The organism is Streptomyces sp. NPDC088387 (assembly GCF_044753385.1).
In the GTDB taxonomy this organism is placed as follows: Bacteria; Actinomycetota; Actinomycetes; order Streptomycetales; family Streptomycetaceae; genus Streptomyces.
In genome coordinates this window covers 205916-262749 of record NZ_JBIVNC010000009.1, presented here as the reverse complement: position 1 = coordinate 262749, position 56834 = coordinate 205916, and the positions used below count along the sequence as shown (strand labels likewise).

Annotated in this window: 46 protein-coding genes, 1 tRNA gene and 1 pseudogene (1 of these 48 cut by a window edge); 31 read left to right on the top strand and 17 right to left on the bottom strand. The window is 71.5% G+C overall.

The window, feature by feature from the left end; translation table 11 throughout:
- The 3 genes from ACIQAC_RS24875 to ACIQAC_RS24865 form a co-directional block, all read right to left on the bottom strand.
- Positions 1 to 271: the 5' portion of an acyl-CoA thioesterase gene (locus ACIQAC_RS24875; RefSeq protein ID WP_402194242.1), read on the bottom strand. It extends 596 nt beyond the left edge of the window; 271 of the gene's 867 nt are visible here — the first part of the coding sequence; it begins with the start codon at positions 269 to 271; the stop codon falls past the left edge of the window.
- A gap of 50 nt (positions 272 to 321) precedes the next feature.
- A complete protein-coding gene (locus ACIQAC_RS24870) occupies positions 322 to 1479 on the bottom strand; it encodes an acyl-CoA dehydrogenase family protein (protein ID WP_402194240.1) in 1158 nt (385 codons plus the stop codon).
- A 305-nt stretch (positions 1480 to 1784) separates the two neighbouring features.
- Positions 1785 to 2393 (bottom strand): TetR/AcrR family transcriptional regulator, encoded by a 609-nt coding sequence (locus ACIQAC_RS24865; protein ID WP_402194238.1) that lies wholly within the window; start codon positions 2391 to 2393, stop codon positions 1785 to 1787.
- An 87-nt stretch (positions 2394 to 2480) separates the two neighbouring features.
- Between ACIQAC_RS24865 and ACIQAC_RS24860 the strand changes: the two genes are divergently transcribed.
- The 10 genes from ACIQAC_RS24860 (at position 2481) to ACIQAC_RS24815 (ending at position 15716) form a co-directional block, all read left to right on the top strand.
- Entirely contained in the window at positions 2481 to 4097 is a 1617-nt protein-coding gene (locus tag ACIQAC_RS24860; RefSeq protein WP_402194236.1) for a carboxyl transferase domain-containing protein, read from the top strand.
- Positions 4098 to 4161: 64 nt separating this feature from the next.
- Positions 4162 to 6162, top strand: coding sequence for an acetyl/propionyl/methylcrotonyl-CoA carboxylase subunit alpha (locus tag ACIQAC_RS24855; RefSeq protein WP_402194235.1), 2001 nt, complete (start codon positions 4162 to 4164; stop codon positions 6160 to 6162).
- Positions 6159 to 7130 (top strand): hydroxymethylglutaryl-CoA lyase, encoded by a 972-nt coding sequence (locus ACIQAC_RS24850; protein WP_402194234.1) that lies wholly within the window; start codon positions 6159 to 6161, stop codon positions 7128 to 7130. Before ACIQAC_RS24855 ends, ACIQAC_RS24850 begins: the two co-directional genes overlap by 4 nt.
- A 5-nt stretch (positions 7131 to 7135) precedes the next feature.
- Complete coding sequence (locus tag ACIQAC_RS24845; protein WP_402194233.1) at positions 7136 to 8296, top strand: acyl-CoA dehydrogenase family protein; 1161 nt, start codon at positions 7136 to 7138, stop codon at positions 8294 to 8296.
- Positions 8297 to 8429: 133 nt separating this feature from the next.
- Positions 8430 to 9476, top strand: a complete 1047-nt coding sequence (locus ACIQAC_RS24840; RefSeq protein WP_402194231.1) for an ABC transporter substrate-binding protein — start codon at positions 8430 to 8432, stop codon at positions 9474 to 9476.
- 122 nt (positions 9477 to 9598) lie between these two features.
- Complete coding sequence (locus ACIQAC_RS24835; RefSeq protein ID WP_402194229.1) at positions 9599 to 10501, top strand: siderophore-interacting protein; 903 nt, start codon at positions 9599 to 9601, stop codon at positions 10499 to 10501.
- Positions 10502 to 10677: 176 nt separating this feature from the next.
- The gene (desA, locus tag ACIQAC_RS24830; protein WP_402194228.1) at positions 10678 to 12120 is read left to right on the top strand and encodes a lysine decarboxylase DesA; all 1443 of its coding nucleotides are present in this window, start codon (positions 10678 to 10680) and stop codon (positions 12118 to 12120) included.
- Positions 12104 to 13396 carry a lysine N(6)-hydroxylase/L-ornithine N(5)-oxygenase family protein gene (locus ACIQAC_RS24825; RefSeq protein WP_402194227.1) on the top strand — a complete coding sequence of 431 codons (1293 nt, stop codon included), beginning with the start codon at positions 12104 to 12106 and terminating at the stop codon, positions 13394 to 13396. The genes desA and ACIQAC_RS24825 overlap by 17 nt, the downstream gene beginning before the upstream one ends.
- Positions 13393 to 13947, top strand: a complete 555-nt coding sequence (locus ACIQAC_RS24820; RefSeq protein ID WP_402194226.1) for a GNAT family N-acetyltransferase — start codon at positions 13393 to 13395, stop codon at positions 13945 to 13947. The genes ACIQAC_RS24825 and ACIQAC_RS24820 overlap by 4 nt, the downstream gene beginning before the upstream one ends.
- Positions 13944 to 15716: an IucA/IucC family protein gene (locus ACIQAC_RS24815; RefSeq protein ID WP_402194224.1), complete on the top strand. Its 1773-nt coding sequence runs from the start codon at positions 13944 to 13946 to the stop codon at positions 15714 to 15716. The genes ACIQAC_RS24820 and ACIQAC_RS24815 overlap by 4 nt, the downstream gene beginning before the upstream one ends.
- Positions 15717 to 15796: 80 nt before the next feature.
- Here the strand turns inward: ACIQAC_RS24815 and ACIQAC_RS24810 are convergent, their stop codons facing one another.
- The gene (locus ACIQAC_RS24810; protein WP_402194222.1) at positions 15797 to 17404 is read right to left on the bottom strand and encodes a beta-N-acetylhexosaminidase; all 1608 of its coding nucleotides are present in this window, start codon (positions 17402 to 17404) and stop codon (positions 15797 to 15799) included.
- 60 nt (positions 17405 to 17464) lie between these two features.
- Here ACIQAC_RS24810 and ACIQAC_RS24805 point away from each other — a divergent pair, with 60 nt between their 5' ends.
- Complete coding sequence (locus ACIQAC_RS24805; RefSeq protein WP_402194220.1) at positions 17465 to 18355, top strand: DUF4429 domain-containing protein; 891 nt, start codon at positions 17465 to 17467, stop codon at positions 18353 to 18355.
- 39 nt (positions 18356 to 18394) lie between these two features.
- On the opposite strand, the gene ACIQAC_RS24800 is transcribed toward ACIQAC_RS24805, so the two are convergent.
- A complete protein-coding gene (locus tag ACIQAC_RS24800; protein WP_402194218.1) occupies positions 18395 to 19957 on the bottom strand; it encodes a fibronectin type III domain-containing protein in 1563 nt (520 codons plus the stop codon).
- 177 nt (positions 19958 to 20134) lie between these two features.
- Here ACIQAC_RS24800 and ACIQAC_RS24795 point away from each other — a divergent pair, with 177 nt between their 5' ends.
- Both ACIQAC_RS24795 and glmS read left to right on the top strand, forming a co-directional pair.
- Entirely contained in the window at positions 20135 to 20392 is a 258-nt protein-coding gene (locus ACIQAC_RS24795; protein WP_402194484.1) for a hypothetical protein, read from the top strand.
- Between the two features lie 19 nt (positions 20393 to 20411).
- On the top strand, positions 20412 to 22229 hold the full coding sequence (glmS, locus tag ACIQAC_RS24790; RefSeq protein ID WP_402194217.1) for a glutamine--fructose-6-phosphate transaminase (isomerizing): 1818 nt from the start codon (positions 20412 to 20414) through the stop codon (positions 22227 to 22229).
- Between the two features lie 157 nt (positions 22230 to 22386).
- Here the strand turns inward: glmS and ACIQAC_RS24785 are convergent, their stop codons facing one another.
- Positions 22387 to 22953 (bottom strand): GPR1/FUN34/YaaH family transporter, encoded by a 567-nt coding sequence (locus tag ACIQAC_RS24785; RefSeq protein WP_402194215.1) that lies wholly within the window; start codon positions 22951 to 22953, stop codon positions 22387 to 22389.
- A 164-nt stretch (positions 22954 to 23117) separates the two neighbouring features.
- Positions 23118 to 23645, bottom strand: coding sequence for a universal stress protein (locus tag ACIQAC_RS24780; RefSeq protein WP_402194482.1), 528 nt, complete (start codon positions 23643 to 23645; stop codon positions 23118 to 23120).
- Between the two features lie 316 nt (positions 23646 to 23961).
- Here ACIQAC_RS24780 and ACIQAC_RS24775 point away from each other — a divergent pair, with 316 nt between their 5' ends.
- The 4 genes from ACIQAC_RS24775 (at position 23962) to ACIQAC_RS24760 (ending at position 27223) form a co-directional block, all read left to right on the top strand.
- Entirely contained in the window at positions 23962 to 24387 is a 426-nt protein-coding gene (locus ACIQAC_RS24775; RefSeq protein ID WP_402194214.1) for a hypothetical protein, read from the top strand.
- A gap of 378 nt (positions 24388 to 24765) precedes the next feature.
- Positions 24766 to 25959 (top strand): helix-turn-helix domain-containing protein, encoded by a 1194-nt coding sequence (locus ACIQAC_RS24770; protein ID WP_402194213.1) that lies wholly within the window; start codon positions 24766 to 24768, stop codon positions 25957 to 25959.
- 471 nt (positions 25960 to 26430) lie between these two features.
- Positions 26431 to 27033, top strand: a complete 603-nt coding sequence (orn, locus tag ACIQAC_RS24765; protein WP_402194211.1) for an oligoribonuclease — start codon at positions 26431 to 26433, stop codon at positions 27031 to 27033.
- A gap of 117 nt (positions 27034 to 27150) precedes the next feature.
- Positions 27151 to 27223 (top strand) — tRNA-His (locus ACIQAC_RS24760).
- 66 nt (positions 27224 to 27289) lie between these two features.
- Here ACIQAC_RS24760 and ACIQAC_RS24755 read toward each other — a convergent pair.
- Positions 27290 to 28045: an NAD(P)H oxidoreductase gene (locus tag ACIQAC_RS24755; RefSeq protein ID WP_402194209.1), complete on the bottom strand. Its 756-nt coding sequence runs from the start codon at positions 28043 to 28045 to the stop codon at positions 27290 to 27292.
- A 44-nt stretch (positions 28046 to 28089) separates the two neighbouring features.
- On the opposite strand from ACIQAC_RS24755, the gene ACIQAC_RS24750 reads away from it, so the two are divergent.
- On the top strand, positions 28090 to 29019 hold the full coding sequence (locus ACIQAC_RS24750) for an AraC family transcriptional regulator (protein ID WP_402194207.1): 930 nt from the start codon (positions 28090 to 28092) through the stop codon (positions 29017 to 29019).
- A gap of 65 nt (positions 29020 to 29084) precedes the next feature.
- Here ACIQAC_RS24750 and ACIQAC_RS24745 read toward each other — a convergent pair whose 3' ends face one another.
- A complete protein-coding gene (locus ACIQAC_RS24745) occupies positions 29085 to 29771 on the bottom strand; it encodes a GntR family transcriptional regulator (RefSeq protein ID WP_402194205.1) in 687 nt (228 codons plus the stop codon).
- A gap of 100 nt (positions 29772 to 29871) precedes the next feature.
- Between ACIQAC_RS24745 and ACIQAC_RS24740 the strand changes: the two genes are divergently transcribed.
- Both ACIQAC_RS24740 and ACIQAC_RS24735 read left to right on the top strand, forming a co-directional pair.
- Positions 29872 to 30645: an SDR family NAD(P)-dependent oxidoreductase gene (locus tag ACIQAC_RS24740; RefSeq protein ID WP_402194204.1), complete on the top strand. Its 774-nt coding sequence runs from the start codon at positions 29872 to 29874 to the stop codon at positions 30643 to 30645.
- A 99-nt stretch (positions 30646 to 30744) separates the two neighbouring features.
- Positions 30745 to 31152, top strand: a complete 408-nt coding sequence (locus ACIQAC_RS24735) for a nuclear transport factor 2 family protein (RefSeq protein ID WP_402194202.1) — start codon at positions 30745 to 30747, stop codon at positions 31150 to 31152.
- A gap of 4 nt (positions 31153 to 31156) precedes the next feature.
- Here the strand turns inward: ACIQAC_RS24735 and ACIQAC_RS24730 are convergent, their stop codons facing one another.
- Positions 31157 to 32212 carry a LacI family DNA-binding transcriptional regulator gene (locus tag ACIQAC_RS24730; protein ID WP_402194200.1) on the bottom strand — a complete coding sequence of 352 codons (1056 nt, stop codon included), beginning with the start codon at positions 32210 to 32212 and terminating at the stop codon, positions 31157 to 31159.
- Positions 32213 to 32617: 405 nt separating this feature from the next.
- Between ACIQAC_RS24730 and ACIQAC_RS24725 the strand changes: the two genes are divergently transcribed.
- The 4 genes from ACIQAC_RS24725 to ACIQAC_RS24710 all read left to right on the top strand — a co-directional run bounded on the left by ACIQAC_RS24725 (position 32618) and on the right by ACIQAC_RS24710 (position 37662).
- Positions 32618 to 33931 (top strand): extracellular solute-binding protein, encoded by a 1314-nt coding sequence (locus tag ACIQAC_RS24725; RefSeq protein WP_402194198.1) that lies wholly within the window; start codon positions 32618 to 32620, stop codon positions 33929 to 33931.
- Between the two features lie 5 nt (positions 33932 to 33936).
- Positions 33937 to 34962: a carbohydrate ABC transporter permease gene (locus ACIQAC_RS24720; RefSeq protein ID WP_402194480.1), complete on the top strand. Its 1026-nt coding sequence runs from the start codon at positions 33937 to 33939 to the stop codon at positions 34960 to 34962.
- Positions 34959 to 35861, top strand: coding sequence for a carbohydrate ABC transporter permease (locus ACIQAC_RS24715; protein WP_402194197.1), 903 nt, complete (start codon positions 34959 to 34961; stop codon positions 35859 to 35861). Before ACIQAC_RS24720 ends, ACIQAC_RS24715 begins: the two co-directional genes overlap by 4 nt.
- 349 nt (positions 35862 to 36210) lie before the next feature.
- Complete coding sequence (locus tag ACIQAC_RS24710) at positions 36211 to 37662, top strand: GH1 family beta-glucosidase (protein ID WP_402194196.1); 1452 nt, start codon at positions 36211 to 36213, stop codon at positions 37660 to 37662.
- A gap of 151 nt (positions 37663 to 37813) precedes the next feature.
- Here ACIQAC_RS24710 and ACIQAC_RS24705 read toward each other — a convergent pair whose 3' ends face one another.
- The 3 genes from ACIQAC_RS24705 to ACIQAC_RS24695 all read right to left on the bottom strand — a co-directional run bounded on the left by ACIQAC_RS24705 (position 37814) and on the right by ACIQAC_RS24695 (position 41518).
- The gene (locus tag ACIQAC_RS24705; RefSeq protein ID WP_402194194.1) at positions 37814 to 39280 is read right to left on the bottom strand and encodes a cellulose binding domain-containing protein; all 1467 of its coding nucleotides are present in this window, start codon (positions 39278 to 39280) and stop codon (positions 37814 to 37816) included.
- A gap of 133 nt (positions 39281 to 39413) precedes the next feature.
- On the bottom strand, positions 39414 to 40817 hold the full coding sequence (locus ACIQAC_RS24700) for a sensor histidine kinase (protein WP_402194192.1): 1404 nt from the start codon (positions 40815 to 40817) through the stop codon (positions 39414 to 39416).
- On the bottom strand, positions 40814 to 41518 hold the full coding sequence (locus ACIQAC_RS24695; RefSeq protein WP_402194190.1) for a response regulator transcription factor: 705 nt from the start codon (positions 41516 to 41518) through the stop codon (positions 40814 to 40816). The genes ACIQAC_RS24700 and ACIQAC_RS24695 overlap by 4 nt, the downstream gene beginning before the upstream one ends.
- 129 nt (positions 41519 to 41647) lie before the next feature.
- Here ACIQAC_RS24695 and ACIQAC_RS24690 point away from each other — a divergent pair, with 129 nt between their 5' ends.
- Complete coding sequence (locus ACIQAC_RS24690; RefSeq protein WP_402194189.1) at positions 41648 to 42193, top strand: hypothetical protein; 546 nt, start codon at positions 41648 to 41650, stop codon at positions 42191 to 42193.
- 246 nt (positions 42194 to 42439) lie between these two features.
- Here ACIQAC_RS24690 and ACIQAC_RS24685 read toward each other — a convergent pair whose 3' ends face one another.
- Positions 42440 to 43747 carry a ThuA domain-containing protein gene (locus ACIQAC_RS24685; protein ID WP_402194187.1) on the bottom strand — a complete coding sequence of 436 codons (1308 nt, stop codon included), beginning with the start codon at positions 43745 to 43747 and terminating at the stop codon, positions 42440 to 42442.
- A gap of 297 nt (positions 43748 to 44044) precedes the next feature.
- Here ACIQAC_RS24685 and ACIQAC_RS24680 point away from each other — a divergent pair, with 297 nt between their 5' ends.
- Positions 44045 to 47329, top strand: coding sequence for a S8 family peptidase (locus tag ACIQAC_RS24680; protein WP_402194186.1), 3285 nt, complete (start codon positions 44045 to 44047; stop codon positions 47327 to 47329).
- A gap of 76 nt (positions 47330 to 47405) precedes the next feature.
- On the opposite strand, the gene ACIQAC_RS24675 is transcribed toward ACIQAC_RS24680, so the two are convergent.
- Together ACIQAC_RS24675 and ACIQAC_RS24670 are read right to left on the bottom strand one after the other, a co-directional pair.
- Positions 47406 to 48272, bottom strand: coding sequence for a spermidine synthase (locus ACIQAC_RS24675; protein WP_402194184.1), 867 nt, complete (start codon positions 48270 to 48272; stop codon positions 47406 to 47408).
- A gap of 108 nt (positions 48273 to 48380) precedes the next feature.
- Positions 48381 to 48776, bottom strand: a complete 396-nt coding sequence (locus ACIQAC_RS24670; protein WP_402194183.1) for a hypothetical protein — start codon at positions 48774 to 48776, stop codon at positions 48381 to 48383.
- Positions 48777 to 49083: 307 nt separating this feature from the next.
- Between ACIQAC_RS24670 and ACIQAC_RS24665 the strand changes: the two genes are divergently transcribed.
- Positions 49084 to 50526 (top strand): hypothetical protein, encoded by a 1443-nt coding sequence (locus tag ACIQAC_RS24665; RefSeq protein ID WP_402194182.1) that lies wholly within the window; start codon positions 49084 to 49086, stop codon positions 50524 to 50526.
- Positions 50527 to 50537: 11 nt separating this feature from the next.
- Here ACIQAC_RS24665 and ACIQAC_RS24660 read toward each other — a convergent pair whose 3' ends face one another.
- Positions 50538 to 51131, bottom strand: a complete 594-nt coding sequence (locus ACIQAC_RS24660; RefSeq protein ID WP_402194181.1) for a histidine phosphatase family protein — start codon at positions 51129 to 51131, stop codon at positions 50538 to 50540.
- 194 nt (positions 51132 to 51325) lie between these two features.
- On the opposite strand from ACIQAC_RS24660, the gene ACIQAC_RS24655 reads away from it, so the two are divergent.
- The 4 genes and pseudogenes from ACIQAC_RS24655 to ACIQAC_RS24640 all read left to right on the top strand — a co-directional run bounded on the left by ACIQAC_RS24655 (position 51326) and on the right by ACIQAC_RS24640 (position 56730).
- Positions 51326 to 52306, top strand: coding sequence for a phosphatase PAP2 family protein (locus ACIQAC_RS24655; RefSeq protein ID WP_402194180.1), 981 nt, complete (start codon positions 51326 to 51328; stop codon positions 52304 to 52306).
- Positions 52218 to 53369 (top strand): annotated as a pseudogene (locus ACIQAC_RS24650) (hypothetical protein); the annotation flags it as partial. The gene ACIQAC_RS24655 and the pseudogene ACIQAC_RS24650, both read left to right, overlap by 89 nt.
- A 401-nt stretch (positions 53370 to 53770) precedes the next feature.
- On the top strand, positions 53771 to 55387 hold the full coding sequence (locus ACIQAC_RS24645; RefSeq protein ID WP_402194179.1) for a hypothetical protein: 1617 nt from the start codon (positions 53771 to 53773) through the stop codon (positions 55385 to 55387).
- Positions 55384 to 56730: an AAA domain-containing protein gene (locus tag ACIQAC_RS24640; RefSeq protein ID WP_402194178.1), complete on the top strand. Its 1347-nt coding sequence runs from the start codon at positions 55384 to 55386 to the stop codon at positions 56728 to 56730. Before ACIQAC_RS24645 ends, ACIQAC_RS24640 begins: the two co-directional genes overlap by 4 nt.
- Positions 56731 to 56834 lie beyond the last annotated feature (104 nt).

The following is a 56834-nucleotide window of genomic DNA, read 5'->3' as shown; positions in this document are numbered from 1 at the left end:
GGCGGGCGGTGAAGGAACGCCCGTCGTTCATCCGGTCGACCGTGTAGACGATGGGGGCGCCGGGATCGCCGGGGCGCAGGAAGTACGCGTGCAGGGAGTGGGCGAGCCGGTCCTCGGGGACCGTACGCCCGGCGGCCACGAGCGCCTGGGCCGCGACCTGTCCGCCGAAGACGCGCGGGACGACGGCGGACCGGGACTGGCCGCGGAAGATGTCCTCCTCGATCTGCTCGAGGTCGAGCAGATCGAGGAGATCCTGAAGTGCCTCGTTCATGGCCCTTTTCTACCGGCCGGTAATTGCGGGGACCTTACAGGCCCATGTCCTTACAGGCCCATGTCCTTCGCGATGATCGTCTTCATGATCTCGCTGGTCCCGCCGTAGATACGGTTCACGCGGTTGTCCGCGTACAGGCGGGCGATCGGGTACTCGTTCATGAACCCGTAGCCGCCGTGCAGCTGGAGGCAGCGGTCGATCACCCGGTGGGCGACCTCGGTGCAGAACAGCTTGGCGCTGGCGGCCTCGGCCGGGGTCAGCTCGCCCGCGTCCAGGGCCTCCGTGGCGCGGTCGGCGACGGCCTCGGCGGCGTCCACCTCGGCCTGGCAGGCGGCCAGTTCGAACTTGGTGTTCTGGAAGTGCGCGACCGGCTTGCCGAAGACGACCCGCTCCTGCACGTACTGCTTGGCGAACCGGACGGCCGCCTTGGCCTGCGCGTACGCGCCGTAGGCGATGCCCCAGCGCTCGGAGGCGAGGTTGTGGCCAAGGTAGGAGAAGCCCTTGTTCTCCTCGCCGAGCAGGTCCTCGGCCGGGACCTTCACGTCGACGAACGCCAGCTCGGCGGTGTCGGAGGTCTTCAGACCGAGCTTGTCCAGCTTGCGGCCGACCGAGTAGCCCTCGGCCTTGGTGTCCACGACGAACAGGGAGATGCCGTGGCGGCGGTCGTCGGCGGTGGGCGCGGCGGTGCGGGCACAGACGATCATGCGGTCGGCGTGCACACCGCCGGTGATGAAGGTCTTCGAGCCGTTGAGGACGTAGTGCGTGCCGTCCTCGCTGAGCCTGGCGGTGGTCTTCATGCCCGCGAGGTCGGAGCCGGTGCCCGGCTCGGTCATCGCGATCGCCCACATCTCCTCGCCGGAGACGAACTTCGGCAGGAAACGCTTCTTCTGCTCGTCGGTGGCGAGCATCTTGATGTACGGCAGTCCGAGCAGCACATGCACGCCGGAGCCGCCGAAGGACACACCCGCGCGGGCGGTCTCCTCGTACAGGACGGCCTCGAACTTGTACGAGTCGATGCCGGCGCCGCCGTACTCCTCGTCCACGCGGATACCGAAGACGCCCAGCTCGGCGAGCTTGTAGTAGAAGTCGCGCGGCGCCTGGCCGGCGGCGAACCACTCGTCGTAGACGGGCACGACCTCGGCCTCGATGAAGGCGCGAAGGGTCTCCCGGAACGCCTCGTGATCCTCGTTGAACACCGTACGGCGCACCGCCGGCACCTCCTCTGCGCCTAAACCGGCGCCGCTCTCGCGTACGTGGTTGCTCGCCGTGTGGGTTGCTCAATTGATGGTTGAGGCCCGCTTGGCTAAGCGCTTGCTCATCAAAGGTACCGGCGAGTACGAACGCCCGTCCAGGGCCTTCCCCCCGTAACGCTCGTCACTCTCACCCCGACCGATTCCAGCCGGGTGGGCGAAATTTCAGCCCCTCCGGCGTTTGAGGAGCGGGTGCCCGGGGGCGGAGCCCCCGAGAGTGACCGGGACGGGTAGGGGCGGCGGGGGCGAGGAAAGCCCCCCGCTCAGCCCAGCTCGGGCGACTCCGCCGCGGCGAACGCCCCCCGCGCCATCCGATGCAACAGCTCCGCCGTAGCCCCCCGCCCCGGCAGGGACCCACGCCGCCCCAGATGAGGCGTGGAGTTCAGCAGCCCGAACACCGAGTGCACAGCGGAGCGCGCCGCGGGCTCCGCCAGCTCGGGATAGAGCTCCCGCACCACCCCCACCCACAACTCCACATACTGCCGCTGCAACTGCCGCACCAGCTTCCGGTCACTGTCCCGCAACCGATCCAGCTCCCGGTCGTGCAACGTAATGAGCGGCCGGTCGTCGAGCGCGAAGTCGATGTGCCCCTCGATGAGCGAGTCGAGCACGTCCCCCGGCGCACACCCCTCCCCCGCCTCCTGCACCCGCCGCTTCGCCCCGGTCAGCAGCTGCCCGCTGATCCCCACCAGCAGCTCGGCGAGCATCGCGTCCTTGCCGGGGAAGTGCCGGTACAGACCGGGTCCGCTGATCCCGACCGCGGCACCTATCTCGTCCACTCCCACACCGTGGAAGCCACGCTCGGCGAAGAGCCGGGCCGCCTCCTTGAGGATCTGCTCGCGCCGGGTGGGGGCGTCGGTTCTGATGGCCATGCCGGTAATTCTAGACAGGGAGGTTAGCGGTCGTTAACCTGGAGGAAATGCGTTAACGCTCATTAACAAGGTGAGGGGGCTCGCGGGATGGACCAGGCACCGGAGCTGACCAGTGCGGCAGACCCCGCATCGGAGGCCTGGCGGGCCAACGAGACGGCACATCGCGCGCTGGTCGAGGAGCTGCACAGCAAGCTGGCCGCGGCCCGGCTCGGCGGCGGGGAGAAGGCCCGCGCCCGGCACACCGCGCGCGGCAAGCTGCTGCCGCGGGACCGCGTGGACACCCTGCTCGACCCGGGCTCGCCGTTCCTGGAGCTGGCACCGCTCGCGGCCGACGGGATGTACGAGGGACAGGCACCGGCCGCCGGTGTGATCGCCGGGATCGGGCGGGTCGCGGGGCGCGAGTGCGTCGTCGTGGCCAACGACGCGACCGTCAAGGGCGGGACGTACTACCCGATGACGGTGAAGAAGCACCTGCGCGCCCAGGAGGTGGCCCTCGACAACCGCCTGCCCTGCGTCTATCTCGTCGACTCGGGGGGCGCCTTCCTGCCGATGCAGGACGAGGTCTTCCCCGACCGGGACCACTTCGGACGGATCTTCTTCAACCAGGCGCGGATGTCGGCCGCCGGGATCCCGCAGATCGCCGCGGTCCTCGGCTCGTGCACGGCGGGCGGGGCGTACGTCCCGGCGATGAGCGACGAGGCGGTCATCGTCCGCAACCAGGGCACGATCTTCCTGGGCGGCCCCCCGCTGGTGAAGGCGGCCACCGGCGAGGTCGTCACCGCCGAGGAGCTGGGCGGCGGTGACGTGCACGCGCGTGTGTCCGGGGTCACCGACCATCTCGCCGAGGACGACGCGCACGCGCTGCGGATCGTGCGGGACATCGTCGCGACCGTCCCTCCGCGCGGGCCGCTCCCCTGGGCGGTGACACCCGCCACCGAGCCCAAGGTCGACCCCTTCGGGCTCTACGGCGCGGTGCCCGCCGACCCGCGCACGCCCTACGACGTCCGGGAGGTCGTCGCCCGGGTCGTCGACGGCTCCCGCTTCGCCGAGTTCAAGCCCGAGTTCGGGCAGACCCTGGTCACCGGGTTCGCGCGGATCCACGGCCACCCGGTCGGCATCGTCGCGAACAACGGCATCCTGTTCTCCGAGTCCGCCCAGAAGGGCGCCCACTTCATCGAGCTGTGCGACCAGCGCGGCATCCCCCTGGTGTTCCTCCAGAACATCTCGGGGTTCATGGTCGGCAAGGACTACGAGGCCGGCGGTATCGCCAAGCACGGCGCCAAGATGGTCACCGCCGTCGCCACCACGCGTGTGCCGAAGCTGACGGTCGTGGTCGGCGGTTCCTACGGCGCGGGCAACTACTCGATGTGCGGCCGGGCCTACTCCCCTCGTTTCCTGTGGATGTGGCCCAACGCCAAGATCTCCGTCATGGGCGGCGAGCAGGCCGCCTCCGTGCTGGCCACCGTCAAGCGCGACCAGCTGGAGGGCCGCGGCGAGACCTGGCCGACGGACGACGAGGACGCCTTCAAGGCCCCGATCCGCGCGCAGTACGAGCATCAGGGGAACGCCTACTACGCGACCGCCCGGCTCTGGGACGACGGCGTCATCGACCCGCTGGAGACCCGGCAGGTCCTGGGCCTGGCCCTGACCGCGTGCGCCAACGCGCCCCTGGGTGACCCCCGGTTCGGCGTCTTCCGCATGTGAGGCGTGCCCACCACGCCCCCTCCCAACGCCCCCCGACATGCCCGAGGCAGCAAGGAAGTCCACGATGTTCGACACCGTGCTCGTCGCCAACCGCGGTGAGATCGCCGTACGCGTGATCCGCACCCTGCGCGCGCTGGGTGTGCGTTCGGTCGCCGTCTTCTCGGACGCCGACGCCGACGCCCGCCATGTCCGCGAGGCCGACACGGCGGTACGGATCGGTCCGGCGCCGGCGGGCGAGAGCTATCTGTCGGCCGAGCGGATCCTGGCGGCGGCGGCCCGCTCGGGCGCCCAAGCCGTCCACCCCGGCTACGGCTTCCTCGCGGAGAACGCGGCCTTCGCGCGGGCCTGCGCCGACGCCGGGCTCGTCTTCATCGGACCGCCCGCCGACGCGATCGCGCTGATGGGCGACAAGATCCGCGCCAAGGAGACGGTGAGCGCGGCCGGGGTGCCGGTGGTGCCGGGCGGCCGTGACCCCGAACTCGCCGAGGCCGCCCGCGCGTTGGGCGCACCGGTGCTGCTCAAGCCGTCCGCGGGCGGCGGCGGCAAGGGCATGCGGCTGGTCCGGGACCTGGCCCTGCTGGACGACGAGATCGCGGCCGCCCGCCGCGAGGCCCGCGCCTCCTTCGGCGACGACACGCTCCTCGTCGAGCGGTGGGTCGACCGGCCCCGGCACATCGAGATCCAGGTCCTGGCGGACGCGCACGGCAATGTCGTGCACCTCGGTGAGCGCGAGTGCTCCCTCCAGCGCCGCCACCAGAAGGTCGTCGAGGAGGCGCCGTCGGTCCTGCTCGACGAGGCGACACGGGCCGCGATGGGCGAGGCGGCCGTGCAGGCGGCCCGCTCGTGCGGGTACCGGGGCGCGGGGACGGTGGAGTTCATCGTGCCGGGCGGCGACCCGTCCTCGTACTACTTCATGGAGATGAACACCCGCCTCCAGGTGGAGCACCCGGTGACCGAGCTGGTCACGGGTCTGGATCTGGTGGAGTGGCAGCTGCGGGTCGCGGCCGGCGAGCCGCTGCCCTTCGGGCAGGACGACATCACGCTCACCGGGCATGCGATCGAGGCCCGGATCTGCGCGGAGACCGTATCCGTCAAAGAGGGGGCGCGCGGGTTCCTGCCGACCGGCGGCACGGTGCTGCTGCTCCGCGAGCCGCAGGGCGACGGCGTCCGCACCGACTCGGGCCTGAGCGAGGGCACCGAGGTGGGCAGTCTCTACGATTCGATGCTCTCCAAGGTGATCGCGTACGGCCCGGACCGCGCGAGCGCCCTGCGCGGGCTGCGGTCGGCCCTCGCCGGGACGGTCACGCTGGGGGTGCAGACCAACGCCGGGTTCCTGCGCCGGCTCCTCGCGCATCCGGCGGTGGTCGCGGGCGAGCTGGACACCGGCCTGGTGGAGCGGGAGGCGGACGGTCTGGTCGCGACCGGGGTGCCGGACGAGGTGTACGCGGCGGCGGCGCTGCTGCGGCAGGCCGGTCTGCGGCCCGACGGCGGCTCCGGCTGGGTCGACCCGTTCTCCGTGCCGGACGGCTGGCGGCTCGGCGGCGAGCCGGCCTGGACGGTACACCATCTGCTGGCGCCGGGACACAGCCCGGTCGCGGTCGGCGTCCGAGCCGGCCGGGACGGCGGGGCCGAGGTGCTGCTGCCCGGCGCCGCGGCACCGCTGACGGCAACCCTGCCGCGGGCGGCGGAGCCGCGGTGCGCGTTCCTGCTGGACGGTGTGGCCCACAGCTTCCACCGCGCGGGCGACTGGATCGGCCGGGACGCCGACGCCTGGCAGGTGCGCGACCACGATCCGGTGGCCGCGTCCCTGACCGGCGCCGGGCACGGCGGTGCCGGCTCGCTGACCGCGCCGATGCCCGGCACGGTGACCGTGGTGAAGGTCGCCGTCGGCGACACGGTGAGCGCCGGGCAGAGCCTGCTGGTCGTGGAGGCGATGAAGATGGAGCACGTCATCTCCGCCCCGCACGCGGGCACGGTCGCCGAACTCGATGTCACACCCGGCACGACGGTCGCCATGGACCAGGTCCTCGCGGTCGTCGCGCCCGCCGAGGAGGAGACGGTATGAGCACCCCGGAGCTGGGCCTCCCGATGGTCGTACCGGCCGCGGGTCTGCCCGCGCGTGTCCGTATCCACGAGGTCGGCGCACGGGACGGTCTACAGAACGAGAAGGCGACCGTACCGACGGAGATCAAGGCGGAGTTCATCCACCGGCTGGCCGCGGCCGGGCTGACCACGATCGAGGCGACGAGCTTCGTCCACCCGAAGTGGGTGCCCCAACTGGCCGACGCCGAGCAGCTGTTCCCGATGCTCGGCGACCTGGACGGGGTCCGGCTGCCGGTCCTCGTGCCGAACGGACGCGGGCTTGACCGTGCGCTGGCCCTCGGCGCCCGCCGGGTCGCCGTCTTCGCCAGCGCGACGGAGTCCTTCGCCAAGGCCAACCTCAACCGCACGGTCGACGAGGCGCTCGCCGTGTTCGACCCGGTGGTGGCGCGGGCCAAGGCGGACAGGATGCACGTCCGCGGCTATCTCTCGATGTGCTTCGGCGACCCGTGGGAGGGCCCGGTCCCGATCCACCAGGTGGTCCGGGTCAGCAAGGCCCTGATGGACATGGGCTGCGACGAGCTGAGCCTCGGCGACACGATCGGGGTGGCGACCCCGGCCCACGTCCAGGACCTGCTGGCCGAGCTCAACGAGGAAGGGGTGCCCACGTCGGCGATCGGCGTGCACTTCCACGACACCTACGGCCAGGCGCTCGCCAACACCCTGGCCGCGCTCCAGCACGGCGTCAGCACCGTCGACGCCTCCGCGGGCGGCCTCGGCGGCTGCCCGTTCGCCAGGTCCGCCACGGGCAACCTCGCCACCGAAGACCTCGTGTGGATGCTCCGCGGACTCGGCATCGAGACCGGGGTGGATCTCGGCCTGCTCACCGCCACCAGCGCGTGGATGGCCACCCGTCTGGGCCGCCCCAGCCCGTCCCGCACCGTCAGAGCCCTGTCCCACGAAGACCGGGCCCAGGACCAGCAGGAGCAGTGAGCCAGATGAATCACCGACTCTCCCCCGAACTGGAAGAACTCCGCCGCACGGTCGAGGAGTTCGCCCACGACGTCGTCGCCCCGAAGATCGGCGACTACTACGAGCGGCACGAGTTCCCCTACGAGATCGTCCGCGAGATGGGCCGCATGGGCCTGTTCGGCCTGCCCTTCCCGGAGGAGTACGGCGGGATGGGCGGCGACTATCTCGCCCTGGGCGTGGCCCTGGAGGAGCTGGCCCGGGTGGACTCCTCGGTCGCCATCACGCTGGAGGCGGGTGTCTCGCTCGGCGCGATGCCGCTGCATCTGTTCGGCACGGAGGAGCAGAAGCGCGAGTGGCTGCCCCGGCTCTGCTCCGGCGAGCTGCTCGGCGCCTTCGGTCTGACCGAGCCCGACGGCGGCTCGGACGCGGGCGCGACCCGCACCACGGCCCGGCTGGACGAGAGCACCGGCGAATGGGTGATCAACGGCACCAAGTGCTTCATCACCAACTCCGGCACGGACATCACGGGTCTGGTCACGGTCACCGCGGTCACCGGCCGCAAGCCGGACGGCAGGCCGCTGATCTCCGCGATCATCGTCCCGTCGGGCACCCCGGGCTTCACGGTCGCGGCGCCCTACTCGAAGGTCGGGTGGAACGCCTCGGACACCCGTGAGCTCTCCTTCGCGGACGTCCGCGTCCCGCGGGCCAACCTGCTGGGTGAGCAGGGCCGCGGCTACGCCCAGTTCCTGCGGATCCTCGACGAGGGCCGGATCGCCATCGCGGCACTCGCGACGGGGCTCGCCCAGGGCTGTGTGGACGAGTCGGTGAAGTACGCGAAGGAGCGGCACGCCTTCGGCCGGGCGATCGGCGGGTACCAGGCGATCCAGTTCAAGATCGCGGACATGGAGATGCGGGCGTACACGGCCCGGCTCGCCTGGCGCGACGCCGCGTACCGTCTGGTGGCCGGTGAGCCCTTCAAGAAGGAGGCGGCCCTCGCCAAGCTGCACTCGTCGACGATCGCGGTCGACAACGCCCGGGAGGCCACCCAGATCCACGGAGGGTACGGCTTTATGAACGAGTACCCGGTGGCCCGGATGTGGCGGGACTCCAAGATCCTGGAGATCGGCGAGGGGACCAGCGAGGTACAAAGGATGTTGATTGCACGAGAGTTGGGGCTCACGAGCTGAGACATCCCGGGTGACGGGTGGCTCGCGGTTGGGATTCACAGGGGGCCGCCCCCTGGACATCATGTGAGGTTAGGCTAACCTATCTTCGAATTGTCCGGCGGGCGCTCCGCCCTGTTCGAAAGCAGTCACCCTCATGTCCAACGCCCGTGCCACCCACCTCACCCGCCGCGGCATCCTCGCCGCCGGCGGCGCCCTCGGCCTCGGTTCCGTGCTCGCCGCGTGCGGGGGCGACGACGCGAAAAGCGGTGGCTCGGACTCGACGGCCTCCGCGAAGGCGTCCGGTCCGTGGACGTTCAAGGACGACCGCGGTGAGACCGCCAAGGCCGACAAGGTGCCGTCCAGCATCGTCGCCTTCATCGGAGTCGCCGCCGCCCTCCACGACTACGGCGTCACGGTCAAGGGCGTCTTCGGCCCGACCGAGACCGCGGACGGCAAGCCCGACGTGCAGGCCGGCGACCTCGACATCACCAAGGTCACCAACCTGGGCAACGAGTGGGGCAAGTTCAACATCGAGCAGTACGCCTCGCTCGCGCCGGACGCGCTGATCTCCACGATGTTCGACGACCAGGGCACGCTCTGGTACGTCCCCGAGGAGTCCAAGGACAAGATCCTCGCCGTCGGTGCCCCGAGCGTCGGCATCTCCGTCTACGACCGCCTGCTCACCCAGCCGCTGGAGCGCATGGTCGAGCTCGCGAAGTCGCTCGGCGCGGATGTGACGTCGGCCAAGGCGGCCGACGCGAAGAAGCGGTTCGAGGACGCGGCGGCGCGGCTGCGGGCCGCCGCCAAGGCGAAGCCCGACATCAAGGTGCTGGTCGGCTCCGCCAGTCAGGACATCTTCTACGTGTCCGGCACCAATCTCTCCGCCGACCTGGAGTACTTCAAGTCGCTGGGCGTGAACTTCGTCGAGCCGCCCGAGTCCGCGAAGGACGACGGTGGCTGGTTCGAGTCGCTGAGCTGGGAGAACGTCGACAAGTACGCGGCGGACGTCATCATGATGGACAACCGGACGTCGGCGATTCAGCCTGCCGACATCACTGAGGGCACGTGGAAGCAGTTGCCTGCGGTGAAGGCGGGGCAGGTCATTCCCCGGGACACCGAGCCGATCCTGTCGTACGACAAGTGCGAGCCTGCGCTCACCGCTCTTGCGGAGGCGTTGGAGAAGGCCAAGAAGGTCAGCTGAGCTTGGCTGACGCGCGGGGGAAGGCGCGGGTCGTTCGTGGTTGATCGCGCAGTTCCCCGCGCCCCTGAAGCCGGCCGATCCCCCCGCCGGCCGAGAAGTCGACGCCGATCGAGGAACCCCCCATGCCCACCGCCGCCACGGTCTCCCCCTTCCGGTTCTTCGCCCTGCATGTCGTGAGAACCCTGCGGCTCGGGCCCTCGCTCGTGCGGATCTGCTTCGGCGGGGACGAGCTGCGGGACTTCCACTCCCACGGACGTGACCAGTCGCTGTCGCTCTTCCTGCCGCACCCGGGGCAGGAAGAGCCGGCCGTGCCCGTCGAGCTCGGATGGGGGTCCCCCCGCTCGAGCGAAGCCGAGAGTGGGGGAGGGTGGTGGCAGGGGTGGCGGGAGTTGCCGGACGACGTACGGGCCGTCATGCGGTCGTACACGCTGCGGTCGCTGCGTACGGACGCGGCGGGGGCAACGTACGAGATCGACATCGACTTCGTGCTGCACGGGGTCGAGCCCGGTGCCGCCGTGCCCGCCGGGCCCGCCTCGCGGTGGGCCGCGGACGCCGCCGCCGGTGACCGGGTGCTGCTGCTCGGGCCGGCCGTCGAGGACAACCGGGCCATCCGGTTCCGGCCGCCGCGGGACACCGACCTCGTGGTCCTGTGGGGCGACGAGACCGCGCTGCCGGCCGTCGCCGCCATCCTTGAGACACTGCCCGCCGGGCTGGCCGCCCGGGTGTGGCTGGAGGTGCGCGACGCCGGGGACATCCAGGACCTGGTGACCGACGCGGACGCGGAGATCACCTGGCTGGTGCAGGACGGCGCCGAGATCTCCCCCATGGCTCTCGGCGCCCTGCGCGAGGCCCAACTGCCGCCCGCGGAGCACCCGTACGTCTGGATCGCCGGCGAGTCCGGCTGTGTGAAGCGGCTGCGCCGGGTCTTCGTCCAGGAGCGCGGCATCGACCGCAGACGGGTGACCTTCGTCGGCTACTGGCGCCAGGGGCTCTCCGAGGAGCAGCTGCGCGAGCAGGGCGACTGAGCCGTGTCCACTGCGTGACACCACAACTTCGCTGAGTGTGACGGACGTTACGGCAGAGGCTTGCCCCGCGTCCCGTTACTTAGGTTAGGCTAACCTAAGTTGAAGCCGAGGTTCCGCCTCCCTTCCGTCCCCCAAGTACTCCCAAGTCCCCCCAAGTCCCACCGGAGGACCCCCACATGCGCTCGCACCTGCTCAATGACACGACCGCGGAGCAGTACCGCCGCTCCGTGACCGAGGGAGTGGAGCGGGTGGCGACCAGACTCGCCACCACGGAACGGCCGTTCACCGGCGTCACGGTCGACGCCCTCGCCCCCCGCATCGAGCAGATCGACCTGGACCAGCCGCTGCACGACACCGGCGCGGTCCTCGACGAACTGGAGGACGTCTACCTCCGGGACGCGATCTACTTCCACCACCCCCGCTATCTCGCCCACCTCAACTGCCCGGTCGTCATCCCGGCCGTGCTCGGCGAAGCGGTCCTGTCCGCCGTCAACTCCTCCCTGGACACCTGGGACCAGTCGGCCGGCGGCACCCTCATCGAGCGCAAGCTCATCGACTGGACCACCCAGCGGGCCGGCCTCGGCCCCGCCGCCGACGGTGTCTTCACCTCCGGCGGCAGCCAGTCCAACCTCCAGGCGCTGCTGCTCGCCCGCGAGGAGGCCAAAAGCAACTCCGCGGCCAAACTGCGCATCTTCGCCTCCGACGTCAGCCACTTCAGCGTGAAGAAGTCGGCGAAACTGCTCGGCCTCGGCCAGGACGCGGTGGTCTCCGTCCCCGTCGACCACAACAAGCGGATGCAGACCGTCGCGCTGGCCCGGGAGCTGGAGCGCTGCAAGAAGGCCGGTCTCGTCCCCATGGCCGTCGTCGCCACCGCCGGCACCACCGACTTCGGGTCCATCGACCCGCTGCCCGAGATCGCCGAGCTGTGCGCCCAGTACGGCACCTGGATGCACGTCGACGCCGCCTACGGCTGCGGACTGCTCGCCTCGGTCACCCGCCGCGCGCTGCTCGACGGCATCGAGCGCGCCGACTCGGTCACCGTCGACTACCACAAGTCCTTCTTCCAGCCGGTGAGTTCGTCGGCCCTGCTGGTCAAGGACGCGGCGACGCTGCGCCACGCCACCTACCACGCGGAGTACCTGAACCCCCGCCGGATGGTGCAGGAACGTATCCCCAACCAGGTGGACAAGTCCCTCCAGACCACCCGCCGCTTCGACGCCCTCAAGCTCTGGATGACCCTGCGCACGATGGGCGCCGACGGCATCGGCGGCCTCTTCGACGAGGTCTGCGACCTGGCCGAGGAGGGCTGGAAGCTGCTCGCCGCCGACCCGCGCTACGACGTGGTGGTCGCGCCGAGCCTGTCCACCCTGGTCTTCCGCTACATCCCGGCCGCGGTCACCGACCCGTCCGAGATCGACCGCGCCAACCTCTACGCCCGCAAGGCCCTGTTCGCCTCCGGCGAGGCCGTCGTCGCGGGCACCAAGGTGGGCGCCCGCCACTACCTGAAGTTCACGTTGCTCAACCCCGAGACGCGGGTGTCCGACATCGCCGCCGTCCTCGACCTGATCGCCGGCCACGCCGAGCAGTACCTTGGAGAGTCCCTTGACCGCGCTTCCTGAAGCCACCGGTGCCACGAAAGAGACCTACGACTTCGTCGGGATCGGGCTCGGGCCCTTCAACCTCGGGCTCGCCTGTCTGACCGAGCCCATCGACGGACTCGACGGTGTCTTCCTGGAGTCCAAGCCGGACTTCGAGTGGCACGCCGGGATGTTCCTCGAAGGCGCCCATCTCCAGACGCCGTTCATGTCGGACCTGGTCACCCTCGCCGACCCGACGTCCCCGTACTCCTTCCTCAGCTATCTGAAGGAGCGCGGCCGGCTCTACTCGTTCTACATCCGCGAGAACTTCTACCCGCTGCGCGTCGAGTACGACGACTACTGCCGCTGGGCCGCGAGCAAACTGACCAGCATCCGCTTCGGCACCACGGTCACCGAGGTGACGTACGACGAGGGGGCCGGGCTGTACGCCGTCCGGACCGCGGCCGGTGACGAGTTCCGCGCCCGGCGCCTGGTCCTGGGCACCGGCACCCCGCCGTACGTCCCCGAGGCCTGCCGCGACCTCGACGGCGACTACCTGCACAACTCCCAGTACATGCGGCACAAGGCGGAGTTGCAGAAGAAGGAGTCGATCACGCTGGTCGGCAGCGGTCAGTCCGCCGCCGAGATCTACTACGACCTGCTCAGCGAGATCGACGTACACGGCTACCGGCTGAACTGGGTGACGCGCTCGCCCCGGTTCTTCCCGCTGGAGTACACCAAACTCACCCTGGAGATGACCTCCCCGGAGTACATCGACTACTTCCGTGAGCTGCCGGAGCAGACCCGCTACCGCCTCACGAACCAGCAGAAGGGCCTGTTCAAGGGCATCGACGGCGATCTCATCAACGAGATCTTCGACCTGCTCTACCAGAAGAACCTGGCCGGCCCGGTGCCCACCCGGCTGATCACCAACTCCGCGCTCACCGGTGCCTCGTACGTCAACGGCACGTACACGCTGGACTTCCGCCAGGAGGAGCAGGAGAAGGACTTCGCGCTGGACTCGCAGGGCCTGGTCCTCGCGACCGGATACCGCTACGCCGAGCCCGAGTTCCTGGGGCCCGTCGGCGACCGGCTGCTGCGCGACTCGCAGGGCAACTTCGACATCGCCCGCAACTACGCGATCGACGTCACCGGCCGCGGGATCTTCCTCCAGAACGCCGGTGTGCACACCCACAGCATCACGTCCCCGGACCTGGGCATGGGCGCGTACCGCAACAGCTGCATCATCCGCGAGCTGCTCGGCACCGAGTACTACCCGGTCGAGAAGACCATCGCCTTCCAGGAGTTCGCCGTATGAGCATCGGTACGTTCAGCTTCCGCCCGCTCGATCCGCTCCGGGACGCCGAGCTGCTGCACGGCTGGGTGACCCACCCCAAGGCGGGGTTCTGGATGATGCGGGACGCCCGGCTCCAGGACGTCGAGCGCGAGTACATGCGGATCGCCGCCCACGAGCACCACCACGCCTTCCTCGGCCTGCACAACGGCGAACCGGCGTTCCTGATGGAGCACTACGACCCCCGGTACGTCGAACTGACCGGCCTCTACGAGCCGGAACCCGGTGACGTCGGTATGCACTTCCTGGTCGCCCCCACCGACCGGCCGGTGCACGGATTCACCCGGGCCGTCATCACCGCCGTCATGACCGAGCTGTTCGCCGACCCGCGCACCCGCCGGGTCGTCGTCGAGCCCGACGTCACCAACACCGCCGTACACGCCCTGAACGCGACCGTGGGCTTCGTCCCCGAGCGCGAGATCGACAAGCCGGAGAAGCGTGCCCTGCTGAGCTTCTGCACCCGCCAACAGTTCCTGAGCACGCACAGTCCGGCTTCCCGAGGAGTCGCCGTATGACCTTGTCCGACGCCGTGGCGCATCTGTCCCCCCACCGCTGGGCGCGGGCCAACCGCCTCCTGATCCGCAAAGCCCTCGCCGAGTTCGCCCACGAGCGGCTGCTCGCACCGGCGACCTCCGACGACGGCACGTACGTCGTCCGCGGTGACGACGGGCTCACGCAGTACCGCTTCACCGCCGTCCGCCGTGCCCTCGACCACTGGCAGATCGACGCGGACTCCATCACCCGGCACCGCGAGGGCACCCAACTCCCGCTCGCCGCACTGGACTTCTTCATCGAGCTGAAGCAGACCCTGGGCCTGAGCGACGAGATCCTGCCGGTCTACCTGGAGGAGATCTCCTCCACCCTCTCCGGCACCTGCTTCAAACTGACCAAGCCGCAGATCCCGGTCGCCGAGCTGGCGAAAAGCTCCTTCCAGGACATCGAGACCGGCATGACCGAGGGCCACCCCTGCTTCGTGGCCAACAACGGCCGGCTCGGCTTCGGCGTCCACGAGTACCTCTCGTACGCCCCCGAGACGGCGAGCCCGGTCCGCCTGGTGTGGCTCGCGGCCCACCGCTCCCGCGCCGCGTTCACCGCGGGCGTCGGCATCGAGTACGAGTCGTTCGTCCGCGACGAGCTGGGCAAGGAGACCGTCGAGCGGTTCGACGACGTGCTGCGCGCCCAGGACCTGGACCCGGACGACTTCCTGCTCATCCCCGTCCACCCCTGGCAGTGGTGGAACAAGCTCAGCGTCACCTTCGCCGCCGAGATCGCCCAGCGGCATCTGGTCTGCCTCGGCGAGGGCGACGACGAGTACCTCGCCCAGCAGTCCATCCGGACCTTCTTCAACACCTCCGCCCCCGACAAGCACTACGTGAAGACGGCCCTGTCCGTCCTCAACATGGGCTTCATGCGCGGCCTGTCCGCCGCCTACATGGAGGCGACCCCGGCCATCAACGACTGGCTCGCACAGCTCATCGAGGGCGACCCGGTGCTCAGGCGGACCGGCCTGTCGATCATCCGCGAGCGCGCGGCCGTGGGCTACCGGCACCTGGAGTACGAGCGGGCCACCGACCGCTACTCGCCGTACCGCAAGATGCTGGCCGCGCTGTGGCGCGAGAGCCCGGTCGGGGCGCTGCGCGAGGGCGAGTCCCTCGCCACCATGGCCTCCCTGGTCCATGTCGACCACGAGGGCGCCTCGTTCGCGGGCGCGCTGATCGCCCGGTCCGGACTCACCCCGCAGGAGTGGCTGCGCCGGTATCTGAAGGCGTACTTCACCCCGCTGCTGCACAGCTTCTACGCCTACGACCTGGTGTTCATGCCGCACGGCGAGAACGTCATCCTGGTCCTGAAGGACGGCGCCGTGCAGCGCGCGATCTACAAGGACATCGCCGAGGAGATCGCCGTCATGGACCCGGACGCGGTGCTGCCGCCGACGGTGGAGCGGCTGCGCGTGGAGGTCCCGGAGGACAAGAAACTCCTGTCGATCTTCACGGACGTCTTCGACTGCTTCTTCCGTTTCCTCGCCGCGAACCTGGCGGCGGAGGGAATCCTGGAGGAGGACGACTTCTGGCGGACGGTCGCGGACATCACCCGCGAGTACCAGGACTCGATGCCCGAACTCGCCGACAAGTTCAAGCAGTACGACATGTTCGCGCCCGAGTTCGCCCTGTCCTGCCTCAACCGTCTCCAGCTGCGCGACAACAGGCAGATGGTCGACCTCGCGGACCCGGCCGGCGCCCTCCAGCTCGTCGGCACCCTCCAGAACCCCCTCGCGGGGTTCTGACCCCCAGGAACAGACGGGCACCCCGGGGTACGGTCCCCCGGGGTGCCCGTCGCCGTCTCCGTCCACGCGGACGCGGCGGCTCAGCCCGCCCGGGACGTCCCCGCGGGCCAGGGCACCTGGGTGGACCGGTAGTAGCGGATCCCCAGGGCGTCCCAGCGGGCGGCCTGGGCGGCGAGCCGCGTCCGGTAGTCCGCCCAGTCGTGGGTACGGGCGGGCGACCAGCCCAGTTCGGCGACTCCCGGCAGCCGGGGGAACGCCATGAACTCCAGTTGCCCGGAGTCCCCCAGGGTCTCGGTCCACAGCGGGGCCTCGACCCCGCGCACGGCGGACGCCGGCACACCCGCGAGATAGGCACCGGGATCCCAGTCGTAGGACCGCCGCACCTCGACGTATCCGGCCCAGGTGAGCCCGAGCGGGGTCGAGGCGTTGTACTTCATGTCGAGATAGACCCGGTCGGCCGGCGACAGCACCACACCCGCCCCGGCACGCGCCGCCGCGGCGACCCGTTCCTTCTCCGCCGCACTGGTGCCGTCCAGCCCCCAGTACTGCACCACGGCCCCCGGCGCGGGCGCCGCACCGGCCAGCTGGTGCCAACCCACCACTGTCTTGCCGTACTCGGCGACCACCGGCTGCACCCGGGACATGAACGCCACGAAGTCCTCGTGGCTGGTCGAGTGCGCCTCGTCGCCGCCGATGTGCAGATAGCGGCCGGGGGTCAGCGCCGCGATCTCCCGCACCACGTCGTCCACGAAGTCGTACGTGATCTCCTTCGGCACACACAGGGAGCTGAAGCCGACCTGGGTGCCGGTGTAGAGCGGGGGCGCGACGCCGTCGCAGTTGAGCTCGGCGTACGAGGCGAGGGCCACGTTGGTGTGGCCCGGCATGTCGATCTCGGGGACGACCTCCAGGTGCCGGGAGGCGGCGTACTGGACGATCTGCCGGTAGTCGTCCTTGGTGTAGTGACCGCCGGGGCCGCCGCCGACCTCGGTGGAGCCGCCGTAGGTCGCCAGGCGCGGCCAGGAGTCGACGGCGATCCGCCAGCCCTGGTCGTCGCTGAGGTGCAGATGCAGCTTGTTGAACTTGTAGAGCGCCAACTGGTCGATGTAGCGCTTGACTTCGGCGACCCCGAAGAAGTGCCGGGAGACGTCGAGCATCGCGCCCCGCCAGCCGTAGCGCGGGGTGTCCTCGATGGTGCCGCCCGCCACCTGCCAGGGGCCCGGCTGCACGGAGTCCCGCTCCACGGCGGCCGGGAGGAGCTGGCGCAGGGTCTGCACCCCGTGGAAGAGGCCGGCGGGCCGCCGGGCGGTGAGGGTGACACCGCCGCTGCCGCTGTCGAGCCGGTAGCCCTCGTCGCCGTACGGACCCTCGGCGAGGCGCAGCTGGATGCCGCCCGAGCCGGTCGTGGTGACGGGCAGCCGGTAGCCGGTGGAGGGCCGCAGCACGTCGGCGAGCTGGTCGGCGACCTCGCGGACGTCCGGGGAGCCGTCGGTGCGGATGGCGGTGGTGTCGGTGATGCGGTACGGCGTGCCGCCCGGGGTGACGGAGGCGGGGGCCGGGACGACGCGGTCGAGGGGGACGGTGTCGCTCGCGCCCGGGGCCGCCGGGGCGGCTGCGGTGAGTGAGGTGCCCACCGCGGCGACGAGCAGCAGGGAACCCAGAAGGCGGAACGTTCTGCGGTGCTGGTTCACAGGCGATCCCTTCCTTGTGACCCACCACTCTCCCGCGAGCCGGATGAAACAATCCCTCTCATGGCGGAAATCATCCAGAAGGACGGCACTTGGGACTTCGACGGTGACGCGCTGCGCCTGACGCCCGGCCGGGACAAGTCCGTCGGCCTGCTGCGCAGGACACTGGGCGAACTCGTCGTGCCCCTGGGCGCGTTGGCGGGCGTCTCCGTCGAGCAGGGCCGCAAGTCGGGGCGGCTCAGGCTGCGGCTGCGGGACGGCGCCGATCCCCTGCTGCACGCGACAGGCGGCCGGCTGTCGGAGCCGCACGACCCGTATCAGCTGGTGGTGGAGGCGGACCGGTACGGGGTCGCCGAGTACTTCGTGGACGAGGTCCGCAACGCGCTGCTGCTCGACCAGGTGCCGAGCGATCCGGTGGACACCTATCTGCTGCCGGGCCCGGCGGTGCCGCTGTCCGCGGCGGCCGGGGACGCGACGGCGAGCTTCGACGGCGACCAGGTGCGTCTGGAGTGGAACTGGAAGACGGAGGAGGCGAAGGCCGCCGCCGGGACCCGGACGATCGGCGTCGGTGACATCACGGCCGTGGAGTGGCATCCGGCGGCGGGCCTGGAGAACGGCTATCTGCGGTTCACCGTGCGCGGCGCGCCGACGAAGGCCCCGCCGAAGTACGACCCCAACTCCGTGGAGCTGTGGGGGTTCAAGCGGGATCCGCTGATGGCCCTGATCGCGGCGGCCGTACAGGCCCGGCTCGCGCATCCGGCGGCGCCCGCGGCGGCCGGGGCGGCCCGCCCGCAGCTCACCGAGGGGACCACGCCGGCCGCGGTCACCGCCGCCGAGGACGACCACGACGCGCTGCTGCGGCGGCTGCGGGAGCTGGGCGAGCTGCACCGCTCGGGGGTGCTGACGGACGAGGAGTTCGCGCTGGCCAAGCAGGCGGTCCTCAAACGGATGTGAGGACCGCCCGCCTTGGGACGGATTGCCCTTGCCGGTCCGCTACTTGGCTTTGCGCGCCACCGTGAAGTGGTCGACCTCGGCGCCGGTCTCGGCGATGCCCCGCACCTTCAGGGTGGACAGCCGGCCGCGCGAGGCGGGCGTCACGTCCACCCGCAGGAACGAGTAGTCGAGGTAGCGCACCCGCGACCAGGCGACCGTCTCGTTCTGCTTGCCGCCCTCGACACAGACGAACGAGGCGACGGAGTCGTTGTCCTTGACGTGGCCCTCGTAGGACTGGTCGGCGCTGAACGCGTACAGGCTGCGGCCCGCGGCGCCCGCGGTGACGTAGACGGTGCCGTCGGTCTCGGAGTACGCCGTGCCGCCGATCGGCAGCTCCTTGGTGACCTTGTTGCCCTTGAGCACGTCGGTGCGCTCGTAGACGTGGTTGTGGCCGTTGATGACCAGGTCGACGGTGTACTTGTCGAACAGCGGCACCCACTCCTTGCGGACCCCGCCCTCGGAGGCGTGCGAGGTGGAGGTGCAGTAGGCGCAGTGGTGGAAGAACACCACGATGAAGTCGATGTCCCGGTCGGCCCGGTACTGCTTGAGCCGGCTCTCCAGCCACCTGGTCTGGGTGCCGCCGGAGATGCCGAGGTTCGCCGGGATCTCGAACGAGATGTCGTTGGCGTCCAGCGAGATGATCGCCGTGTTGCCGTGCACGAAGGAGTAGACGCCGGGCAGGTTCTTCCTGTCGGGCCCGTTCTCCGGGAGCTGCCAGCGGGCCTCCTCGCCGCCGTAGCCGTTGGGCGAGTACCAGGCCTCCATGTCGTGGTTGCCGTACGCGACCATCCACGGCACCTGCCGGGCCACCGACTCCGTCTGGTACAGGAACTGGTCCCAGACGCGTGAGTCGAAGCCGGCGTCGGAGGTCTGGCCGGCGCCCGCCGGGTCGCCGTAGGCGATGTCGCCGGCGTGCAGGTGGAAGGCAGGGTTCTGACCGAGGATCAGGGCGTCGTTGGCGAGGCCGTGGTAGCTGACGCCCTGGTCGCCGAAGGCGGTGAAGGTGAACGGCTCGGCCCGGTCGGGGGCGGTGGTGAAGGTGCCGAGGGTGCCGGCGAGGTGGCCGGCGGCCGGGTCGAAGCCGTCGTGGCCGACGCCGTAGTAGTACGTGCGGCCGGGGCGCAGGTGGGTGAGCCGCGCATGGACGTAGTACTGCGTGTGGTCGCCGCTCGCGCCGATACCGGCCGGGGTGTGGAGGTTGCGCACCTCGGCGTCGATCTTGCGGGAGAGGTCCCAGGGGTGGGCGCCGATCCGCACGAAGGGCCGCTTCACGGCGACCGGGACCTGCCAGGAGACCGTCATCTCCGTGCGCGGGTCGGCGCCGTAGGCGAGGTGCCGACCGAAGGGGGCGACGTGCGCGCCGTCGACCGTGGTGGCGGAGGTGGTGCGCTGGGTGGGTACGGCGGCCTGCGCCACCGCGCCCGGGACGAACGCGCCGCCCGCGACGGCGCCGAGGGTGACGGCACCGCCTCTGATCATCGTGCGCCGGGAGAACCTGGCGCGCAGGTACTCGTGCTGCTCCGCCATGCTCATGCGCTCGGCGAGCCGCTCGGGTACGCCCATGCGAGGAATGTCCATGAGGTCAGAAGCTGCTCGCTGCACACATCCGCCCGAGGAACAACCCACCAAGGAACGCCCATGGACGTCCCATAACTGAGCCAACAGGCGATACGACACCCCCCTGCCCGGAATCGGGCAGGATTCTTGCGAAAGCCTCGCCGGTACTCCAGGATCTACCGGGTGCACGACGAACTCGTAGATCATCTGACGCGGTCCACGCCCCTCAGCCGGGGCGAGGCGCTGCGGGTGATCCAGGACGTGCTCGCCTACTTCGACGAGACGACCACCGAGTACGTCCGTCGCCGCCATCGCGAGCTCCAGGCCCAGGGCCTGGTCAACGCGACGATCTTCGAACGGATCGAGGCGGACCTCAAATACCGGGCGGTGGCACCCCCGGAGCTCACGCTCCGCCAGCTGCGCCGCATCGTCTACGGCTAGGAATACGGGACACCCCTATATGTGCGGAATCGTCGGATACATCGGGAAGCGTGACGTGGCCCCGCTGCTCCTGGAGGGCCTTCAGCGCCTGGAGTACCGCGGCTACGACTCGGCGGGCATCGTCGTCACCACGCCCAGGACGGCCGGCCTGAAGATGGTCAAGGCCAAGGGCCGGGTCCGCGACCTGGAGGCCAAGGTCCCGGCACGCTTCAAGGGCACCACCGGTATCGCCCACACCCGCTGGGCCACCCACGGCGCCCCGTCCGACGTCAACGCCCACCCGCACCTGGACGCGGAGGGCAAGGTCGCCGTCGTCCACAACGGCATCATCGACAACGCCGCCGACCTGCGCCGCAAACTGGAGGCGGACGGCGTCGAGTTCCTCTCCGAGACCGACACCGAGGTCCTCGTCCACCTCATCGCCCGCGCGCAGGCGGAGAAGCTGGAGGACAGGGTCCGCGAGACGCTCCGGCTGATCGAGGGCACGTACGGCATCGCCGTACTGCACGCCGACTTCCCGGACCGGATCGTCGTCGCCCGCAACGGCTCCCCGGTGGTCCTCGGCATCGGCGAGAAGGAGATGTTCGTCGCCTCCGACATCGCCGCGCTGGTCACCCACACGCGGCAGATAGTGACTCTGGACGACGGCGAGATGGCCACCCTCAAGGCCGACGACTTCCGTACGTACACCACCGAGGGCACCCGTACGACCGCCGAGCCCACCACCGTCGAGTGGGAGGCCGCCTCCTACGACATGGGCGGCCACGACACCTACATGCACAAGGAGATCCACGAGCAGGCCGACGCCGTCGACCGGGTCCTGCGCGGCCGGATCGACGACCGCTTCTCCACGGTCCACCTCGGCGGCCTCAACCTGGACGCCCGCGAGGCCCGTGCCGTGCGCCGCGTCAAGATCCTCGGCTGCGGCACCTCGTACCACGCCGGCATGATCGGCGCCCAGCTGATCGAGGAGCTGGCCCGGATCCCCGCGGACGCCGAGCCCGCCTCGGAGTTCCGCTACCGCAACGCGGTCGTCGACCCCGACACCCTGTACATCGCCGTCTCCCAGTCCGGTGAGACCTACGACGTGCTGGCCGCCGTCCAGGAGCTGAAGCGCAAGGGCGGCAAGGTCCTCGGCGTGGTGAACGTGGTCGGCTCGGCGATCGCCCGCGAGGCGGACGGCGGCATCTACGTGCACGCGGGCCCGGAGGTCTGCGTCGTCTCGACGAAGTGCTTCACCAACACCACCGTCGCCTTCGCCCTCCTCGCCCTGCACCTGGGCCGCGTCCGCGACCTCTCGGTGCGCGACGGCAAGCGCATCATCGCGGGCCTGCGCCAACTCCCCACGCAGATCGCCGAGATCATGGCGCAGGAGCCGGAGATCGAGAAGCTGGCGCAGACGTACGCCGACGCCCGCTCGATGCTCTTCATCGGCCGCGTGCGGGGTTATCCGGTGGCCCGCGAGGCCTCCCTGAAGCTCAAGGAGGTCTCGTACATCCACGCCGAGGCCTACCCCGCCTCGGAGTTGAAGCACGGCCCGCTGGCCCTCATCGAGCCGGCCCTCCCCACCGTGGCGATCGTCCCCGACGACGACCTCCTGGAGAAGAACCGCGCCGCGATGGAGGAGATCAAGGCCCGTAGCGGCAAGATCCTGGCGGTGGCCCACCAGCCCCAGGAGAAGGCCGACCAGACCCTCGTGGTCCCCAAGAACGAGGACGAACTCGACCCCATCCTCCTCGGCATCCCCCTCCAACTCCTCGCCTACCACACGGCATTGACCCTGGGCCGAGACATCGACAAGCCAAGGAACCTGGCCAAGTCGGTAACGGTGGAGTAGCCAACCCGGGTGGGTTTTCAGGGGCGCGGGGAACTGCGCGACAAGCCCCCACCCACCCGCGGAGGCCCCACAACGGAACGGACCCCCACGCGCTGCCACCAGGCACGGGGGGTCCGCTCCGGTTCGCCGGGGAAGCCCAACCCCCGACGCGGCGCAGCTAACCGGTGGCCGTCACACCCCGGCCCGCAGCGCGCCCAGGAAGAGCCGTGGGCCAGTGCGCCAACGCGGCGGTCGCGGCGTACCACGCCACAACCCCCGCCCCGACGGCGACCCATCCGCCAACCTTGGTCAACCCGTCGTTCTCCGCGAAGAAGGCGATGGACAGAAGCAGCAGGGACACGAAGAACAACCCGTACGCGGCCTGCCCCAGCGCATCGCCACCGGCGACCGTCAGGGTCAGCGCCACCAGGGCGAACAGCAGCAGGAACAGCCCGGCCGCGTTGGCCGACACCTGGTTGTCGGCGGAGACGGCCCAGGTGAACCAGAGCGCTCCGAGCGCGGTGAACGCGGTCCCGGCCCCGGCGTCCCGGTCCCGGAACGCCAGCAGTCCGGCGACGAAGAGGGCGACTCCGCCCACGTACTGGGCGATTGACACGGCGTCAGCGGCCGAGACACCGTCGATCACGTCGGTGTACCCCAGCCCGAAGGCCAACAGGGTGATTCCCAGGGCGAGTCGGCCGACCACGGTGGTGATTCCGCTTCCCGCGGAGACGGCGTTGTCCACGGCGGGCTCCCTTCATGCATGTGCAGTTGCGCGGTGACCGATATATGCCCTTCACAAGGGCACAAACACCTCTACGCGCGAGTAGTTTCACGCACCGCGAGGATGTCGGCCGACCGCGCCAACGGCTCATTTCACCAGGGACGACGGCGAGTTACGGAATCGAGTCACGGAATGACGACGACAGGGCGCCTGGCCCGCTTGGCGAGCCGTCCGGCGACCGAGCCGAAGATGCGCCCGACGATGCCGTGTGTGGAACCGACGACGATGGCGTCCGCCTCGTACTCCCGCCCGACCTCTTCCAGTTCGTGGCAGATGTCGCCGCCGCGCTCGACCAGGATCCAGGGCACCTCGGCGAGGTAGTCCGCACAGGCGAGCTCCAGACCGAGCACCTCGGTGCGGTGGTCCGGGACGTCGACGAAGACGGGTGGCTCACAGCCGGCCCACACCGTGGTCGGCAGTCGGTTGGCCACATGAACGATGATCAGGCCCGACCCGGAGCGCCGGGCCATGCCGATGGCGTACGCGAGGGCACGCTCACTGGAGGTGGAGCCGTCGAAACCGACTACGACGCCGTGCTTGAAAGCGGGGTCGCACGCATGACGAGGCTCTTCCGCCGCCAGGGGATCGGCCGCCGTGTGATCGGCGACCGGCCGCTTGCGGTCCGCGGGTTCGGAGAATTCGTGACCGGCCATGGCTGTCTCGGCGTTGTGATCCTTCATGGGTGGGACGACAGGGTCGTCGGAGCTGTGTCCGGGAATCATCTTCCCAACCCCATACCCCCAAGGGTACGGCGGCACGCCTCCTTCGCCCAGATCCCGCGCACCTCCGTGGCGGGTTCCAGGGAGCATGCACGAGGGGGCGCCCGTAACGCAATGGTTGCTGCCCGGTACAGGCGGTTTCCACAGCATTCACTTACGCGGAGGGGGGACGCCACCCCTGCCGCACGGACAGTGACCGACCGGTGGCGCAGGCGTTGAACCCCGCGAACCACGCCACAGGGAGCACTCCATGTCCTCATCCCGCACCTCCGCGGAGGACCTGCGCCGGGCGTCGCCCCCCGAGAGGCCCGCCCCGCCCCCCTCCCACTTCCTCTCTCCCCCCTCTTCCGCCCACCCCTCCTCCGCGCCGGCGGACACGGCCACGGACGTGGTCCGCTGGGCGGCCTTCAGCTGCGTACTCGTCCCGGTGGTGCTGCTCTGGTACGGCACCTCGCTGGCCGGCACCACCGGCACCGCGCTCGGCCTGGCCGCGGTGACCGCCGTCTGCCGGGTACTGCTGCGCCGCTCCGAGCGGTGCGCCGCGGCGGCGGCCGTGGCACACGACCACCCGCCGCACGACCACCCGCCGCGCAGCCACCGCCATCGCCATGCCGGGAGTGGCCCGGGGGGCCGCAGAGGCAGGCGTCACCCCGAGGAAACTGGTGGCAGCGACTGACCGGTTTCCGCGCCCCGGCCCGTATCTTTTCAGCCAACTTCTGGTTCTCGTACCCTGAGTGGTACCCCCACCCCCTACCCCCCGTTTGACCTGCACGGAAAGGGTCTCAGGCCATCAGCGCACCCTACGCGGATTGGCCACCGCCACGAGGCGCACTTCCCTGCACGCTCCACGAGTGCAACGCTTCGTGATCGAATGCTTCACGCCAAGTTGCCAAGTCGACAATCTGCCGGGTGCCGATCTGGTCATCCCGGCGGTGCGCGAAGCAGTAGATTCGATCTTGACTGTCTTACGGCGGGGGACTCGTGCAGGACCGAGGGGAAACGTGCAGGAGCGACACAACCGAGGAGCCGCGACCACCGAGGGGGGCTTAGCAGTATGAGCCACGACTCCACTGCCGCGCCGGAAGCCGTGACCCGGAAGTTGTCCGGGAGACGGCGCAAGGAGATCGTCGCGGTGCTGCTGTTCAGCGGCGGCCCCATCTTCGAGAGTTCCATACCTCTGTCGGTGTTCGGAATCGACCGCCAGGACGCCGGCGTACCGCGCTACCGCCTGCTGGTCTGCGCCGGCGAGGACGGCCCGCTACGGACCACAGGGGGCCTGGAACTCACCGCGCCGCATGGCCTGGAAGCGATCTCGCGGGCGGGCACGGTAGTCGTGCCGGCCTGGCGTTCGATCACTTCTCCGCCACCGGAGGAGGCGCTCGACGCACTGCGTCGGGCCCACGAAGAGGGCGCCCGCATCGTAGGACTGTGCACCGGGGCCTTCGTCCTCGCGGCGGCAGGTCTGCTGGACGGCCGGCCCGCGACCACCCACTGGATGTACGCGCCGACACTCGCGAAGCGCTATCCGTCGGTCCATGTGGACCCGCGGGAACTCTTCGTCGACGACGGTGACGTACTGACATCGGCCGGCACCGCGGCCGGAATCGATCTGTGTCTGCACATCGTGCGCACGGATCACGGCAACGAGGCGGCCGGGGCTCTGGCCCGCCGTCTGGTGGTGCCGCCACGCAGAAGCGGAGGCCAGGAACGTTACCTGGACCGCTCTTTACCAGAGGAGATCGGCGCCGACCCGCTCGCCGAGGTCGTCGCCTGGGCACTGGAGCATCTCCACGAGCAGTTCGACGTGGAGACGCTGGCGGCACGCGCGTACATGAGCCGTCGTACGTTCGACCGCCGGTTCCGTTCGCTGACCGGTAGCGCCCCGTTGCAGTGGCTGATCACCCAGCGGGTGCTCCAGGCTCAGCGTCTGCTGGAGACGTCGGACTACTCGGTGGACGAGGTCGCGGGTCGCTGCGGCTTCCGCTCACCGGTGGCGCTGCGCGGCCACTTCCGCCGCCAGCTCGGCTCCTCCCCCGCCGCCTACCGCGCCGCCTACCGGGCGCGCAGGCCGCAGTCGGAGAAGCCGGCCGAACCGGACCCGAGCACCATGCCCCCGCCCCAGCTGCCTCCGCCCACCCAGCTCCACCCCGAATCCGCGGTCCCGCTCCAGACCCGCCGCACGCCTGCGGCGGCAATGAGCGCGGGCTCCCCCCTGGCAAGCCTGCCGGGCCAACGCAGCGGTTCGTAGAGATCGGCCAGGGATCCCCGTCAGCCGGGATCCCTGTCAACGCCGGACCGGCATTCCCAGCCGGTCCGGCGTCCGCCGTCTCCCCGGACACGCCCTCCAGCCCGTCCGCCGTTTGACTCCGGCACGCATTCTGGCCCGTCGGCCGTTTCGTCCGGCCCACATCCCAGCCCGTCCGGCGCTCGAGGACGAGGCCCGTTCAGACCGAAACGGGCCCGCTGCCTTCCAGCGCATCCGCCACCCCCTCCAGCCCGTCCGGCGCTCGAGGACGAGGCCGTCCAGGCCGAAACGGGCCCGCTGGCCTTCCAGCGCATCCGCCACCCTCTCCAGCCCGTCCGGCGTTTGAGGACGAGGCCCGTTCAGGGCCGAAGCCGGGGCATGGGGGCGGCAGCCCCCGGACGCGGACCACCCTCAGAAGTGATCCGCAACTACACGAGGCACCGCAGACCCGGATCCCGGCCGTAGGGTGGTCGCATGAACGATCGCATGGTGTGGATCGACTGCGAGATGACCGGCCTCTCGCTGTCAGACGACGCCCTCATCGAGGTGGCCGCACTCGTAACCGACTCCGAGCTGAACGTGCTGGGCGAGGGCGTGGACATCGTCATCCGTCCGCCGGACGCGGCGCTGGAGACGATGCCGGAGGTGGTACGGACGATGCACACCACGTCCGGTCTGCTCGACGAGCTGGCGGCCGGCACAACCCTCGCGGACGCCGAGGACCAGGTCCTCGCCTACGTACGCGAGCACGTGAAGGAACCCGGCAAGGCGCCCCTGTGCGGCAACTCCGTCGGCACCGACCGCGGCTTCCTGCTGCGGGACATGCCGACGCTGGAGGACTACCTGCACTACCGGATCGTCGACGTGTCGTCGATCAAGGAACTGGCCCGGCGCTGGTACCCGCGGGCGTACTTCAACAGCCCCGAGAAGAACGGCAACCACCGCGCGCTCGCCGACATCCGCGAGTCCATCGCGGAGCTGCGGTACTACCGCGAGGCCGTGTTCGTACCACAGCCGGGGCCGGATTCCGACACCGCGAAGACGATCGCCGCAAAGCACGTCCTGCCTGCGCGGTAGCCGGGTACCGGGCCCCCTTGCGGGGCCCCGGAAAAGCCGGGCGCGAGCACCCCTTCGGACCCTGTACACTTTTTCTCGGCCGGTCAGCGAAGCGCCAAGCTTCCAGCGCCGGTCATGGTGGGTGTAGCTCAGTTGGTAGAGCACCTGGTTGTGGTCCAGGTGGCCGCGGGTTCAAGTCCCGTCACTCACCCTGAACGATCAAGGGCCGACCGGTAAAACGGATCGGCCCTTGATCTTTTCCCCGCCGCGTCTCCCCTCAGACCGCGACCGGCTCCTTCGCGAGGAACTCGTCCACGAACTTCTCCGTCCTGGCGTCGAATTCGGCGTAATGGGCCTCCCGTTCGGCGCCGGTGATCGCGTCGCCGATCAGCAGGGTGCCCTGGGCGTCGATGCGCTGCGGGCGTTCCTCCGCGTCGAGGAGAAGGCCGACGGTGGAGTGGGAGAGGCCGCAGTAGTAGGCGATGCCGTCGTTCAGGGTGGCCTCCAGGGCCGCCTGCATCGGCTCGGCGACGGGGTCGTCGGCGGTGGCGCCGGCCAGGGCCAGCCACAGCATCCGCTTGCCCGCGAGGCGGGGCTTGCTGCGCCCGTAGGCGAAGCCGTAGTTCCAGACGCGGTCGATCCATCCCTTGAGGACCGCGGGCACGCTGAACCAGTACACCGGGAAGACGGCGACCACGACATCGGCGTCGAGGATCCGCCGCATGTGGGCGCGCGTCTCGGCCGAGTACGTCTTCTCCCGGTTGCCCCAGTCCGGCTGGTCCGCCACGTTCATCCGGGGGTCGAACCCCTCGGCGTGCAGGTCGAGCAGGTCGACGCGGTAGCCGGCGGCCTCCAGCCGGTTCACCGCCCGGCGCGCGGTGTGGGCGGTGAGGGAATCGCTGCGGTGGTGTGCGACGACCAGCAGGGCCGACCTACTGTCACTGCTGTCACTGCTGTGCTGCGGCACGGTGTCTCCCGAGAGCTCGATCTGTGCGGTGAGACCAGTACAACCGCAGCCGCGTGGACGATCCATGGGAGATCCTCTCCAGTACATAGGAGATCGTCTACGATGGTGTGATGGATCCTCTGAGTTCACTGCTGAGCGGAATCCGCGCCGAGGGGTCGGTCGTGAGCCACGCCGTTCTGACGGCGCCCTGGGTCATCACCTTCGCCGACGACGCCCCGCTCACCCTGGTCAGCGTGTTGCGCGGAGGCGGCACGCTGCTGCTGCCCGACGGCAGTGAGCGGACCGTCGGCGCGGGCGACACGGCCGTCGTCCGGGGCCCCGCACCGTTCCGCCTCGCCGACGAGGCCGCCAGTGTCCAACGGCCCCACACCCCGTACGAGATCAACTGCTTCACCGAGGACGCCGCGTGCGCCGGCGAGGAACTCGACGGCATCCACTGGGGCTCCGGCCGGGACGGCGCGACCGCGCTGATCGTGGGCGCCTATCGCGCCTCGGGACACCGTCACGAACGCCTCCTGCGCGCCCTGCCACCCGTCCTCGTGGTCGCCGAGGACGCCGACGTGTGCGCCTGGCTGGAGAGCTCCGCCGCCGACGCCGCCCGGCTCTCCGCGGGTTCGCAGGCGCTGATGGACCGGCTCCTCGACTGGTCGCTGGTCTGCACACTGCGTACCTGGTTCGACCGGGCGGGCGCCGACGCTCCCGGCTGGTACCGCGGCCTCGCCGACCCGGTTCTCGCCCCCGCCCTGCACGCCTTCCACCGGCGGCCCGGCGAGAGCTGGACGGTCGCGTCACTGGCCGCCGAGGCCGGCGTCTCCCGGGCGCTGTTCGCCCGGCGCTTCACCGAACTGATGGGCCGTCCGCCCCTCGCCTACCTCACCGAGTGCCGGATGGACGACGCCGGAGCGCTTCTCGCCGACACCGACCTCAGCATCGCCCAGATCGCCAAGACCGTCGGTTACGCCGACGCCTTCGGCTTCAGCGCCGCCTTCAAACGCCACCGGGGCGTCAGCCCCAGCACCTTCCGCACCACGGCGGCCTGAACGAACGCGGTCCGAACGAACGCGGTCCGAGCAAGCGCGGTCCGAGCAAACGCGGTTCGCGCAACTCACTCCGTGCCGCGCGACGCCACGATCAGCGTTGTGGTCAGCTCGATGTGCGCCGCCAGCGCGGTGACGGCGGAGTCGGCGTCGCCGTCGATCACATGCCGGCAGATCGCGGCGTGCTCCCCGGCCGGATCGCGCGCCGCGTCGGACGGGTCGATCGCCTCGGACCAACGGCGGTAGAGACAGGCACTGTTGCGCAGCGCCGTCGCGATCGCGTGGAGCCGGGGACTGCCGCACCCGGCGAGCAGGGCGTCGTGGAAGTCGGCGTGGGCGGCCTCCCAGGCCTCGGTGACGCGGGTCGGGGCGGACGCGTCGCGGCGCGGGGTGTCCGCCAGGGTGAAGTGGGCCGCGACGACCCGGGCCCGCCACGCCGTCTCGCCCCGCTCGATGCCCCGGCGCAGCGCCAGGCACTCGATGTCGACCCTGGTCCGGGTGAGATCGAGCAGGTCGTCGACGGAGATCGGCATGACCTGGAACCCGGCCTGCGGGCTGGCCAGCACCAGCCCCTGCTCGGCCAGTCTGCTGAGCACCTCCCGGATCAGACCGACGCTGGCGTCGTAGGCCTGGCACAGGGGGGTGAACTTGAGCCGCTCACCCGGCGCGAGCCGGCCGGCGAGGATGTCGGCCCGCAGCCGGTCGTGCACCTCGTCGGTACGGGTCTTGGCGGTGGTGGGTGTGGGCGTGGGCATGGACCGCAGGATACCCACGCTGGGAGATGGTCTTCGAGATGGGCCCAGATATTCGAAATTTTGTTGACACCTCGAATATCTCCGTCGAGACTTCTGGCTCATGACCTCCACGAGCCATACGACCCACACGGCCCGCACGACCCGCACGACCAAGCGCACTGTCGTCATCACCGGCGGTGGCACCGGAATCGGCGCCGCCACCGCGGAACTCTTCGTCAAGGCCGGGCACGACGTCACGATCACCGGCCGGCGCGCCGACGTACTGGCCGCCACCGCCGAGCGGTTGGGGGTGGCGCATGTCGCGTTCGACGCGGCCGACCCGGCGGCGGTGCGGGCCGCGCTCCCCCGGTTGCCCGAGTCCGTCGACGTGCTGGTCAACAACGCGGGTGGCAACACCGACCGGCGCCGGCCGCCGGTGGCCGCGGGCGATCTCGGCGGTGTGGCCGACGCCTGGCGGGCCAACTTCGAGGCCAACGTACTCACCGCGGTCCTCGTCACCGAGGCGCTCAAGCCGCGGCTGGCGGACGGCGGACGCGTCGTCACCGTGGGGTCGATCGCCGCCAAGCAGGGATCCGGTTCGTACGGGGCGGCCAAGGCGGCGCTGGAGGCGTGGAACGTCGACACCGCGAGGACGCTGGGTCCGCGCGGGACCACCGCCAACGTCGTGGCGCCGGGCGTCACTTCGGACACGGAGTTCTTCGCCGGCACCGTCTCCGAGGAGTGGGTCGCGGCACGGGTGTCCGCCGCGTTCAACCGCCGGCCCGGCACGCCGGACGAGATCGCGGAGGCGATCTTCTTCCTCGCCCGGCCCGACTCCGGCCATCTGACCGGCCAGGTGATCCACGTCAACGGCGGCGCCCACGCGGCCCGTTAGCCCGTACCGGCGCCCCGACCCGAGACCGCGCGGGTCGCCTCTTCCGCCTCGCTGTGATGAAGTGACCCCTTCACCCGCGTCGCCACTCATGGAGGCCCCGTGTCCCGGTCCCCTCAGGAGATCTTCCAGCGTTACGTCCATGCCGGCGCCTTCTCCCAGGACGCCGCCGCCGTCGCCGAGATGTTCACCGAGGACGGTGTGCTGGAGGCGCCGCTCGTGCCCGCCGGGTCCGTCTTCCCGAAGCGGATGCGGGGGCGCGACGAGATTCGCGAGGGGCTCGCGGCGTACTACGCGCGCCAGGTGCCGGACACCAGGAAGCCGGACGTGGAGAAGTCCCGGTACGCGCTGCACACCACCGGCGACCCCGATGTGTTCATCGCCGAGATCGACACCGTACTGCTCAGCGACGGGGTGGAGGAGACCGTGTCGCTGGTGCAGATCTTCCGGATCCGGGACGGGCGGATCGCCCTGCTGCGGGACTACTTCACGCCGGGCCTGGTGGGCTGAGCGGTCACGAGGACGTACGCGGCACCAGTTCCGTCGCCAGCACCATCTGGCGGCGCTCCGGGACCCGGGAGACCGTCGGGCGGCGGTCCGCGATCTCGGCGAGCAGCAGGTCGATCATGCGGCGGCCCATCTCCTCGATGGGCTGGCGGACGCTGGTGAGCGGCGGGTCCATGTGGCGGGCGATGGCCGAGTCGTCGTAGCCGACGAGTGCCACGTCGTCCGGGATCCGGCGGCCCGCCTCGCGCAGCATGTGCCGGGCGCCGGCCGCCGTCACGTCCGAGGCCGCGAAGACCGCGTCCAGGTCGGGGCGCCGGGCCAGCAGCGCGGTCATCGCGCGGGCGCCGCCCTCCTCTGTGAAGTCGCCCGCCTCGACGAGGAGTTCGTCCACCTCGTGCCCGGCGTCACGCAGTGCGTCGCGGTAGCCGTCGATGCGTCGCTGGGCGCCGTAGACGTCGAGGCGGCCGGTGATGTGGGCGATGCGGCCGCGGCCGCGGGAGAGCAGGTGCTCCACGGCCGAGCGGGCGCCGCCGTAGTTGTCGGAGTCGACCGAGGTGAGGGTCTCGGCGGCGGAGCGCGGGCCGCTGATGACGGCGGGGATCTCCAGCTGGGACAGCAGGTCGGGCAGCGGGTCGTCGGCGTGCACGGAGACCAGCAGGACACCGTCGACGCGGTGGGCCGCGAGGTACTGGGCGAGCCGGGCCCGCTCCCGGTCGCCGCCCGCGAAGATCAGCAGCAGCTGCATCTCGGTGTCGGCGAGCTCGGCGCCGACACCCTTGAGGATGTCCGAGAAGTAGGGCTCGGCGAAGAAACGGGTCTCCGGCTCGGGGACGACTAGGGCGATGGCGTCGGTGCGGTTGGCGGCCAGCGCGCGTGCCGCGGTGTTCGGGACGTAGCCCAGCTCGGCGACGGCCGCCTCGACGGCGGCGCGGGTGGTGTCACTGACCCGGGGCGAACCGTTGATCACCCGGGAGACCGTGCCGCGGCCCACGCCCGCCCGCGCGGCGACCTCCTCAAGGGTCGGCCGTCCGGCCCCCCGGCCCCGCGTTCCCTGGCCTGCCATCGGCTCGCCCTCCCGTCGGACACCACTCGGCCGCTTTCCGTGATCACGTGGCGTCGCCGAGAGCGTGCCTCTCAACGGGCCCGGTCCGCAAGACGGGCCCTTGGCCTGGAATCTAACAGTGGCCCGGTCCTCCGGCGCCGGACGGGCTCCCTCCCGCCTCCCGCAGGGCCGAGTTAACGGGCCGATAACCGAACGCAGCTCACCGTGTCCGCTCCCTTGACACCCCCGCCGTGACCCACGAACCTTCAACACATCACTGATGGGAGCGCTCCCACAGTACCCGACCCATACACATCCCGCACGTTCCCCGCCCGCGCCGCAGCGACACCAACGCGACGCCAACACACGGTCCGCACAAGTATTTCCGGCCGGGGGTCGGCACGTCAGGGCAACAGGAGGACGCACATGCGAGCACCTTCCCGGATCCGCCGCCAGGCGGTAATCCTCGCGGCCGTCGCGTCGCTGGGCGCCGGCCTGCTGGCCGGGTGTGCCGACGACGGCAACGACGAGCCGGACTCGTCGGAGGGCGGCGGCGGCAAGACCACCATCACCCTGGGACTCTTCGGCGCGATGGGCTTCAAGGAGGCCGGTCTCTACGACGAGTACATGAAGCTCAACCCCGACATCACGGTGAAAGAGAACGTGGTGGAGCGCAACGAGAACTACTACCCGGCGCTCGTCAACCACCTCACCACCAACAGCGGACTGATGGACATCCAGGCCGTCGAAGTCGGCAACATCGCCGAGGTGGTGAACACCCAGGCGGACAAGCTGATGGACCTGTCGAAGAGCGGAAAGGAGAGCGACTTCCTGGAGTGGAAGTGGAAGCAGGCCACGACGGCGGACGGTCAGACGATCGGGCTCGGCACCGACGTCGGCCCGATGGCCATCTGCTACCGCAAGGACCTCTTCGAACAGGCCGGACTGCCCACCGACCGTGAGGACGTGGCCAAGCTCTGGGCGGGCTCGTGGGACAAGTTCGTCGACGTCGGCCGCCAGTACCAGGACAAGGCGCCCGAGGGCACCACGTTCCTCGACTCCCCCGGCGGCCTGATCCAGGCGATCCTCGGCAGCGAGACCGAGCGGTTCTACGACTCCTCCGGCGAGGTCATCTACAAGACGAACCCGGCGGTGAAGTCGGCGTTCGACCTGACCGCGCAGGCCGCCGAGGACGGACTCGTCGGCAACCAGACGCAGTTCCAGCCCGCCTGGGACACCACCATCGCCAACAACAAGTTCGCCGCGATGTCCTGCCCGCCGTGGATGCTCGGCTACATCAAGGGCAAGTCGCAGCCCGACGCGGCCGGCAAGTGGGACGTGGCCGCCGCGCCGGAGGCCGGCAACTGGGGCGGCTCCTTCCTGTCCGTACCGAAGTCCGGCAAGAACACCGGCGAGGCCGCCAAGCTCGCCGCCTGGCTGACCGCGCCCGAGCAGCAGGCCAAGCTCTTCGACGTGCAGGGCAGCTTCCCCAGCTCGCCGGCGGCGTACGAGATGCCCGCGGTGAAGAACGCCAAGAACGACATGACCGGTGACGCGCCCATCGGCACGATCTTCGCCGCGGCCGCCGAGAACAGCCCGGTCCAGGTGATCGGCCCGAAGGACCAGATCATCCAGCAGGGTCTGACGGACAACGGCGTGATCCTCGTCGCCCAGGGCAAGTCCGCCGAGGAGGCCTGGAACACGGCCGTCAAGACCATCGACAACAACCTGGAGCAGTGACCGGAATGACCACCCGGCACGACACCGCCGCCGCGCCCCCCGCGAAGGAGGGGGGCGCGGCCCCGGTCGGCGCGAGCGCCCTCACCCCCGAGGAGGGGCGGCGGCGCGCCCGGCTGTCCCGGCGCTGGCAGCGGGACGTCAGGTGGAGCCCGTACGCCTTCGTCTCGCCGTTCTTCCTGCTCTTCCTCGCGTTCGGCCTGTTCCCGCTGCTCTACACGGGCTGGGCCTCGCTGCACCAGGTGGAGCTGACCGCGCCGACCGACATGAACTGGGTGGGGCTGCGCAACTACACCCGGATCTTCGACGACGACTTCTTCTGGAACGCCGCGCGGAACACCCTGACGATCGGGATCATCTCCACCGTCCCGCAGCTGATGATCGCGCTCGGCATCGCGCACATCCTCAACTACCGGCTGCGCGCCTCGACGTTCTACCGGGTCGTGATGCTCGCCCCGTACGCCACCTCGATCGCCGCCGCCTCGCTGGTCTTCGTGCTGCTCTTCGGCCGCGACTACGGGATGATCAACTGGGCGCTCGGGGCCGTCGGGATCGACAACATCGACTGGCAGAACGACAAGTGGCCCTCGCAGATCGCCGTCTCGACGATCGTCGTCTGGCGCTGGACCGGCTACAACGCGCTGATCTATCTCGCGGCGATGCAGGCGATCCCGAACGACCTGTACGAGTCGGCCGCCCTCGACGGGGCCAGCCGCTGGCAGCAGTTCCTGCACGTGACGCTGCCGTCGCTGCGCCCGACGATCCTGTTCACCTGTGTCGTGTCGACGATCGGCGCCTCGCAGCTCTTCGGCGAGCCGCTGCTGTTCGACGCGAACAAGGGGGCCTCCGGCGGCTCCCAGCACCAGTTCCAGACGCTCGGCCTCTATCTGTACGAGCAGGGCTGGGTCAACCAGCACCTGGGCCGGGCCTCCGCCATCGCCTGGACCATGTTCCTGATCCTCATCGTGATCGGGATCGTCAACTACGTCATCTCGCGCCGGCTGCGCGCCAGCAGTCAAGGAGGCCGGCTGTGACGACGACCCTGACCAAGCCCCCGGCGGAGGAGGCCGGGGCGAAGCGGCCCCGGCGGTCCAGGGCGGCCCGCGCGGGCGGGCAGCTGCACGCCGGGCCCATCGCCTACGTGGTCCTCGCGCTGTTCACCGTCGGCTCACTGTTCCCGCTGGTGTGGACGGCGATCGCCGCCTCGCGCGACAACCAGCGGCTCGCCCAGACACCGCCGCCGTTCTGGTTCGGCTCCAACCTGATGGACAACCTGGAGACGGCCTGGACGGACGCCAACCTCGGTGAGGCGTTCCTCAACACGACGATCGTGGCCGGGATCTCGGCGGCGACCATCGTGTTCCTGTCGACGATCGCCGGCTTCGCCTTCGCCAAGCTGCGCTTCAGGGGCCGGGGCGCCCTGATGCTGATCGTCATCGGGACGATGATGGTGCCGCCGCAGCTCAGTGTGATCCCGCTGTACATGCTGGTCGCCGAGCTGGACTGGACCGACCAGCTCCAGGCGGTGATCCTGCCGTCGCTCGTGAGCGCGTTCGGTGTGTTCTTCATGCGGCAGTACCTGATCTCGGCGCTGCCGGACGAACTGATCGAGGCCGCGCGGGTGGACGGGGCGAGTAGCTGGCGGGTGATCTGGCACATCGTGTTCCCGGCGGCGCGGCCGGCGATGGCCGTGCTGGGCATGCTGATGTTCGTCCAGACCTGGAACGACTTCCTGTGGCCGTTCCTGGTGCTGACCCAGACCGGCAACCCCACCGTGCAGGTGGCGGTCGCGGGGCTGGGCCGCGGCTACACCCCCGACCAGTCCCTGATCATGGCGGGCGCGCTGCTCGGCACGCTGCCGCTGCTGCTGGTGTTCGCGATCTTCGGCAAGCAGATCGTGGGCGGCATCATGCAGGGCGCGGTGAAGGGCTGACGCCCGGGGGGGGAGGGCCGGGCGGGCACCGGTCCCCGGCCCTCCCTTCCGAGAACCGGTCCGGCGGGCGCCGGCCCTGCACATCGGAAGGTGGAGCCTGCCGGCTCCGGTCCAGCCGGTCGCGGCCTGGAGTCTGCCGGCTCCGGTCCAGGCGGTCGCGGCTTGGAGCCTGCCGGCTTCGGTCCTGGCCGCCGGGGCCCGGGGCCCGCCGAGTCCGGTCCTGCCGTCGGGGCCGGGATCGCTGTCCCTCCCCCTCCCCTTCCCCTCAGCCCTCACCCACCTCTCCCTTCCTTTCCTCCTCCCCCCTCCGACCCCCCGGTCTTCCACGACCCCCAATGGGAGCGCTTCCATGACTGAGTCCGTGCAGCCGTCCGTACCGCCGCAGAGCCCGGCCGCCTTTCCCGCCGCCTTTCTCTGGGGCGCCGCCACGTCCGCGTACCAGATCGAGGGGGCGGCACGGGAGGACGGCCGTACCCCGTCGATCTGGGACACCTTCAGCCATACGCCGGGCAAGACCGCCGGTGGCGAGCACGGGGACGTCGCCGTCGACCACTACCACCGCTACCGCGAGGACGTCGCGCTGATGGCGGAGCTGGGGCTGAACGCCTACCGCTTCTCCGTCTCCTGGTCCCGGGTCCAGCCCACCGGACGCGGCCCGGCCGTCCAGCGCGGCCTGGACTTCTACCGCCGGCTGGTCGACGAGCTGCTCGCGCACGGCATCAGGCCGACGATCACCCTCTACCACTGGGATCTGCCGCAGGAGCTGGAGGACGCGGGCGGCTGGCCGGCGCGTGAGACGGCGTACCGGTTCGCGGAGTACGCGGCGATCGTCGGCGAGGCGCTCGGCGACCGGGTCGAGCAGTGGATCACCCTCAACGAGCCCTGGTGCAGCGCCTTTCTGGGCTACGGCTCGGGCGTGCACGCCCCCGGCCGTACCGACCCGCTCGCCGCACTGCGCGCCGCGCACCACCTCAACCTGGCGCACGGACTGGGGACTTCGGCGCTGCGCTCGGTGCTCCCGGCCCGCAACGGCGTCGCGGTCAGCCTCAACTCCTCGGTCGTCCGGCCCCTTTCGCAGGACCCGGCCGACCTGGCCGCCGTACAGAAGATCGACGATCTGGCCAACGGCGTCTTCCACGGCCCGATGCTGCACGGCCGCTACCCGCAGACGCTCCTCGCGGCGACCTCGGACGTCACCGACTGGGCCTTCGTCGAGGACGGCGACCTGAGCGCGATCCACCAGCCGCTGAACGCCCTGGGCCTCAACTACTACACGCCCACCCTGGTCTCCGGTCCGGCCGCCGCGCCGCCCGGCCCGCGCGCCGACGGCCACGGCGCCAGCGACCACTCGCCGTGGCCGGGCGCGGACGACGTGGTGTTCCACCGGGCGCCGGGCGCGCGTACGGAGATGGGCTGGGCCATCGACCCGACCGGACTGCACGAGCTGATCATGCGTTACACGCGGGAGGCGCCGAACCTGCCGCTGTACGTGACGGAGAACGGGGCCGCCTACGACGACAAGCCCGGCCCCGACGGCCGGGTGCACGACCCCGAGCGCATCGCCTATCTGCACGGCCATCTGTCGGAGGTGCGCCGCGCGATCACGGACGGCGCCGACGTCCGCGGCTACTACCTGTGGTCCCTGCTGGACAACTTCGAGTGGGCGTACGGCTACGAGAAGCGGTTCGGGGCGGTGTACGTGGACTACACGACGCTGGCTCGGACGCCGAAGTCCAGCGCCCAGTGGTACGGGCGGGCGGCCCGCTCCGGAGTGCTGCCGGAGGTGGGCGAGGCCGCCTAGCGGGAGGCACGGGGGCCTGGACGAGGGGCCTGGACGGGGGGCGGGGCGCGACACCGGCGTGGGGGGAGGTGTCGCGCCCCGGTTCCTCTTTCCTGTGGGGGGAACGCGGGGGACGGCGAGGAGGTCGGAGCTCACTCCTCGCCGCCCGGCTCTACCGGTAGGCGGCGAAGGCCTTGGAGAAGGCGTTCTGTGCCTGGTCGATCGAGGAGCAGGTGGCGTCGGCGGCGGGCTTGGGGCCGCCGGGGCAGGCCTTGTCACGGGTGCCGGACCACATCGAGAGCCAACCGAGTCCCTTGGACTTGGCGAAGTTCACCAGCTGGGTGGCGTCGTCCACCTTGAAGATCTCGGTCACCACGTCGTTGACACCGATCATCGGGGTGACGGCGACGGTCTTCCAGGCGGCGCTGTCGCTCAGCCCGAGCACGCTCTTGACCTGCGCCTGCGTGGCGGTCGCCGCCTGCTCGGCGTAGGTGCCCATGTCGCCGCTGTACGCGGGTCCGTAGTCCATCGCCATGATGTTGACGGTGTTGATCCGCACGCCGTTGGCCCTGGCGTCGGTCAGCAGGTTCACACCGTCCTGGGTGAGGCCCTCGGGCATCACCGGCAGGGTGTAGGAGACGTCCAGGCCGGGGTGGTTCTTCTGGAGCTGGGCGATGGCCTCGGCGCGGCGGGTGTTGGCGGCAGTGTTGGGCAGGGCGCCGCCCTCGACGTCGAAGTCGACCTTGGTGAGGTTGTAGGCCGTCACGACCTTCTCGTAGGCGGCCGTCAGTGCGGCGGCCGAGGTGCAGGTAGTGCCGAGTTCGGAGCCGGACGCGCCGCCGAAGGAGACCCGGACGTCGCCGCCCGCCGCGCGCAGGGCGCCTATCTGCTGGGCCACCGCGTCGCTCGTGAGGTCGCTGACGCCGCCCCACTTGGGGGTGCAGCCGCCGCCGTCGGTGATGAACGCGAGGTTGTAGTCCTTCACTCCGGTCTCCCGGGCGGTGCCGACCAGGTCGAACGCCGGGTAGAGGGAGGTGTCGACGTAGGGGGCGAAGCCGGAGCCTGCGGTGGTGCCCTCGCCGGGGCTCTCGGAGGTGACGGGCGTGGTGGTGGGCGTCGGGGTGCCGGTGGGGGCCGGGGTCCCGGTCGGGGTGGGGGTGGCCGTGGGGGTCGGGGTGCCGGTGGGGCGGCCGGAGGGTTCGGGGGTGGCCGCGTCGTCCGTGGAGCACTTGACGCCGTCGACGAGACAGGCGGCGGGGTCGCCGGTGCCGTTGACGACGAAGCCGACGGTGACGGACTCGCCGGCCGCGAGGCCGTCCTTGTCCCACTTGGGCGGGGACACCGTGACGCGCTGCCCGCTCACGCTCTGCTCGCCGTTCCACAGCGAGCTGAGCCTCGCGCCCGTGGGCAGGTCGAACTGGAGTCTCCAGTCGGCCTTCGCCCGACCGGTGTTGTTGGTGACGACGTACTGGGCGGTGTACCCGGTCGACCAGTCGCTGGTCCTCGTGTACGCGGCGCCGACACCCGCCGCCTGCGCGGTGCCGGTCAGCAGCAGGGCACCACCGCCGACGACGGCCGCCGCGACGGTCCCGGCGATCACCTTGTTCCTGCCGCTGATCCTGCGCCGGTGCGTGCTCATCGCATGCCTGCTTTCGCTGTTCACGGGGTGTCGGGGCGCCAAGGCGATGCCCTGGTGACGCGTCAGCACGCTAGCGAGCGGGAAACGGGCAAAACTCCTGAGCCGGACCGTGGTCGCGGATCTTAGGGTGCGCTTAAGGAAGGGATCGGGGCCGGTTAAAGGTCGAGGCCGGCCGGCGGGTGCGGCGTCTTCGGACGGCCATACGATGGCCGCGCCGCTCGGGCTCGCGCCCGTCCAGCTGGATCCAGATCCGCACCTCGGTGCCGCCGAGCACGGAGGAGCCGAGCCGCACGTCCCCGCCGGTCGACTCGGCGAGCCGGCGCACGATGTCCAGGCCGAGCCCGGTCGAGCCGTCGGCGCCCGAGCCACGGCCGCGTGCCATGGCCGCCTCGGGGTCGGGTATGCCGGGTCCCGCGTCGGAGACCAGCACGATCACCGCGTCCTCGCCGTTGTGCACGTCGACCGCGAACGCGGTGCCCTCCGGGGTGTGCCGGAAGACATTGCCCAGCAGGGCGTCCAGCGCGGCGGCGAGATCGGTCCGGGCCACCGGGATGCGTACCGGGCGGCCCACGCCGGCCAGCCGCCACTTGCGTCCCTCGTCCTCGGCGAGCGCCGACCAGAACCCCATCCGCTCGCGCACCACCTCGGCCGCGTCGCATCCGGCGCCCGGCCCGGCCGCCACGGTCTGCGGCTTGGCCTCGCGCGCGGTCCGGATGATGGTGTCGACCTCGCGCTCCAGTTGCTCGACGGCCGCCCGGGTCTGCTCGGCGGCCGGTCCGTCGCCCAGCGAGGCCGCGTTGAGCCGCAGCACGGTCAGCGGGGTCCGCAGCCGGTGGGACAGGTCGGCCGCCAGCTCCCGCTCGTTGGCCAGGAGCTGGACCACCTGGTCGGCCATCGAGTTGAACGCGACCGCGGCGAGGCGCAGTTCGGTCGGTCCTTCCTCGGGGACGCGGGCGCCGAGTCTGCCGTCGCCGAGTTCCCGCGCGCCCTCCACGAGGCGCTGGGCGGGGCGCACCATGCGGGCGCCGAGCCGGTCGGCGACCGCGACCGAGCCGACGATCAGGGCGAGGCCGACGCCCGCGAGGACCGCCCACGCGGTGCCGACGCCCTTGCCGACGGCGGCGTCGGGGACGAACACCTCGACGACGGCGATCTGCCCGGAGCTGACCGCGACCGGCTGGAGCAGCGCGGAGCCGTCGGGCACACGGGTGGTGGAGGCGCGGCCCACCTTGCGGGTGGCCTCGATGTCCTCGCGGGCGGCGCGCTGTCTGCCGATGGCGACGGCCGCCGCGTCACCCTCGGCCGGGATGTGCACGGCCATGCCGTCGTCGGAGCCGGCGGAGGCGACGACCCGCTGGAGCTGGGCGCGGTCGGTGGTGATGGAGAGCGCGGGCGCGATCTCGGCGGCGTCGCGCTCGGCGTTGGAGAACGCGCGGTCGCGGGCCAGCTCCTTGATGACCAGGCCGAGCGGGACGGCGAAGGCCACCACGACCATCGCGGTGACCGCCAGCGACACCTTGACCAGTGCCCATCTCATCGCGTCGGCTCCCCTCCGGGCGGTTCGAGCTTCACGCCGACACCCCGCAGGGTGTGCAGATAGCGCGGGCGCGCGGCGGTCTCGCCCAGCTTGCGCCGCAGCCAGGACAGATGGACGTCGATCGTCTGGTCGTCGCCGTAGGACTGCTGCCACACCTCGGCCAGCAGCTCGCGGCGCGGCACGACGACGCCGGGCCGGCCCGCCAGGAAGGCCAGCAGGTCGAACTCGCGGCGGGTCAGGTCGAGGCGGGCGCCGTCCAGCTCGGCCTGGCGGCGCAGCGGGTCGACGGTGAGGCCGCCCACGCGCAGCACGGAGGACGGCGGTGCCTCGCCGGCGGCGGCGCGGGAGCGGCGCAGTACGGCGGCGATCCGGGCGGACAGGTGCTCCACCGAGAACGGCTTGGTCAGATAGTCGTCCGCGCCGTCGTTGAGCAGCCGGACGACCTCCGTCTCGTCGTCGCGCGCGGTGGCGATGATGACGGGGACGTCGGTGATGCCGCGGAGCATCTTCAGGGCCTCGGAGCCGTCGAGGTCGGGCAGCCCGAGGTCGAGGATCACCACGTCGAAGCGGAAATGGGCGACCTCGCGCAGCGCCTCCAGCGCGGTGCCGACGCTGCGCACGGTGTGCGTGGCGTCGGTCAGATGCCGGATGAGCGCCGAGCGTACGAACTGGTCGTCCTCGACGACGAGCACACTTGCCATGCGCCGCACCGTACGCCATGCGGGGGATGCTCATCCGGCGCCTGTGGACAACTCCCGGACTGTGGACGAGAGCGCCCGCGCCGGGACAGCGCGGGACACCACTGGGGCGGGTGAGGCAGTATGGCCCCGATGCTCCGAGGACTCGTACACGTACTGGCTTGGTCGCTCGCCACGGGCGCGGCGGTCACGCTGTCGTGGTGGGGTGTCCACACGGTGCTGGCCGGGACGGCGTACGATCCGCCGCGCGCGCTGCCGGTCACGGCGGCGGCCGGTGCGGCCTCGCGGGAGCCGCAGGCGCTCGCCACGACCGAGCCCGAACCGTCGGCATCGGCGTCGGTGTCGGCGCCCGTGCCGAAGAGCCCGTCCCCCAGCGCGAGTCCGACGCGGCAGCCCTCCGCCGACCCGAAGCCGTCCGGTACCGGCGGGGCGGCCACCCCGCCGTCCGCCGACTCGGGTCAGGTCAGGAGCTACGACACCGAGGGCGGCCGGGCCGTCTTCGACATCGGCGCGTACTCGGCGACGCTGGTCTCGGCGACGCCCGGCACGGACTGGTCGATGCAGGTGTGGAAGACGGAGACCTGGATCCGGCTGGAGTTCGCGAAGGGCGCCGACCGGGTGTCGGTGTTCTGCACGTGGCACGACGGCCCGCCGCGGGTGGACGTGGAGACGTTCTAGCCGCCCGGAGAGTGGTCAACAGGCCCTCCCGGATGGGGTAAGCTGGATCTTGAGCGGGGCAGGGAAAAGCCGGAAACGGCAACTCCGGGATTCCGCTCATGCGTTGGTGGTCCAAGGAAAGACGTCCCGCTTCCTGCGGGGAGATGCAGGTGCAAGGCCTGCCCGGCGCTCCGAAAGAAGAACCCCGTCCCGCGGTCAGCGGGACGGGGTTCTTCGCGTTCTGCCGCCACTCCCGTGCGGCCGACGTTAGGGCTGTGCGGTCAGCTGGAAGCTCTGCGCGGCCGAGTTGTCGCAGGTGCGCTGGGTGAGCTGGACGCTGAGCGTCGCCGCCGTGGCCGCGGTGAGGCACTTGCCGCTGTGCCGGGCCACGAAGTGGTAGGCGCCACTCGTCTCCCGGACCGGCTGCCACTGCTGGTTCTGCCCGCCGCCGTAGGCCCACAGATGCAGTCCGGCACCGTCGGCCGTGGACACGTTGGACACGTCGACGACCTGCTGTGGGTTGCCGCGAGCGGTGATCCGCATGTACCCGCTGTCCGTGGTGCGGAACTGGTACTGCTGGGCCGTCGTGGCGTTGCAGGTGTACTGCTGGAGCACGGTGCCGTTGGCCGTGGCGGCGCTGCGGGCGTCGACGCAGGTGCTGTTGCCGCTGTTGCGGACCGAGTACCAGGCCGTCTCGGAGATCGGGTCACCCGGCTGCGGAGGGGTGGTGCCGCCACCGCCGAGCCACTTCAGCCCGTCGAGCAGGAACCGGTTCTGGGTGGCGCTGGCGAACGTGGACGACAGCGGGGTGTTGTTGGCGTAGTCCATCGCGTTGTGGCCGAAGTTGGCGTACAGCATCTTGTACTGGGTGTTCGTCCACAGGATCGGGTAGTACCCGCTGTACCAGGTCTGGTTGGGGTCGGTGCCGAGCGGGAAGCTGCTCGGGTCGACGGAGGCCAGGATGCTGATGTTCGGGTTCTGCCGCAGGTCGTTGGACCAGCTGTACCACTCGCTCACCGACGAGGTGAAGGTGGCGGGCAGGTTCACCGTCGAGGGGTGCGTACGGTTCTCGACGCGGAGCACGGACGTGGTCGGACCCCAGGTGTTGGAGCGGAAGTTGCCGCTGCCGAGGAACTGGTTGTAGTACCAGGGCCAGCTGTTGGCGCTGGTGGTGAACGCGGCCACGTGGAAGCCGATGTGGCCGCCGCCGTTGCGCATGTACTGCTCGAAGCCGGACCGCTGGGCGGCCGACTGCGGCGCGTCGTCGAGGAAGAGCACGACGTCGTACGCGTTGACCCCGCCGTTGGCGAGCAGGTCCCAGTTGGTGCTCGCGGTGTAGGTGAAGCCGTTGGCGGCGGCCTGCTGGGGGAACCAGCGGTTGGCCTCGCCGACGAAGTTGATGTGGGCCGCGTCCCAGGTGCCGTGGTACAGGGCGAGGACGTCGAAGGGGGCCGCCGCCTGGGCGCGGACCGACGCCTGGGCGGGCGGCACCGCCAGTCCCAGCAGTGCGGCGAGGAGGACGAACAGCCGTATGAGGACGGCCCTGGGGGATCGGGGCGAACTGACGCCATGCATGGGTGGCGCTCCTGTCTTGTACGACGAACCCGGTCGATGTGTGGGGGAGAAACGGGAGTTGGCCGAACGTGTGCGCTGGGCAGGAGGGGGTGGCTGTGGCGTCCCGGAACGCTAAAGGTACGAACCAATGTCGTCAAGAGATGAAGCGTGGGAAGGATCCTCCTCGGCACGGTCCTGCATTACTTGAATCGAGTCGGGGCGAACCCCCATCTCCCCCCATAGACAGGGACGACATTGCTGGGATCAAGGAAAAAGAGACGGATCGCCTCTCCCGCGGTCTGGTCCGGGGCGCTGGTCATGACGGCGGCCCTCACGGCGGGGCTGATATCCGTCCCGGCCTCGGCGGCCGGCACCCCCACGGCCGACTCCCCCACGGCCGGCACCCCCACCGCCAACAACGCCGCCTCCGCCACCGCCAACTCCGCCACAGCCAGCGGCACTTACCGTACGGTCACGCTGATCACCGGTGACCAGGTGCTGCTGGACGGCTCCGGCAAGGCGGTCGCCGTCACCCCGGCCAAGGGCCGCTCCGGCATCCCCCTCCAGATCAGCCGCACGGGCGACCACACCTACGTCGTCCCCGCCGACGCCGAGGGCCTGCTCGCCGACGGCAGGATCGATCCGGCCCTGTTCGACGTGACCGAGCTGAGCCGGCCCGAGTACCAGGACGTGGCCGACGGCGGCGCGCCCGTCCTCGTGCGGTACTCGGCGAAGAACCCGGCCGCCCGCGGCCGCCTGCACGCGGGCACCGACGCGGCCGTACGGGAGCTGGCCTCCGTCGGCACCGAGGCGGTGGTGGTGTCGCCCGGGGAGACCCCGGCGGCGTGGGCCGCGCTGACCGACACCAAGGACGCCACCAGCGAACTCGCTCCCGGAGTGGCCGAGTTGAGCCTCGACCGGGTGGTGACGGCGGCCCTCGACGTGAGCGTGCCGCAGATCGGCGCCCCCGGCATGTGGGCGTCGGGCTTCGACGGCACCGGCGTGAAGATCGCCGTACTGGACACCGGCATCGACACCGGCCACGCCGACTTCGCGGGCCGGGTGGTCGCCGAGCGGAACTTCTCGACGGACGCCGAGCTGCGGGACGGCAACGGACACGGCACACACGTCGCCTCCACGGCCGCCGGCACCGGAGCGGGCTCGGACGGCAAGTACAAGGGTGTGGCGCCGGGCGCCGCGCTGATCAACGGCAAGGTCCTCAACACCGCCGGATCCGGGCTGACTTCCGGCATCGTCGACGGTATGGAGTGGGCGGTCGCGCAGGGCGCCGACGTCATCAACATGTCCCTCGGCGCTCCGGACGAGCCGGGCACCGACCCGCTCGAAGAGGCCGTGGACGCGCTCTCCGACCAGGCGCTGTTCGTCATCGCCGCGGGCAACTCGGGCTCCGCCGCCGGGACCATCGGCTCCCCGGGCGTCGCCGAGTCCGCCCTGACCGTGGGCGCCGTCGACAAGCTGGACGGGCTGGCCGACTTCTCCTCGCGCGGCCCGCGGATGGACGGCGGGGTCAAGCCCGACGTGACCGCGCCCGGCGTCGCCATCACCGCGGCCTCCGCGGCCGGCACCCGGCCGAACGACCCGCATCCGGCGCCCGGTTACGTGACGCTGAACGGCACCTCGATGGCCACCCCGCACGTGACCGGCGCGGCGGCCCTGCTCATGCAGCAGCACCCGGACTGGAGCGCCGCCCGGATCAAGAGCCTGCTGACCGGTTCGGCGAAGCCCGGTGACTTCACCGCCTACCAGCAGGGCACCGGCCGGATCGACCTGACCCGGGCGTCCGGGCAGCGGGTCGTGGCCGAGCCCGGCTCCCTGAACTTCGGCGAGTCGGAGTGGCCGCACACCGACGACGAGCCGCAGACCCGTACGGTCGCCTACCGCAACCTCGGTGACCAGCCCGTCACCCTGGAGCTGACCGCCACCACCACCGAGCCCGGCGGATCCTCCGCCCCCGAGGGACTGTTCACCCTCGGCGCCGAGCGGGTCACCGTCCCGGCGGGCGGCACCGCGGGCGTCGACGTCACCGCGGACACCCGCGTCGGGGGCGACGAGACCGGCGCGTACAGCCTCACCCTGGTGGCCACCGGTGGCGGTACGACCGTCCGCAGCACCGGCGGTCTCGAACGGTCCGCGAACACCTTCGAGGTCACTGTCGAGGCGACCGACCGCGACGGCGGGCGGCCCGACGCCTTCAGCTGGGCCTCCTGGTTCACCGGCATCGGCAACGATGTCTTCGAGGTGGTCAGGGGCGAGGACGGCACCGCCACGGTGGAACTGCCCGCCGGTGACTACATCGTCGCCGGCCGCAACTTCGCCGAGGACGGCGGCATCGACACCCTCGTCGCTCCCAAGGTCACGGTCGACCGCGACATGACCCTCGCCTTCGACGCGCGCGACGCCCGGCCCGTCGAGGTGACCGTGCCGGACCCGGACGCCGTCGGCTACTCCACGCTCCTGACGACCGCGGTCCGCTCGGGCAAGGCCGAGAGCTCCCTCGGCGTCGGGCTGGCCTCCAGCCTGCGGGGCGCCCGCGTCGGCACGTTCGGTGCCGCACCGGCACCGGGCGAGGTCACCTCGTACCTGCGCTCCAACTGGTACAACGGCACGACCGAGTACCACATCGCCCACACGCTGCGTGACGCCTTCTACTCCGGCCACGTCCAGCATGTCACCAAGCGTGAACTGGCCAGGCTGACGCTCCGTCAAGGAGCCTCGGTTCCGGGGGCGCTGGGGGTGAACTCGACCGTGCAGTCCGGTCCCGGGGGCATCGCCATCGGCTTCTACAGCGACCTGCCCGGCACCCGGACCGTCTACGTCCAGGGCGGCTACGCGTGGGCGGAGGTCTCCAGCCAGGTCGACCCGACCAACGGCAGGGTCCAGACCCGCTACGAGATCCCGGCCCGCACCTATCGCGCCGGTACGAGCCGCACGGAGACGGTGGGCGTCGGGGTGTTCGGGCCCGCGCTCGGCACGGGCGGCGGACTCCGCAGGGACGGTGACGTGCTCACCGGGACGATCGCCCCGTTCGCCGACGGCGCGGGACGTCCCGGCAGCAGCGGGTACGACGCGGCGGTGACGTCCACGACGCTCTACCGCGACGGCAAGCCCTACGCCAAGGCCGACGGACTGCTCGACACCACCCGCTTCACCCTGCCGCCGGGCAGGGCCCGCTACAAGCTGGTGACCACCGTCGGACGCGCGGCCGGGATCGCCACGGTCACCTCCGCGGTCACCTGGCAGGCCGAGTTCACCTCGTCCCGCACGTCGTCGCCCACCGCCGTACCGTCGAGCGTGGTCCGCTACGCGCCCGAACTCGCCCTGGACTCCACCGCGGTGGCCGGCGAGCGGCAGAAGGTACCGGTCGCCGTGCAGGGTTCGGCCGCCGGCCGGAACCTCGACGCGCTGAAGGTCTCGGTGTCCTACGACGCCGGCAAGACCTGGCACCGCACGACCGTGCGCCACAACGCGGTCACCGTCACCAACCCGCCCGCGGGCGGCACGGTGTCACTGCGCGCCGAGGTGAAGGACCGCAGGGGCAACACGTTCGTCCAGACGATCCTGGACGCCTACCGCACCAAGTGAGGTACACGTCCGCCCGCGGCCCCTTCACCGGGCCGCGGGCGGACGTGACAGCCGGAGGCGGCCGGTGGACCGCCGGTCAGCGGAACACCGACGGGGGTGGTGCCGGTGAGGCCACCGCCGCCGCGTCCGTCACCGGGAGCGCCCCGCCGGTGAAGTCGGTCAGCGCCCTGCCGTGCTCCACGCGCGCGGGGTGCGGGTCGGAGGCCGCGCGGCGGGTCAGTTCGGCGAGCGGCAGCGGCTGGTCGCAGGCGACGAGTACGGCGTTCCCGAACCGCTTGCCGCGCAGCACCGCCGGATCGGCGACCAGCGCCAGCTCGGTGAAGCGGGCGGCGGCGGTGGCGATCTGGCCGCGCAGATGGGCGAGCGGCGGACCGTCCGCGAGGTTGGCCGCGTACAGCCCGCCCGGCCGCAGCGCCCGGCGGACCTCGTCGAGGTACTCCGTGGACGTCAGATGCGCGGGGGTGCGGGCGCCGCTGAACACGTCGGCGACGATCAGGTCGGCCCAGCCGTCGGGCACCTTGGCGAGGCCTTCGCGCGCGTCGGCCGACCGCACCCGGATCCGCGCCCCGGCCGGCAACGGCAGCTCGCGCCGGACCAGTTGGACCAGCGGCGCGTCCCGCTCGACGATCTGCTGGGTGGAGCGGGAGCGGGTGGCGGCGACATAGCGGGCGAGGGTGAACGCGCCGCCGCCGAGGTGCACGGCCTGGAGCGGGCGGCCCGGCGGGGCCGCGAGGTCGATGACATGGCCGAGACGCCGCTGGTACTCGAAGGACAGGAACCCCGGGTCGTCGAGATCGACGTGCGACTGCGGCGCCCCGTCGATCAGCAGCGTCCAGGCCCGCGCCCGGTCCGGGTCCGGGATCAGCTCGGCGAGCCCGCCGTCGACGGCCTCGACGACGGCGACGGCTCCCTGCCCGCGCCGCGGGTTCCTGGACTTTCCCATGGGGTCATTGTCACAGGGCGGGCAGTGCCCTGCGCGTCCGGCGGCCGGGCATCGGGCGCCCCGGACATCCCGGACGCCCCGTGCGCCCCGTACGGCGGTCCTGTGCCGTCACCGGCAGTTGTCCGCCGCCTCGATCAGCCGGGCCGCCTCGCCGAGAGCCTTGCGCAGCACCGTCGGATCGGTGGCGAGTTCGGCGTCGCCCGGGGGCAGCAGCCAGTCGGAGCCCTCGACCGGGGGCTCGGGGGTCACGCTCAGTCCGCGGCCGTCGGTCTCGGTGCAGGTGCTGCCGGGCACGTCCCAGGCTGCCGCGGTGCCGGGCGGCACCACAAAGCCGAGGGTGTCGCAGCCGTCGTCGTGCAGAACCGGCCCGACGCCCTCGCCGACTCCGCGGCGCAGGATGTCGACCGCCTCAAGCCCCTGCCGCGCGGGGACCGTCACCAGGTCCCACGTGGTCGGCGGGGCGCTCTGCGGGCTGCGGGGAACGATGCTCTGCCTGGTCTCCATCCCGGCCTCCACCACGAACCTCCTTGGCCATGCGGTCGGGAGTCGGGCGGCTCCCGGTCCGCATGGTTCAACGCGGCGGGGCGTCAACGGCTACGCCGGAAGTGCGCCGCAAAGGATGGCAGTTCATGGCAGATCACGGATGAGATATCCGGTTTGTAGCCAAACACAGCGTGGCGGACCGACTACAGCAGGTACGTTCTTGCCCGCCGGAATCAAGGGCAACAGCATCAAGGGCGCAAGCCCGACGAAGCGGTCAACTCGTCCCGAATCCGGCATGGTTCGACGGTTCGCATGGGAGGACCCGGCCATGACGTCGTCAACGGTGACCTCGTCCCAGCCCAATCGGCCACGGCCGAACCTCGCCTTCCGACGACTGCGCGGCCGGCGCTCGCCGGCCGAGTTCGCCGCGGAGGTGCGACGTGCCGCGCGTGAGATCGGCGAGCAGGTCAGCTGTGACGCGCGCTACATCGGCCGGGTCGAAGCGGGTGAGATCCGCTGCCCCAACTACGCCTACGAGCGGGTGTTCCTGCACATGTATCCCGGCCGCACGCTCTCCGACCTGGGCTTCGCACCCCGCTCGTCCGTACGCGGACGCGGGGCGCGCACGACGGCGGAGGAACCGCCCCCCGTGCACACCGCAAGCCCGGCGTTCACCACCGGTGAGACACGGGAGGCGTACGAGCCGTATGAGACGCAGGACCAGAACGACTGGCACCACAACTACGAGGAGAGCGACGTGCTGCGTCGCGCATTCATTTCCGGCGGGGGCGCCACCGTGGCCGCCGCCTCCATGGGCCCCCTGGCGGTCGCCCCCGGCGCCTCGGCCGCACAGCGGCCCGCGCGGCGCCCCGGCACGAGCGAGGCGGGCGCCCTCGAAGAGGCCGTGCGCAGAATCCGGCTGCTGGACGACCGGCACGGCGCCGACGGCCTCTACCGGCGCGCGGCGACCCCGCTGCGCGCCGCGTACGCGCTGCTGGACGCCGGCGCGACCCGGCAGGCGACCGCCGACCGGCTGCACTCGGGCGCCGGTGAACTGGCCATCTCGGTGGGCTGGCTGGCGCACGACTCGGGCCGGTTCGACGACGCCCGCTCGCACTACGCGGAGGCGCTGGCCACCGCGCGGGTGGCCGGGGACGCCGGTCTGGAGGCGCACGCCTTCTGCAACACGGCGTTCCTCGCACGCGACGCGGGACGTCCGCGCGAGGCGGTGCGGGCCGCGCAGGCCGCCCAGCGCATCGCGCGCCCGCTGGGCTCCGCGCGGCTGATGTCACTGCTCGCGCTGCGCGAGGCGGGCGGCTGGGCGGGCCTCGCCGACCGCACCGGCTGCGAACAGGCGCTCGCCCGCGCGCAGGCCCTGTTCGAGCGGGGCCCCTCGGAGGCCGACCCGGAGTGGATGAGCTTCTACGGGGAGGCCGAGCTGGAGGGCCTTGAGGCGCAGTGCTGGTCGACGCTGGGCGACTGGACGCGTGCCGCGCGGCACGCGCGCCGGGCGGCCCGTCTCCAGGACCCGCACTTCACCCGGAACACCGCCCTGTACACGGCCGAACTCGCCGACGACCTCGCGCGTGGCGGCCGACCCGACGAGGCGGCCCAGGCCGGCCTCCAGGTCCTCGATCTGCTGAACCAGGTGCAGTCCTCGCGGGTCCAGACGATGCTCGCGGGCACCGCGCGCGTACTGCTGCCCCACCGGCGCGCGTCCGGCGTGTGCGACTTCCTGGAGAAGCACGCCTCCATGCCGCGCACGGCGTGAGAAGTGCCCGCCTAGGCCAGGTGCCCCAGATCGTTCCAGCTCTCGATCGCGGGCTCTCCGTACGCCCAGCCCAGGACCGACAGCGAGGTCGGGTTGAGCCGGATGCGGGCGGCGAAGTCCAGCGGCAGGCCGAGCCAGCGGGCGCCGATGGAGCGCAGGATGTGCCCGTGGGCGAAGACCAGCACGTCCCGGTCCGCGGCGCGCGCCCAGGCCACGACCTCGTCCGCGCGGGCGGTCACCTCGGCGAGGCTCTCGCCGCCGGGCACCCCGTCGCGCCAGATCAGCCAGCCGGGCCGCACGGCCTGGATGTCGTCCGGGGTCAGGCCCTCGTACTCCCCGTAGTGCCACTCCAGGAGGGTGTCCCAGATGGTGGCGCGCTCGCCGAAGCCGGCGAGTTCACAGGTCTCCCGCGCGCGGACCAGCGGGCTGGTGCGCACCTCGACGTCCGCCAGCCCGTCGTACGGCGGCCGGTGCAGCCGCTCCCCCAGCAGCTTGGCGCCGCGCCGCCCTTCTTCGAGCAGGGGGACGTCGGTCCTGCCGGTGTGCTTGCCGGACAGCGACCACTGCGTCTGTCCGTGCCGGGCCAGCAGGATGCGCGGTGCCATGGGGGGACCTTCCGGGAAAGTTTCGGTGACGCGGAACGCACCACCATCATCTCGTACGCCCATATGGGGCAACCCGGCGGACGATCTCTGCGTCTCTCAGGGCTGAAGTGCCCCATCACAGCCGCGGGTGTACGCCGTAAGGTGACACGACCGGACCACCGGGCGCCGCTGTCGAGAAGGGGGAGGGCGATCGGATGCCGCACGCCGACATACTGGGCACCAAGTCGGCCCCGCGAGCCCGGCTGCGCTGGTGGACGGAGCTGCCGCTGATCCTGCTGGTCTACGGCTGCTACTCGGCCGGCCGGCTGCTGGCCAGGGGCGACGAGGCGACCGCCGTCTCACACGGACTGACGATCCTGCGCATCGAGAAGTTCCTCCACCTCAACGCCGAGCATCCGCTGAACCGGCTCTTCACGCGCGAGGCGTGGATCGGCGTGCCGGCGGACTTCTGGTACGCGTCGCTGCACTACCTGGTGACCCCGGCGATCCTGGTCTGGCTGTTCCGCTCACGCACGGTGCGTTACCGCGCGGCCCGCGCCTGGCTGATGACGTCGACGTTCATCGGGCTGATCGGCTTCACCCTGATCCCCACGTGTCCGCCCCGCCTGCTCTCCCCCGGGTACGGCTTCGTCGACACGATGGCCCAGTACAGCTCGTACGGCTGGTGGGCCGGCGAGGCGAGCGCGCCGCGCGGACTCGGCGGCATCACCAACCAGTACGCGGCGCTGCCGAGCCTGCACGTCGGCTGGGCGCTGTGGTGCGGGGTGATCCTGTGGCGCTTCGGCGGCCGGCGCTGGACGAAGGTCGCGGCGGTGACGTACCCGCTGGTGACGACGGTCGTGGTGATGGGCACGGCGAACCACTACTTCCTCGACGCGGTCGCGGGCGCCGCCGTGATGGGCGTCGGGCTCCTGCTCACGCCGTACGTGCTGCGCGTCGCCAACCGGATCCGCGCGCATGTCCTGGCCCGGATCCCGGCACTCGCACCCGGCTCTGCCGCCGCTCCGGCCTCAGTTGTCAGTGACGGATGCCAGACTTCGACGGGTGAACGAATTCCATGGCAGCGCGAGTCACGGACCGGACCTGGTGCCGCCCCCGCGGACCCGGGCGACGGAGTCCCCGGATGGGAACTCTCCCGCGGCGGCGAGGCCGAGAGCGTGGGCAAGGCTCGCTGAGCTGCGCGGCCCTGGCGTCCCCGCCAAGGCCCTGGACGCGCGCGCCCTGGCCGCGCTCGCCGCGAACCCGGGCTGCAAGCGGCGCGCGGTCCTGGACGGCGCGGGGGTGAACAAGGCGACGCTCGCGAGCGCGCTGGGCTCCCCGTCGGTGTTCGGCCAGTCCCAGTTCGCCTTCGCGCGCGGCAACGCCTTCGAGGCCCGCGTCAAGGCGGACGGCGGCGCGGAGCTGCTGGCCCTGGTGCACCGCGCGCTGGACCCGGGCGCCGAAGCCCCGGAGGCGGGGCAGGTTCCGGACCTGGCGGCGGTCGGCCCGGAGGGTCGTGCCGCGCGTACGGCGCTCGCGCTGCGGGAGGCCACCGGCGCCGGCGGCTGGACGCTGCTCGACCATCCGATGCTCGCGCTGGACGTCGCCGGGGCGCCCGCGTTCCTGGAGCCGGACGCGGTCGTGGTGCACCCCGACGGCCGCTGGACGGTCGTGGAGATCAAGTCGTTCCCGATGCTGGACGGTTCCGCGGACCCGGCCAAGGTGGGCGCGGCGGCCCGCCAGGCCGCGGTGTACGTGCTCGCGCTCGAGGAGGTCGCAGGGCGCCTCGACCCGGCGCCGCGCGTGGGCCATCGGGTCCTGCTCGTCTGCCCCAAGGACTTCTCCAACCTGCCCACCGCGTCCGCCGTCGACGTGCGCAAGCAGCGTGCGGTGACGGCCCGGCAGCTGGCCCGGCTGACCCGCCTCGACGAGCTCGCCGAGGCCCTCCCCGAGGACACCTGCTTCGCACCCGACCTGCCTGTCGAACGCCTGACCGCGTCCGTGGAGTCCGTCCCGGCGAGCTACGCGCCGGAGTGCCTGTCCGCGTGCGAGCTGGCCTTCCACTGCCGGGCCCACTCCCGCGCGGCGGGCACGGTGACGACCCTCGGCCGCCCGGTCCGCGCGGAACTCGGCGCCCTGAACGCCGTCGACGACGTCCTGGCAGCGGCACACGGCCACTCGGGCGACCCGGAGGACCCTACGGTGACGGCACTCCGCAGGGCAGCCCACCTGCGCGCGGAGGCACTGGGCGGGACGGCCGCGAACCACTCGCCGCGGGGCGGCCCGGGGACCGACGAATCCGGAACGGCCGACCCGGGGACGACCGAGCCGGGGGCAGCCGGAACGGGGGCCGCTGGACCGGGAGCAGCCGCGCCGGGGGCGGCCGTTCCGGGGGCCGCCGGAACGGGAACGGCCGAACCAGGAGCCGGCGGAACGGGAGCGGCCGAGCCGGGGGCCGGCGGACCCGGAGCAGCCGGAACGGGCGCCGGCGGATCCGGAACTGCCGGAACGGAGGCGGCCGGACCGGGAACAGCCGAGCCAGGAGCCGGCGGAACGGGAGCAGCCGCGCCGGGGGCCGGCGGAGCGGGGACGGCCGAGTCGGGGGACGGCGGAGTGGGAGTGGCCCGACCGGAAGCCCAGACCGTCGGCGAGGAGCATCTGTGTCTCTGATTTCGACGCTGGCCCGGCTTGAGGCCGTGCAGAGTGGGCGGGCCCAGCTCGCCGCGACCGTCCGGCACCGGCATCTGTCCGAGCGGCCGCTGGTGTTCGTGCCGCTCACCACGGCCGGTGAGGCCGGTGCACCGCTGGGCGCGCTGGTCGGCACCGACCGGGACGCGCCGCGCCTGCTGGCCGTACCGCAGCCGCGCGACCGCGAGCTGAGGTTCGCGTTCCTGGCCGAACTGGCCGACGTGGTGCTGCCGTACATCGACACGTACGCCGAGTCGGTCGAGGCCGCCGAGCGCACCGAGACGGACCCGGAGACCGGCAAGCGGGTCAAGGTCGAGGTCGACCTGTGCGCCGACGCCCCGCAGCTGATCGTGCCGAGCCGCGCGGGCATCGAGTACGTCCGGCTGCTCGGCCGCTCCACCCGCTTCCGCCGTACGGCGGAGCAGGACCCGGAGGCGCCCTACCCGGCACCGCCGCGCGTGCCGCTGCTCGGGCGCTGGCTGACGCACTACGCGGAGCGGTCGCGGGTGCCGGGCGCCTCGCTGCTGCTCGCCATGACCGACGTGCTGTCGCGGCACTGGGCGACCGGCCAGTCCAGCCTGGAGGACCAGCACCTGGGTGCCCTGCTCGCGTGGATCGACCCGCCGCCCGGCACCTCGGGCGCGGCGGCGGCCCTGCGCGCGGAGCTCGCCCGGGACGGAAGCGGCCAGCTGCTGTGCCCGCCGGCCGGCCCGGCCACCGACCCGGCGTTCGACAACAAGCTCCTCGCCCCGGCCATCGAGCACTACGACCGCGCGCGTACCGCGTTCGCCGCCGCCGAGGACGGACTGGAGGCCGACGACCGGCTCGGTGCGCTCACCGCCGCCGAGCGGGAGGTCCTCGCGCTGGTCGAGAGCCGGACCCGGCCCACCTGGGACGCGGTGTGGCGGGGCCTGGACCTGCTGCGGGAGCGGCCCGAGGGCGCGCGGGTCGAGGAGCGCTGGACGCGCGACCGCTGGTCGTTCACCGGCCACCGCGACCGTGTCCTCGCGGGCGAGCCGCCGCAGCCGCGGCACGACGACGCGGTGACCGCCGCGAACAAACTCGCCACGCGCGAGCGCGAACAGGCCCGCCTGGAGGCGCAGGAGGCGCTGGACGACCCGCTGGTGATGGCGGGCCGGCGGCTCGCCGGGGAGGCGTTCGCCGGCGAGGTCACGGACGTCGTCATGGCGTACAGCGAGGGCAAGCGGCCGAGCCCGCGGCCCCTGGTCACCGTACGCACGGACGACCGGCCGCAGTTGGGCGAGCGGTCCAGGGTGTTCCGCTCGCTGGGCGGCAAACCGCAGGCGGCGGTGTTCGTGGAGTACGGGGCCGACGGCGGCTCCGGGGACGACGACGGCGGTCTGATCGTTGTGCGGATCGTGGACAAGATGGGGCGCGGCAAGGAGCCGGAGGAGGGGTCGGTGCCGGAGAAGGGCGACCGGGTCTGCTTCACGACGTTCGAGCACGAGCAGCGCGGCGGCGCCAAGCTGCCCGAACCCGACGACACGCCGTGGACGCACGGCGGCCCGCCCGGCGAGGACGCCGCCGCCCCCGCGGCCGACCCGGTCACCGAGGAGGACGTGCTGTGACGGCCACGGCCCAGCTGTCCCTGGACCCCGGCGCGGCGGCGGCGCGCGCCACCGACGCGATCCTCGACGACACCCTGCGCGGCGGCGAACGCGGTGTCGTCGTCGACTCCCCGCCGGGCGCCGGGAAGTCCACGCTCGTGGTGCGTGCCGCGCTGGAACTCGCCGACGCGGGACGCCCGCTGATGGTCGTCGCGCAGACCAACGCCCAGGTCGACGATCTCGTCCTGCGCCTCGCCGACCAGCGCGCCGACCTGCCGGTGGGCCGTCTGCACAGCAGTGACAGCGACGCCTACGACAAGGCGCTGGACGAGCTGCCGCACGTGCGTACGTCCGCGAAGGCGGGCGATCTCGCGGGCCTCCCGGTGGTCGTCTCCACGGCCGCCAAGTGGGCACACGTCAAGGTCGACGAGCCGTGGCGGCACGCGATCGTGGACGAGGCCTACCAGATGCGCTCGGACTCGCTGCTGGCCGTGGCCGGACTGTTCGAGCGGGCGCTGTTCGTGGGTGACCCGGGGCAGCTGGACCCGTTCGCGATCGTCGGCAGCGAGCAGTGGGCGGGGCTGTCGTACGACCCCTCCGCCTCGGCCGTGACGACGCTGCTCGCGCACAACCCGCGCCTCCCGCAGCACCGCCTGCCGGTGTCCTGGCGGCTCCCGGCGTCGGCGGCGCCCCTGGTCTCGGACGCGTTCTACCCGTTCACGCCGTTCCGCAGCGGCACGTCCTTCGAGGACCGCCGGCTGGCCTTCGCCGCCCCGTCGGACGGTTCCGGCCCGGACCGGGTGATCGACGAGGCCGCGACCGCCGGCTGGGGCCTGCTGGAACTCCCCGCCCGCCACACCCCGCGCACGGACCCGGAGGCGGTACGGGCGGTGGCGACGGTGGTACGGCGGTTGCTGGACCGGGGCGGCGCGGCGACGTCGGAGCGGTCGCCGGACCCGGTGCCGCTGACCGCCGGGCGGATCGCCGTCGGCACCGCGCACCGCGACCAGGCGGCGGCCGTCCGTGCGGCCCTTGCCGAGCTGGGCGTGACCGACGTGACCGTGGACACCGCGAACCGGCTCCAGGGGATGGAGTTCGACGTCACCGTCGTGCTCCACCCGCTCTCCGGCCGCCCCGACGCCACGGCGTTCCACCTGGAGACCGGCCGCCTGTGTGTACTGGCGTCCCGCCACCGGCACGCCTGCATCGTGGTCTGCCGCGCGGGCGTGGCCGACCTCCTCGACGACTACCCGTCGACGGAACCGGTCCAGCTGGGCACGCTGGTGAAATTTCCGGACGGGTGGGAGGCCAATCACGCGGTGCTGTCGCACTTGGCCCAGCACCGGGTGACCTGGCGACCATGACCGACCCGACCCCGAACCCACCGCCGGACGGAGTCCGGCACGCCGCCGGAGGCGGCCAATGGATGCAGCCCGGACGGGTGGGAGGCCAATCACGCGGTGCTGTC

What these genes read in the sequence shown, in the direction of transcription:
- ACIQAC_RS24855 (WP_402194235.1), top strand. Translation starts at nt 4,162, where the DNA reads ATGTTCGACACCGTGCTCGTCGCCAACCGCGGTGAGATCGCCGTACGC.
- ACIQAC_RS24720 (WP_402194480.1), top strand. Translation starts at nt 33,937, where the DNA reads ATGACCACCCGGCACGACACCGCCGCCGCGCCCCCCGCGAAGGAGGGG.
- ACIQAC_RS24750 (WP_402194207.1), top strand. Translation starts at nt 28,090, where the DNA reads ATGGATCCTCTGAGTTCACTGCTGAGCGGAATCCGCGCCGAGGGGTCG.
- ACIQAC_RS24755 (WP_402194209.1), bottom strand. Translation starts at nt 28,045, where the DNA reads ATGGATCGTCCACGCGGCTGCGGTTGTACTGGTCTCACCGCACAGATC.
- ACIQAC_RS24815 (WP_402194224.1), top strand. Translation starts at nt 13,944, where the DNA reads ATGACCTTGTCCGACGCCGTGGCGCATCTGTCCCCCCACCGCTGGGCG.
- ACIQAC_RS24770 (WP_402194213.1), top strand. Translation starts at nt 24,766, where the DNA reads ATGAGCCACGACTCCACTGCCGCGCCGGAAGCCGTGACCCGGAAGTTG.
- ACIQAC_RS24860 (WP_402194236.1), top strand. Translation starts at nt 2,481, where the DNA reads ATGGACCAGGCACCGGAGCTGACCAGTGCGGCAGACCCCGCATCGGAG.
- ACIQAC_RS24680 (WP_402194186.1), top strand. Translation starts at nt 44,045, where the DNA reads ATGACGGCGGCCCTCACGGCGGGGCTGATATCCGTCCCGGCCTCGGCG.
- ACIQAC_RS24835 (WP_402194229.1), top strand. Translation starts at nt 9,599, where the DNA reads ATGCCCACCGCCGCCACGGTCTCCCCCTTCCGGTTCTTCGCCCTGCAT.
- ACIQAC_RS24800 (WP_402194218.1), bottom strand. Translation starts at nt 19,957, where the DNA reads ATGGGCGTACCCGAGCGGCTCGCCGAGCGCATGAGCATGGCGGAGCAG.
- ACIQAC_RS24710 (WP_402194196.1), top strand. Translation starts at nt 36,211, where the DNA reads ATGACTGAGTCCGTGCAGCCGTCCGTACCGCCGCAGAGCCCGGCCGCC.
- ACIQAC_RS24730 (WP_402194200.1), bottom strand. Translation starts at nt 32,212, where the DNA reads ATGGCAGGCCAGGGAACGCGGGGCCGGGGGGCCGGACGGCCGACCCTT.
- ACIQAC_RS24840 (WP_402194231.1), top strand. Translation starts at nt 8,430, where the DNA reads ATGTCCAACGCCCGTGCCACCCACCTCACCCGCCGCGGCATCCTCGCC.
- ACIQAC_RS24670 (WP_402194183.1), bottom strand. Translation starts at nt 48,776, where the DNA reads ATGGAGACCAGGCAGAGCATCGTTCCCCGCAGCCCGCAGAGCGCCCCG.
- ACIQAC_RS24780 (WP_402194482.1), bottom strand. Translation starts at nt 23,645, where the DNA reads ATGGCCGGTCACGAATTCTCCGAACCCGCGGACCGCAAGCGGCCGGTC.
- ACIQAC_RS24690 (WP_402194189.1), top strand. Translation starts at nt 41,648, where the DNA reads ATGCTCCGAGGACTCGTACACGTACTGGCTTGGTCGCTCGCCACGGGC.
- ACIQAC_RS24685 (WP_402194187.1), bottom strand. Translation starts at nt 43,747, where the DNA reads ATGCATGGCGTCAGTTCGCCCCGATCCCCCAGGGCCGTCCTCATACGG.
- ACIQAC_RS24865 (WP_402194238.1), bottom strand. Translation starts at nt 2,393, where the DNA reads ATGGCCATCAGAACCGACGCCCCCACCCGGCGCGAGCAGATCCTCAAG.
- ACIQAC_RS24850 (WP_402194234.1), top strand. Translation starts at nt 6,159, where the DNA reads ATGAGCACCCCGGAGCTGGGCCTCCCGATGGTCGTACCGGCCGCGGGT.
- ACIQAC_RS24775 (WP_402194214.1), top strand. Translation starts at nt 23,962, where the DNA reads ATGTCCTCATCCCGCACCTCCGCGGAGGACCTGCGCCGGGCGTCGCCC.
- ACIQAC_RS24845 (WP_402194233.1), top strand. Translation starts at nt 7,136, where the DNA reads ATGAATCACCGACTCTCCCCCGAACTGGAAGAACTCCGCCGCACGGTC.
- ACIQAC_RS24660 (WP_402194181.1), bottom strand. Translation starts at nt 51,131, where the DNA reads ATGGCACCGCGCATCCTGCTGGCCCGGCACGGACAGACGCAGTGGTCG.
- orn (WP_402194211.1), top strand. Translation starts at nt 26,431, where the DNA reads ATGAACGATCGCATGGTGTGGATCGACTGCGAGATGACCGGCCTCTCG.
- ACIQAC_RS24740 (WP_402194204.1), top strand. Translation starts at nt 29,872, where the DNA reads ATGACCTCCACGAGCCATACGACCCACACGGCCCGCACGACCCGCACG.
- glmS (WP_402194217.1), top strand. Translation starts at nt 20,412, where the DNA reads ATGTGCGGAATCGTCGGATACATCGGGAAGCGTGACGTGGCCCCGCTG.
- ACIQAC_RS24725 (WP_402194198.1), top strand. Translation starts at nt 32,618, where the DNA reads ATGCGAGCACCTTCCCGGATCCGCCGCCAGGCGGTAATCCTCGCGGCC.
- ACIQAC_RS24700 (WP_402194192.1), bottom strand. Translation starts at nt 40,817, where the DNA reads ATGAGATGGGCACTGGTCAAGGTGTCGCTGGCGGTCACCGCGATGGTC.
- desA (WP_402194228.1), top strand. Translation starts at nt 10,678, where the DNA reads ATGCGCTCGCACCTGCTCAATGACACGACCGCGGAGCAGTACCGCCGC.
- ACIQAC_RS24820 (WP_402194226.1), top strand. Translation starts at nt 13,393, where the DNA reads ATGAGCATCGGTACGTTCAGCTTCCGCCCGCTCGATCCGCTCCGGGAC.
- ACIQAC_RS24655 (WP_402194180.1), top strand. Translation starts at nt 51,326, where the DNA reads ATGCCGCACGCCGACATACTGGGCACCAAGTCGGCCCCGCGAGCCCGG.
- ACIQAC_RS24705 (WP_402194194.1), bottom strand. Translation starts at nt 39,280, where the DNA reads ATGAGCACGCACCGGCGCAGGATCAGCGGCAGGAACAAGGTGATCGCC.
- ACIQAC_RS24665 (WP_402194182.1), top strand. Translation starts at nt 49,084, where the DNA reads ATGACGTCGTCAACGGTGACCTCGTCCCAGCCCAATCGGCCACGGCCG.
- ACIQAC_RS24675 (WP_402194184.1), bottom strand. Translation starts at nt 48,272, where the DNA reads ATGGGAAAGTCCAGGAACCCGCGGCGCGGGCAGGGAGCCGTCGCCGTC.
- ACIQAC_RS24805 (WP_402194220.1), top strand. Translation starts at nt 17,465, where the DNA reads ATGGCGGAAATCATCCAGAAGGACGGCACTTGGGACTTCGACGGTGAC.
- ACIQAC_RS24745 (WP_402194205.1), bottom strand. Translation starts at nt 29,771, where the DNA reads ATGCCCACGCCCACACCCACCACCGCCAAGACCCGTACCGACGAGGTG.
- ACIQAC_RS24695 (WP_402194190.1), bottom strand. Translation starts at nt 41,518, where the DNA reads ATGGCAAGTGTGCTCGTCGTCGAGGACGACCAGTTCGTACGCTCGGCG.